Origin of the sequence: Fastidiosibacter lacustris, assembly GCF_003428155.1 — a bacterium.
GTDB lineage: Bacteria > Pseudomonadota > Gammaproteobacteria > Francisellales > Francisellaceae > Caedibacter > Caedibacter lacustris.
Map to the genome: position 1 here is coordinate 1 of NZ_QLIR01000016.1, position 41,411 is coordinate 41,411.

The 41,411-nt window shown below is 37.2% G+C and carries 46 protein-coding genes, 1 rRNA gene and 1 pseudogene; 30 read left to right on the forward strand and 18 right to left on the reverse strand.

The window, feature by feature from the left end; all coding sequences use genetic code 11:
* The 3 genes from DNJ77_RS07650 to DNJ77_RS10220 all read left to right on the forward strand — a co-directional run.
* A partial coding sequence (locus DNJ77_RS07650) for a hypothetical protein (RefSeq protein ID WP_116964407.1) occupies nucleotides 1–406 on the forward strand: 406 nt, incomplete at its 5' end.
* Entirely contained in the window at nucleotides 399–857 is a 459-nt protein-coding gene (locus tag DNJ77_RS07655; RefSeq protein WP_116964408.1) for a hypothetical protein, read from the forward strand. The genes DNJ77_RS07650 and DNJ77_RS07655, both read left to right, overlap by 8 nt.
* Before the next feature lie 296 nt (nucleotides 858–1,153).
* A complete protein-coding gene (locus DNJ77_RS10220; RefSeq protein ID WP_116964409.1) occupies nucleotides 1,154–1,264 on the forward strand; it encodes a DUF2247 family protein in 111 nt (36 codons plus the stop codon).
* Nucleotides 1,265–1,299: 35 nt separating this feature from the next.
* On the opposite strand, the gene DNJ77_RS07665 is transcribed toward DNJ77_RS10220, so the two are convergent.
* From DNJ77_RS07665 to ubiG, 4 genes are read right to left on the reverse strand one after another with little or no spacing between them, the layout of a single operon-like run.
* A complete protein-coding gene (locus tag DNJ77_RS07665; protein ID WP_157966647.1) occupies nucleotides 1,300–2,304 on the reverse strand; it encodes a hypothetical protein in 1,005 nt (334 codons plus the stop codon).
* 60 nt (nucleotides 2,305–2,364) lie between these two features.
* A complete protein-coding gene (locus tag DNJ77_RS07670) occupies nucleotides 2,365–3,129 on the reverse strand; it encodes a hypothetical protein (protein WP_116964411.1) in 765 nt (254 codons plus the stop codon).
* Nucleotides 3,105–3,791: an HAD family hydrolase gene (locus DNJ77_RS07675; protein WP_157966648.1), complete on the reverse strand. Its 687-nt coding sequence runs from the start codon at nucleotides 3,789–3,791 to the stop codon at nucleotides 3,105–3,107. Before DNJ77_RS07675 ends, DNJ77_RS07670 begins: the two co-directional genes overlap by 25 nt.
* Nucleotides 3,754–4,452 (reverse strand): bifunctional 2-polyprenyl-6-hydroxyphenol methylase/3-demethylubiquinol 3-O-methyltransferase UbiG, encoded by a 699-nt coding sequence (gene ubiG, locus DNJ77_RS07680; protein ID WP_116964413.1) that lies wholly within the window; start codon nucleotides 4,450–4,452, stop codon nucleotides 3,754–3,756. The genes DNJ77_RS07675 and ubiG overlap by 38 nt, the downstream gene beginning before the upstream one ends.
* A 275-nt stretch (nucleotides 4,453–4,727) precedes the next feature.
* Between ubiG and DNJ77_RS07685 the strand changes: the two genes are divergently transcribed.
* The 4 genes from DNJ77_RS07685 to aroE are packed head-to-tail and all read left to right on the forward strand — an operon-like array spanning nucleotide 4,728 to nucleotide 8,883.
* Nucleotides 4,728–5,810 carry an ornithine cyclodeaminase gene (locus tag DNJ77_RS07685; RefSeq protein WP_116964414.1) on the forward strand — a complete coding sequence of 361 codons (1,083 nt, stop codon included), beginning with the start codon at nucleotides 4,728–4,730 and terminating at the stop codon, nucleotides 5,808–5,810.
* A 41-nt stretch (nucleotides 5,811–5,851) separates the two neighbouring features.
* The gene (locus DNJ77_RS07690) at nucleotides 5,852–7,123 is read left to right on the forward strand and encodes an arginine deiminase (RefSeq protein ID WP_204723377.1); all 1,272 of its coding nucleotides are present in this window, start codon (nucleotides 5,852–5,854) and stop codon (nucleotides 7,121–7,123) included.
* Nucleotides 7,124–7,150: 27 nt separating this feature from the next.
* The gene (gene ctlX / locus DNJ77_RS07695; protein WP_116964415.1) at nucleotides 7,151–8,068 is read left to right on the forward strand and encodes a citrulline utilization hydrolase CtlX; all 918 of its coding nucleotides are present in this window, start codon (nucleotides 7,151–7,153) and stop codon (nucleotides 8,066–8,068) included.
* 17 nt (nucleotides 8,069–8,085) lie between these two features.
* The gene (gene aroE, locus DNJ77_RS07700; protein ID WP_116964416.1) at nucleotides 8,086–8,883 is read left to right on the forward strand and encodes a shikimate dehydrogenase; all 798 of its coding nucleotides are present in this window, start codon (nucleotides 8,086–8,088) and stop codon (nucleotides 8,881–8,883) included.
* On the opposite strand, the gene DNJ77_RS07705 is transcribed toward aroE, so the two are convergent.
* Entirely contained in the window at nucleotides 8,880–9,809 is a 930-nt protein-coding gene (locus DNJ77_RS07705) for an RluA family pseudouridine synthase (protein WP_116964417.1), read from the reverse strand. The genes aroE and DNJ77_RS07705 overlap by 4 nt on opposite strands.
* 279 nt (nucleotides 9,810–10,088) lie before the next feature.
* On the opposite strand from DNJ77_RS07705, the gene DNJ77_RS07710 reads away from it, so the two are divergent.
* Together DNJ77_RS07710 and tdh are read left to right on the forward strand one after the other, a co-directional pair.
* Nucleotides 10,089–11,282 (forward strand): glycine C-acetyltransferase, encoded by a 1,194-nt coding sequence (locus tag DNJ77_RS07710; protein WP_116964418.1) that lies wholly within the window; start codon nucleotides 10,089–10,091, stop codon nucleotides 11,280–11,282.
* 12 nt (nucleotides 11,283–11,294) lie between these two features.
* Complete coding sequence (gene tdh, locus DNJ77_RS07715; RefSeq protein ID WP_116964449.1) at nucleotides 11,295–12,344, forward strand: L-threonine 3-dehydrogenase; 1,050 nt, start codon at nucleotides 11,295–11,297, stop codon at nucleotides 12,342–12,344.
* A gap of 339 nt (nucleotides 12,345–12,683) precedes the next feature.
* Here the strand turns inward: tdh and DNJ77_RS07720 are convergent, their stop codons facing one another.
* From DNJ77_RS07720 to DNJ77_RS07750, 7 genes are all read right to left on the reverse strand, one after another.
* Complete coding sequence (locus tag DNJ77_RS07720; protein ID WP_116964419.1) at nucleotides 12,684–13,391, reverse strand: tetratricopeptide repeat protein; 708 nt, start codon at nucleotides 13,389–13,391, stop codon at nucleotides 12,684–12,686.
* A gap of 13 nt (nucleotides 13,392–13,404) precedes the next feature.
* The gene (locus tag DNJ77_RS07725) at nucleotides 13,405–14,085 is read right to left on the reverse strand and encodes an OmpA family protein (RefSeq protein WP_116964420.1); all 681 of its coding nucleotides are present in this window, start codon (nucleotides 14,083–14,085) and stop codon (nucleotides 13,405–13,407) included.
* Nucleotides 14,086–14,145: 60 nt separating this feature from the next.
* Complete coding sequence (tolB, locus tag DNJ77_RS07730) at nucleotides 14,146–15,465, reverse strand: Tol-Pal system beta propeller repeat protein TolB (protein WP_116964421.1); 1,320 nt, start codon at nucleotides 15,463–15,465, stop codon at nucleotides 14,146–14,148.
* 3 nt (nucleotides 15,466–15,468) lie between these two features.
* Nucleotides 15,469–16,461, reverse strand: a complete 993-nt coding sequence (locus DNJ77_RS07735) for a hypothetical protein (protein ID WP_116964422.1) — start codon at nucleotides 16,459–16,461, stop codon at nucleotides 15,469–15,471.
* Nucleotides 16,445–16,876 carry a protein TolR gene (gene tolR, locus DNJ77_RS07740; RefSeq protein WP_239986775.1) on the reverse strand — a complete coding sequence of 144 codons (432 nt, stop codon included), beginning with the start codon at nucleotides 16,874–16,876 and terminating at the stop codon, nucleotides 16,445–16,447. The genes DNJ77_RS07735 and tolR overlap by 17 nt, the downstream gene beginning before the upstream one ends.
* A complete protein-coding gene (tolQ, locus tag DNJ77_RS07745) occupies nucleotides 16,876–17,571 on the reverse strand; it encodes a protein TolQ (protein WP_116964423.1) in 696 nt (231 codons plus the stop codon). Before tolQ ends, tolR begins: the two co-directional genes overlap by 1 nt.
* 241 nt (nucleotides 17,572–17,812) lie before the next feature.
* Nucleotides 17,813–18,598 (reverse strand): enoyl-ACP reductase FabI, encoded by a 786-nt coding sequence (locus tag DNJ77_RS07750; RefSeq protein ID WP_116964424.1) that lies wholly within the window; start codon nucleotides 18,596–18,598, stop codon nucleotides 17,813–17,815.
* A 288-nt stretch (nucleotides 18,599–18,886) separates the two neighbouring features.
* On the opposite strand from DNJ77_RS07750, the gene DNJ77_RS07755 reads away from it, so the two are divergent.
* The 6 genes and pseudogenes from DNJ77_RS07755 to DNJ77_RS07780 all read left to right on the forward strand — a co-directional run bounded on the left by DNJ77_RS07755 (nucleotide 18,887) and on the right by DNJ77_RS07780 (nucleotide 23,162).
* A complete protein-coding gene (locus DNJ77_RS07755; protein ID WP_116964451.1) occupies nucleotides 18,887–19,516 on the forward strand; it encodes an LOG family protein in 630 nt (209 codons plus the stop codon).
* 9 nt (nucleotides 19,517–19,525) lie between these two features.
* The gene (locus DNJ77_RS07760; RefSeq protein WP_116964425.1) at nucleotides 19,526–19,777 is read left to right on the forward strand and encodes a hypothetical protein; all 252 of its coding nucleotides are present in this window, start codon (nucleotides 19,526–19,528) and stop codon (nucleotides 19,775–19,777) included.
* Nucleotides 19,778–19,822: 45 nt separating this feature from the next.
* Nucleotides 19,823–20,452: pseudogene (locus DNJ77_RS07765) on the forward strand (DNA-3-methyladenine glycosylase).
* Between the two features lie 242 nt (nucleotides 20,453–20,694).
* On the forward strand, nucleotides 20,695–21,870 hold the full coding sequence (gene sucC / locus DNJ77_RS07770) for an ADP-forming succinate--CoA ligase subunit beta (RefSeq protein ID WP_116964426.1): 1,176 nt from the start codon (nucleotides 20,695–20,697) through the stop codon (nucleotides 21,868–21,870).
* Nucleotides 21,867–22,754 carry a succinate--CoA ligase subunit alpha gene (gene sucD, locus DNJ77_RS07775; RefSeq protein WP_116964427.1) on the forward strand — a complete coding sequence of 296 codons (888 nt, stop codon included), beginning with the start codon at nucleotides 21,867–21,869 and terminating at the stop codon, nucleotides 22,752–22,754. The genes sucC and sucD overlap by 4 nt, the downstream gene beginning before the upstream one ends.
* Before the next feature lie 135 nt (nucleotides 22,755–22,889).
* Nucleotides 22,890–23,162, forward strand: a complete 273-nt coding sequence (locus DNJ77_RS07780) for a hypothetical protein (RefSeq protein WP_116964428.1) — start codon at nucleotides 22,890–22,892, stop codon at nucleotides 23,160–23,162.
* 62 nt (nucleotides 23,163–23,224) lie between these two features.
* Here the strand turns inward: DNJ77_RS07780 and DNJ77_RS07785 are convergent, their stop codons facing one another.
* Together DNJ77_RS07785 and DNJ77_RS07790 are read right to left on the reverse strand one after the other, a co-directional pair.
* A complete protein-coding gene (locus DNJ77_RS07785) occupies nucleotides 23,225–23,575 on the reverse strand; it encodes an outer membrane protein assembly factor BamE (RefSeq protein ID WP_116964429.1) in 351 nt (116 codons plus the stop codon).
* Nucleotides 23,576–23,601: 26 nt separating this feature from the next.
* On the reverse strand, nucleotides 23,602–24,189 hold the full coding sequence (locus DNJ77_RS07790; protein WP_116964430.1) for a D-sedoheptulose-7-phosphate isomerase: 588 nt from the start codon (nucleotides 24,187–24,189) through the stop codon (nucleotides 23,602–23,604).
* A gap of 120 nt (nucleotides 24,190–24,309) precedes the next feature.
* Here DNJ77_RS07790 and DNJ77_RS07795 point away from each other — a divergent pair, with 120 nt between their 5' ends.
* Entirely contained in the window at nucleotides 24,310–25,044 is a 735-nt protein-coding gene (locus tag DNJ77_RS07795; RefSeq protein ID WP_157966649.1) for a hypothetical protein, read from the forward strand.
* Here the strand turns inward: DNJ77_RS07795 and DNJ77_RS07800 are convergent.
* Complete coding sequence (locus tag DNJ77_RS07800; RefSeq protein ID WP_116964432.1) at nucleotides 25,041–25,673, reverse strand: HAD family hydrolase; 633 nt, start codon at nucleotides 25,671–25,673, stop codon at nucleotides 25,041–25,043. The two genes, DNJ77_RS07795 and DNJ77_RS07800, sit on opposite strands and share 4 nt — an antisense overlap.
* Before the next feature lie 143 nt (nucleotides 25,674–25,816).
* Between DNJ77_RS07800 and DNJ77_RS07805 the strand changes: the two genes are divergently transcribed.
* The 7 genes from DNJ77_RS07805 to DNJ77_RS07835 all read left to right on the forward strand — a co-directional run bounded on the left by DNJ77_RS07805 (nucleotide 25,817) and on the right by DNJ77_RS07835 (nucleotide 33,801).
* Nucleotides 25,817–26,422, forward strand: coding sequence for a peroxiredoxin (locus tag DNJ77_RS07805; protein ID WP_116964433.1), 606 nt, complete (start codon nucleotides 25,817–25,819; stop codon nucleotides 26,420–26,422).
* 149 nt (nucleotides 26,423–26,571) lie between these two features.
* Entirely contained in the window at nucleotides 26,572–27,849 is a 1,278-nt protein-coding gene (locus tag DNJ77_RS07810; protein ID WP_116964434.1) for an LbtU family siderophore porin, read from the forward strand.
* Between the two features lie 143 nt (nucleotides 27,850–27,992).
* Nucleotides 27,993–28,907, forward strand: a complete 915-nt coding sequence (locus DNJ77_RS07815) for a lysophospholipid acyltransferase family protein (RefSeq protein ID WP_116964435.1) — start codon at nucleotides 27,993–27,995, stop codon at nucleotides 28,905–28,907.
* On the forward strand, nucleotides 28,907–29,506 hold the full coding sequence (locus DNJ77_RS07820; RefSeq protein WP_116964436.1) for a DUF3261 domain-containing protein: 600 nt from the start codon (nucleotides 28,907–28,909) through the stop codon (nucleotides 29,504–29,506). The genes DNJ77_RS07815 and DNJ77_RS07820 overlap by 1 nt, the downstream gene beginning before the upstream one ends.
* Before the next feature lie 145 nt (nucleotides 29,507–29,651).
* Nucleotides 29,652–31,055, forward strand: coding sequence for a nicotinate phosphoribosyltransferase (locus DNJ77_RS07825; protein ID WP_116964437.1), 1,404 nt, complete (start codon nucleotides 29,652–29,654; stop codon nucleotides 31,053–31,055).
* A 185-nt stretch (nucleotides 31,056–31,240) separates the two neighbouring features.
* Nucleotides 31,241–33,025, forward strand: a complete 1,785-nt coding sequence (locus DNJ77_RS07830; protein WP_116964438.1) for an SET domain-containing protein — start codon at nucleotides 31,241–31,243, stop codon at nucleotides 33,023–33,025.
* Nucleotides 33,026–33,135: 110 nt separating this feature from the next.
* Nucleotides 33,136–33,801, forward strand: a complete 666-nt coding sequence (locus DNJ77_RS07835; protein ID WP_116964439.1) for a phosphoribosyltransferase — start codon at nucleotides 33,136–33,138, stop codon at nucleotides 33,799–33,801.
* 27 nt (nucleotides 33,802–33,828) lie between these two features.
* Here the strand turns inward: DNJ77_RS07835 and zapE are convergent, their stop codons facing one another.
* Nucleotides 33,829–34,890, reverse strand: coding sequence for a cell division protein ZapE (zapE, locus tag DNJ77_RS07840; protein WP_116964440.1), 1,062 nt, complete (start codon nucleotides 34,888–34,890; stop codon nucleotides 33,829–33,831).
* An 8-nt stretch (nucleotides 34,891–34,898) separates the two neighbouring features.
* On the reverse strand, nucleotides 34,899–36,215 hold the full coding sequence (locus DNJ77_RS07845; protein ID WP_116964441.1) for an MFS transporter: 1,317 nt from the start codon (nucleotides 36,213–36,215) through the stop codon (nucleotides 34,899–34,901).
* Between the two features lie 237 nt (nucleotides 36,216–36,452).
* On the opposite strand from DNJ77_RS07845, the gene rpmH reads away from it, so the two are divergent.
* The 7 genes from rpmH (at nucleotide 36,453) to lolD (ending at nucleotide 41,094) form a co-directional block, all read left to right on the forward strand.
* Nucleotides 36,453–36,587 (forward strand): 50S ribosomal protein L34, encoded by a 135-nt coding sequence (gene rpmH, locus DNJ77_RS07850; protein WP_116964442.1) that lies wholly within the window; start codon nucleotides 36,453–36,455, stop codon nucleotides 36,585–36,587.
* Entirely contained in the window at nucleotides 36,556–36,924 is a 369-nt protein-coding gene (gene rnpA, locus DNJ77_RS07855; RefSeq protein ID WP_157966650.1) for a ribonuclease P protein component, read from the forward strand. The genes rpmH and rnpA overlap by 32 nt, the downstream gene beginning before the upstream one ends.
* Nucleotides 36,879–37,145: a membrane protein insertion efficiency factor YidD gene (gene yidD, locus DNJ77_RS07860; protein WP_116964444.1), complete on the forward strand. Its 267-nt coding sequence runs from the start codon at nucleotides 36,879–36,881 to the stop codon at nucleotides 37,143–37,145. Before rnpA ends, yidD begins: the two co-directional genes overlap by 46 nt.
* A gap of 4 nt (nucleotides 37,146–37,149) precedes the next feature.
* Complete coding sequence (yidC, locus tag DNJ77_RS07865) at nucleotides 37,150–38,826, forward strand: membrane protein insertase YidC (RefSeq protein WP_116964445.1); 1,677 nt, start codon at nucleotides 37,150–37,152, stop codon at nucleotides 38,824–38,826.
* 131 nt (nucleotides 38,827–38,957) lie between these two features.
* Nucleotides 38,958–39,072: ribosomal RNA gene (gene rrf, locus DNJ77_RS07870) — 5S ribosomal RNA — on the forward strand.
* 89 nt (nucleotides 39,073–39,161) lie between these two features.
* A complete protein-coding gene (locus DNJ77_RS07875; RefSeq protein ID WP_116964446.1) occupies nucleotides 39,162–40,412 on the forward strand; it encodes a lipoprotein-releasing ABC transporter permease subunit in 1,251 nt (416 codons plus the stop codon).
* The gene (lolD, locus tag DNJ77_RS07880) at nucleotides 40,405–41,094 is read left to right on the forward strand and encodes a lipoprotein-releasing ABC transporter ATP-binding protein LolD (protein WP_116964447.1); all 690 of its coding nucleotides are present in this window, start codon (nucleotides 40,405–40,407) and stop codon (nucleotides 41,092–41,094) included. The genes DNJ77_RS07875 and lolD overlap by 8 nt, the downstream gene beginning before the upstream one ends.
* Before the next feature lie 50 nt (nucleotides 41,095–41,144).
* Here the strand turns inward: lolD and DNJ77_RS10225 are convergent, their stop codons facing one another.
* On the reverse strand, nucleotides 41,145–41,246 hold the full coding sequence (locus DNJ77_RS10225) for a type II toxin-antitoxin system HigB family toxin (protein WP_420810631.1): 102 nt from the start codon (nucleotides 41,244–41,246) through the stop codon (nucleotides 41,145–41,147).
* Nucleotides 41,247–41,411: the final 165 nt, after the last annotated feature.

Below are 41,411 nucleotides of genomic sequence, written 5' to 3' on the forward strand. Positions count from 1 at the left end.
AATGCTACTGGCAAAAGTCGTGGCACCCAAGCTTATTGCGGAGAGTGTTAAGGCAAGTGTTGCAACTGGGAAAATAACTCAAGCTAGCCATGAAGCAGGTAAAATACGTGAGTTTGTGACTACTGTTCCAAAAGGGGCACAAAATCCCAAAGTGCGAGATGCGTTACGAAAAGGACAACAAGCTCATAAAGATCGTCAATATCTAGAGGGATTTGAGAAAGAGGCTCTGTTGCCTTCAGGTAAACGCATGGATGCTTATAACCGTGAAACGAAGGAGATCATTGAGTTAAAGCCAAATAACCCTAGAGCAATAAAACAGGGAGAGAAACAAGTTGAAGGTTATTGTCATGAATGTAATCAGGTGAATGGTCAGGGACATACCGGATGGGTTGAAACGTATGATTAGTCGCAAACCAGTACTGCACAAAGTAAAGTGGGAAAATCTCTTCTCTCTTGATATTCCTGATGCATGGACCTTCCATGAAGAAGATGACGTCATTAGTTTGTTTGACGATAAAGATGGTGTTGGTGTAATACAGATATCCTTTGCTAAACGCAAATCGCAACAAGAACCAGCTGCTCAAGAAGCTATAGATTTTGCGACGAGCTATGCTTCACAGCGTGGATGGGCTATCTCAACGAAATCTGTGCATGCTTTGAATGTTGGTCTTGGAAAGGCTCCTGCATCTGAAATTTCTGCACAAGAAGACATTGATGGAGAATTACATTATTGGCGTGTATGGCATGTTATGGGGAAAGAGCGAATGGCATTTATTACCTATACTTGTTTGATATCAGACAAAAACACAGAAGCAACGTTATGTGATTTAATCATTGGTTCTTTTGAGTGGATGTGATCAAGGGAATGTGACCTATCAATGCTTTATAGATGGTGGTGTCATCAATGGCATTGAAAACCAGAGAATATCTAAGGTTCCCTGATATGAAGCTGACCCATTCCATATTCATTCATTCGTGAGTGTGTCTTATTGTCATGGCGGGATGCACTTTGGGGATACGAGCGTCAGTTGATTGGCTAGTCAGACATTGTTGCCACTGCCGAGAATCGGCTATTGCTTGGTTCAGATAATCCGATAGAGATTTCTTGTTTGCTTAGGAAAGTTAAAAACTCAACAGGTCGGAGAATTGCTTCGTGTACTATAAACCAGCAATCGATGGGTATGATCCAAGCCGGCACAGCATTGAAGAGAATAAAGCAAGATTGCTTTCAAAGTGGGGGCACTATCTTTCTGAAACAAGGTAGGATATTGGAATATCCAAGTAACTGTTTTATAAGTTTTAATTATTTGCAACTGAAACCGTCGCACCACTAACGGAAAGCATACAAATTAAATCACTATTTTGTGCACTTTGACAACTTGATATAGGGAACGAGAAACTAATATTTGTAGTGGTATTAACGGAATTTGTAATTTGGGCATAAAGCCTAGCTATTTGATAGTTTGAAGCTTTACCATCAACGGTGATGCTCGTTAATGCGTAACTCGAAGAACCACCAGTTAGTTGGTCAGTTGAAAGGTTTGTCGCGTTACTGGACATGGTCAAAGCACTACCACAATTTACATAGTTTTGATTACAGAATTTAATGGAAGTGTAAGTTGGACTTGTACCACTGCTACTACCTATAATTCTAAGGTTAATCGCATTATCGGAGGAAATATTGGCAAAAGGATCAATGAAAGCATTGTTTTCTTTGGCAATACCATAGACATAACCCTTTGAATTTACTGCTTTTAAAGTAGCTTGAAACTTAGTAGATGAACTCGTGCTACTTATTGGATAGTAGCCGCCATAATTAGTATTATTGTAGGGATTGGAATAGCTTGAGTTTGAACCAGATGATAAGGTGTCATTAGCTATTTTTTGATCTTGCTCACTATTTTGATCTTTATTAAGGTATGGGTTGTCTGAATTCTCAGTGCTTTTATCGACGCTAGTTTGTTGGCTATAAGGATTATTGCTTTGATCAGAGATAGGCGCACCTCCTGGGACAAAGATCGGACTATTCATTGCTTCTCTATCCAGTGGGAGTAAGTTCTGTATAGTCTTAGGCATTTGAGGAGTAGCTACGTTTGGTTTGGACAACTGGATCAATTTTAATGACTGAGTTAAGGCTTCTATTTCTTGGTTGATTTTTTGCAATTGCAAAATTTGTTCTTTTTCTTTTGCTGCCAGTGCAATATCTATACTTTTAGTATTTTGTGTAGCTGCAATTGCTTGACTTTCAGCATTAGCTAAATTCATCAAAAAGCTTAATAGCAGCATCCAACTTATTCTTTTCACAATCACTACCTTATAAAAAGGGCTAAGGTAGATTTAATTGTACAAGAACAGCGCTACAGATCAAAGCTTTGATGCAAAACTTGCAGTAAATAACAATAATAAAGGCGAAATAACAATACTTTGCCTAAACGGATTGTCTACTTTTTTAATAAATTTTTGGGCGCTCACTAATTGTAGTTTATTGAGGGTGATAAATGGCATGAGGGATTTATCAAAGGGTTTTAGCTGTTGTCGTAATAACTTGGCTTTAGTTAATACATTATGAGCAATTTCACGAAACACACCTTGATCAACTTGTGGCGTAAGTCTTGCGTCTAAGCTTATGTTTCTTGAGTAATGCTTTCCAATTAATAATAAATGTCGGATTAATTGATCCGAAGCGTTGAGGGTGCTGACTTTTTGTCGATCAATACAACCAAGCAATTTTGCTTTAAGGCTTGCTACTCCTAAAAAACTGTCGCTTAAATCATTTTCAAGTTGTTGTTGTCGCCCTTTAGCAATTGTTTGCAGTGCGTAGTTTAAGTCATGGTTTAACCACAATACTAAATCTTCCGCTCTAAAATATTTTACAACAAAATTGAGTAATGGATGATTTAGCATCTTACCTGTTTTAAGTTTTTCTAGCTCAGTTTGCCACCACTGTAGTTTTTTCAAAGCAGGATAGGGTTCTTGATAAAACTCTGACGCTTTGATCCATTGGTGTTTTAATTGGTCAAGTGCATACAAAACCTCAATTTTTTCGTTATCAAGCCGTCGATAGGCATAATAGTAAATACTACCATAAACGGGTTTATTCCCCTCTAGGCATTCATATAAGTAATCCACGTGATTAACTGCTCCACGTTTGAAATTTTTAAATCATATTCCTGTACAGTCAATTTAACTGCTTCATAACCGTAATTAGCAAAGATGCGGTAGCATCCTGCGTATTTAGCTGCACACATATCGGTTTTCGCATCGCCAACATATGCTGTGCACCTATGTGAGACATTAAGCTTTTGCATTGCATATAACAATGGCATTGGATGTGGTTTTTTATATGTCAAATCATCTGCACATACTACAATTGCAGCGCTTTCAAACAAGGGGAGTTTGGGTAACACAGCTTCGGTCAAAACCCTTGTTTTACTTGTTACCACACCCCATTTGATTGCTTTTTTCTGTAAAGTTTCAAACAATTCACGCACGTTGGGGTAACTTTCTGTTGTATCTTGTGCATGAGTTTGATAGTGCCAAAATGCCGTTTCTTTTAAGCTTATAAGCTCATCTTTTGTCAATTTACCATTGATTTCTTTAAACAAAAACTCAACTCCTCTGCCTGCATGTTTAAGAAGTGTTTGTTCTTCAAATGCCACTTGCAAATTGTGTGCTATAAATGCATAACGAATGGCATTGAAAATGCCGGTTGAAGAATCTAATAATGTCCCATCTAAGTCAAATAATATAAGCTTAAGCTTGTTTCTTAAATGCGATGATATAATTGACATCGGCATCGCCTCCAAGTGACAGCGTTTTTGTCAAAAAATTGTAATGAACACCTTTGATTTTAATTGCTTGCAAACCATATTTTCTTGCAGCCTTAATAAGCTCCATCGGTTTGATATACTTGGCATATTCATGAGTACCTTTGGGGATTAAATTCATTACATATTCTGCCATGACGATCGATAACAAATAGGATTTTAGATTGCGGTTTAAAGTAGAAAAGAACAACCAACCGTCATTTTTTACAAGCCTCGCACATGATGCAATGATACTTTCTGGATCTGGCACATGCTCTAGCATTTCCATACAAGTAACAACGTCAAAGTTATTGGTTTCTTGTTGGGCTAAGCTCTCCACCGTTTGCTGCAAATAACGAATGTCTAAACCAGACTCCAATAAGTGTAATTTAGCTATGCTTAATGAAGCTTCTGCTAAATCTAAGCCTGTTACATAAGCACCTTTATAAGCCAAGCTCTCAGTCAAAATCCCACCACCACAACCGATATCAACAACCCTTAAATCATTCAGCTTGCCAACGCATTGCTCTATAAATTGAAGTCGCAATGGATTGACTTGATGCAAGGTTCTAAACTCGCCATCTTCACACCACCATTGATGCGCTAATGCGCTAAACTTATTAATTTCAGATTGATCTACATTCATAAACAAAGGTGTGTTTGCAAAATATATGCCATCATAACAAAAATAAATAGCTACGGGATACCCATCACCAACTTTTTATTATCAGTGTTGGATTTTATTGTTAAGAATGCTACAGTGGGCTTCATTTGCTTAATTCTAATTGCTATTTTAAATTATTAAATTTATAGTTTCCTTTGTTATAAAATTACAATGACTGTGATGGGACGATTAAAAAGTTCACCTCTTTAAAATTTTAAAGTGCGTAAGTCTAGTAAATAAGGAAAAGGAGGAACAAAATGATTAAAGTTATTTCAGTTGAAAAGCTTGCTGAGCTCATACATAAACATGGGTTAAAGCAATATTTTATTGATTTAATGGCAACCTTAAAAGGCGACTTTTTGCGTTGGCAAGAATTTGACAAAATCCCACGCCCAGCTTTCCATGTACCAGATGGGGTGATAGAACTTATGCCAACGGCAGACAAACAACTGTTTGCCTATAAATATGTCAATGGTCACCCTAAAAACCCATTACAGAACAAGCAAACCATTATTGCAACGGGACAGTTGTCGAAAGTTTCTGATGGACATCCATTACTTATTTCTGAAATGACAGTTTTAACTGGTTTAAGAACAGCAGCAACAGCAGCCCTAGCTACTGATTATTTAGCACGTAAAGATGCTAAAACCCTAGCACTTATTGGTACTGGTGCGCAAAGTGACTTTCAAGCCTTGGCAACAGCTCTTGTACGAGATATCAAAACGATTCGTTATCATGATATCGATCCAAAAGCGATGTGTCGCTTTGAGAAAAATATGCAGACTTATAATTTTGAATTGGTTCCATGTAAAAGCAATGAAGAAGCCATTAAAGGTGCAGATATCGTTACTGTGTGCACAGCATGCAAGGCGCACGCTATTGTGATTGAAAATGACTGGGTTAGACCTGGCGTGCATATCAATGGTTTAGGTGGAGATTGTCCAGGCAAAACTGAGCTAGATAAATCCATCTTAACACGTGCTAAAGTCGTAGTTGAGTTTTTTGAACAATCTTTTATTGAAGGTGAAATTCAGTGCTTTACTGAGCAAGAGGCTAAAAAAGTTGTTTATGCTGAGCTGTGGGAATTAATTGAAGGACAAAAACAAGGACGAACTTCAGCCGATGAAATTACAGTTTTTGATTCGGTTGGCTTTGCCTTGGAAGATTTTTCGGTGTTAAAACTCACTTACCAATTAGCAGAAAAATATGATATTGGCGTGCCAATAAACATGATTCCAGTTTTAAAAGATCCAAAAGATTTATTCTCGGTGCTTAATGACTATGGAGATAATCAGGCACTTCAAATACATCAAACAGCACAAACAGTTGGCTCAATATAAACCTTTTTGATAATTAAATATTAAGAAAAATTGGAGAAAGTATGTTTTATGAAACCGCTACAAGTCAAGGTTTGGAAGGTGTGAGTATGCCAGATACCAAAATTGACTTAACTATATCTAGTGAGATTGCACCATTAAAAACGATTTTATTAAAAAGACCTGGAAAAGAATTATGTAATTTAACTCCTAATAATTTAGAAGAATTGCTTTTTGACGATATCCCTTATTTAGAAAATGCACAAAAAGAGCATGATGTATTTGCTAATATATTAAGGCAGCAAGGTGTAGAGGTTTTATATCTAGAAGATTTAGCAGGAGAGGTTTTAGATAATCAAATACTAAAAGCAGAGATAATCAATACTTTTCTTGGGCTATCAGGGATAAGAAACGTAAATATTGTAGATGGTTTAAGGGCATACCTTAGTCAGTATTCTGGAAAAGAGTTGTGTCAACAACTTATGTCTGGTTTAAAACGCAATGAAATTAAATTATCAGACATGGGTTTAAGCACACAAATCGCACGTAAGGATGACTTTTGGCTTCATCCAATTCCAAATTTATATTTTACACGTGATCCTGGAGTAGTATTTGGTAACATGGCTTGCCTAAATAGCATGTATGCAGAAACAAGAAGAAGAGAAAGTATTTTTATTGAAAGTGTACTTAAACATCATTCACGGTTCAGTAGAAACCTGACACTAGATTTGCGCTTAAATCATGGATCAATAGAAGGTGGTGATATAATTGTTTTAGATAAAAATACACTGGCTATTGGTGTTTCACAACGCACATCAGCACAAGCGATTGAACAATTAAGCCATCAACTGTTTTTTGATGATAGACTGAAAACCTCACACACTATTAAAAAAATCTTAGCATTCAAAATTCCAGTAAGTCGTGCATTTATGCACTTAGATACAGTATTGACTCAGATTGATTACGATAAAGTAACGATGCACAGAGGAATTGTACATAAAACAACTATATACCGTCTTTCTGCTGGAGATTCCCAAACGGTTAAATGTGATGAATTAACAGGTGATATCGGTAAAATTTTGTCGGAAGAGCTCAGTAGAGAGATCGAAATTATTTATTGTGGAGGCGAGGATACAATTACAGGTTCACGCGAACAGTGGAGTGACGGCGCAAACACTTTGGCACTTAGACCAGGTGAAGTCTTTGTGTATCAGCGTAATGCTGCAACGAACAGACTATTACAAGAGAAAGGGATTAAAGTTTATGAAATCCCATGTTCAGAATTATCTAGAGGAAGGGGGGGGGCCACGCTGTATGTCGATGCCACTCGTGCGTAAAGAGATGTAGTCAAAGGTTAATATTATATGAATAGAATTGCAAATACAGTTGTCATGGTTCCGCCAACACACTTTGCTTTTAATGAGCAAACTGCTGTGAACAATACGTTTCAGAATAAACTGAACTTAAGTGAATCAAAGCTTACTCAGCAAGCAATGACTGAATTTAATGATATGGTGAATAAAATTCGTTGTTATGGAATTGAAGTAATTGTATTACCATCACCTAAAGAAAATACTCCTGATGCGGTCTTTCCCAATAATTGGTTTAGCACGCATGAAATCAAAGACCAGAAATACCTCTATATTTACCCTATGTTTAGCAAGAATCGTCAAGCTGAAGTGCAAGTTGAAGCATTACAAAATGCTTTGCTACAAAAGACGGGGCGTAAATATATCATTCAGGATATAAGAGCTTTAGCAAATGGACGCGCCTTAGAAGGAACGGGAGTGTTTATATTTGATCATACAAGTAAAACGGCTTTTCTTGCCTTATCTGAGCGAGCGGATATTGAGCTTGCACGCAAGGTTGTTGAAAAATTAGGTTATAAACTTGTTACCTTTAGCAGTACAGACAAAAATGGCAAGCCAATTTATCATACTAATGTCATGCTTGCCATTGCCGACAAATTTGCGGTTATTTGTTTAGAGGCAATTTCTGAGCAAAAAGAGCGCCTCATGGTACAACAGAAGCTTCAAGCAATTGGTAAAGAGCTAATCGATATTTCTTTTGAGCAGCTTTACCATATGGCTGGAAATGTATTGCAACTTACAAATCAAAAACATGAGAAATATTTGCTGATGTCTAAACAAGCAGAAAATGTGTTGACTGAAGCGCAGAAACAACTCATTGATAAATATTGCCACCGCCTATCGTTTGATATCCCCACTATTGAAACGGTTGGTGGCGGTAGTGTGCGCTGTATGTTGGCAGAAGTTTTCTAAAAATCCATGGGGGATCAATGGCAATACAAAGCATGCTTGATCAATATTACGTGATTGGTTATCCTGTTAAACACACTCTATCACCCAAAATACATAATGAGTTTGCCAGTCAAACGAAGCAAAATATGTGTTATGGAGCACTTGAGGTTTATCCTGATAACCTTGAACAAGCGCTGAATATGCTTAAATTAGATGAGACTGTTAAAGGTCTAAGTATAACTCTACCTTTTAAAGAAAGGTTATATGAATATTGTGATCACTTAGAGCGGTTGGCAGAACAAGCACAAGCAGTCAGCAACGTGATTATCAATAATAAGCGAGAATTTATTGGTTTAAATCTTGATGGGTTGGGGTTAGTTAATGATATTAAAAACAATTTATACTTTCCGATTTACGCTAAAACGATATTAATTATAGGCGCAGGAGGAGCAGTAAAGGGTATTTTAGGTGCATTATTGCAAGAGGGACCAAGTAAAGTTGTGATTGCTAATCGCACACTAGCTAAAGCACAAATATTGGTTGAACGTATACAGTTACATAATACACAGCTAGAAGTCCAAGCTTTAGATGATATTATCGGTAGCTATGACCTTGTAATCAATGCTACATCAGCTAGTATCGATAACCAGCAGCTACCACTCGATTTGACAAACTTTAATAAAGGTGCCTTAGGTTATGATTTGATGTATGCGCAAAATGGTACGGTTTTTACACACTGGTGTAAGCAAAATGGCATTAATGCAGTAGATGGGAAAGGTATGCTCACGGAGTTAAGTAAGATTGCCTTTTATTGCTGGCGAGGTGTAAGAATTTAAAAAGATGAGATGAGTCTAGTACATTCATTATCGTAACTCACTGTAAACTCTCGTCTTTCGCCTGTTTTAGGATCACTGAATTCAAGTTTGGCAGAGTGTAAAAAAAGGCGCTTAAATCCTTGTTGATAAAGTTTTTTATCTTGCTCTTCTACCCCATATTTTTTATCACAAACAATTGGATGATCAAATGCGGCTAAATGAACACGAATTTGGTGGGTACGTCCTGTGTGAGGAGTTGCCTCAACAAGTGTGTAGTCATCAAATTTTTGTAAAATGCGAATGCTTGTTAGAGCATCTTTGCCTTGTATTTTGTCAACTTTGACTACACGCTCGCCATGCGGCAAAAGGTGGCGTTTAAGTGGTAGATCAATTTGCTTGACTTTGTTCGACCACGTACCGTGCACTAATGCATGATAAGTTTTTTGTATTTCACGTTTTTTCAAAGCTTCATGGAAATATGTTAGGATGCTATATTTTTTAGCAATGATCATGCAACCTGATGTTTCTTTGTCTAACCGATGAGCAAGCTCCAGTTTTTTAGCGTATGGACGTAATTGTCTTAAGCGTTCAATCAAACCAGAACTCACGCCTGAACCACCATGTACCGCAACGCCTGAAGGTTTATTAATAATCATATAATCGTCGTTTTCATATAAAATAAGCGACTCAAGGAAGTTCAGATGATCTGCGCTGATTTTTATTGATTTGTGATCATCTTCTAATGTGAACGGTGGAATGCGGATAATATCACCTATTTGGACACGATAGGTTTGTTTGATGCGTTTTTTATTCACCCGCAGCTCACCCTTACGAATCCAACGATAAATCAAAGTTTTTGGCAATTTGCTAAATTGACCGATTAAAAAGTTATCAATGCGCTGACCATTACGATCTGGATCAACATTTAGGTATTGAACTGAAGTCATATTAGTGCCTTTATTTACTCCGACATAAACGCTTGACGTTGTTGGTAAGTGTCTTGCTGATGAAAAACTTTAGTTAAGTGTACCAAAAAAAATAACAAAAATGCTGAGAAAATTGAAATCTGTCCAAAAGCAGATTGTGATCAAGATTTAAAAATCGCGAAGGTAATTATGCTGTGATATTTACTCATAAAGCGATGGAGTGCTCGTAAATTCTTCGACTTTTAAGCGTGGTTGGTTACAATAGTCTGGTTTTATTTAGACTATCAAAAAGGACGCATAATGAATAAAGCATTTTACGATTACCTTAAACAAGGCATTCAAGAAATTAAAGACGCTGGTATCTATAAAGCTGAGCGTATTCTTAACTCTCCTCAGTCTTCAGATATTACCTTAAAAAATGGAGAGCATGTCATTAACTTCTGTGCCAATAATTATTTGGGGCTGGCAGATAATAAAAAACTGATTGAAACAGCTAAGTTAGCATTAGATAAATATGGCTATGGCTCAGCATCTGTACGCTTTATTTGTGGGACTCAAACACCGCACAAAGAGCTGGAAGAGTTGATTAGTGATTATTTGAAGATGGACGAAACCATCGTTTTTCCATCTTGCTTTGACGCAAATGGTGGTGTGTTTGAATCACTATTAAATACAGAGGATGCCATTATTAGTGATCAATTGAATCATGCTAGTATTATTGATGGAATCCGCTTATGCAAAGCAATGCGTTTTCGCTATCAAAACAATCATATGGCAGATTTAGAAACGCAGTTAAAAGCAGCAGATGAAAAAGGTGCGCGCTTTAAGCTGATCGTAACTGATGGTGTGTTCTCAATGGATGGTATTATCACAAATTTAAAGGGCATATGTGATTTAGCCGATAAATATCATGCACTTGTCATGGTTGATGATTCACATGCCACTGGTTTTATTGGTGAAAAGGGACGGGGCACACCAAGCTTTTGTGGGGTTGAAGGTCGAGTTGATATTATCACTAGTACACTTGGTAAAGCATTAGGTGGCGCTTCAGGTGGTTTTGTTGCAGCACGCGCACCAATTGCTGAAATGCTAAAACAAAAAGCACGCCCTTATTTGTTTTCAAACTCTCTGGCACCGATAATTGCAGCAACCTCAATTGAAGCGATTAAGTTAGCAATACATTCAGATGAACGCAGAGAAATCTTACAACGTAATCAAAAGTATTTTAGACAAAAGATGACCGAAGCAGGATTCAACCTTATTCCAGGACAGCATCCTATTATTCCTGTAATGTTATATGAAGAGAAAAAAGCAGCGCAAATGGCAGAACAACTACTTAAAAAAGGTATTTATGTCATCGCATTTTCTTATCCTGTGGTACCAAAAGGCTTAGCACGTATTCGGACGCAGATGTCGGCAGCACATACGGTTGAACAAATCGATAAAACTGTAGCTGCCTTTATTGAAGTTGGTAAAAAAATGGGTGTGATTTAAATGCAAAAAACAATGAAAGCACTATCAAAGCTAAAAGCAGAACCTGGGATTTGGATGACAGAATTACCCATCCCCGAGGTTGGACATAATGATGTATTGATAAAAGTCAAAAAAACAGCGATTTGTGGTACAGATTTACATATTTACTTATGGGATGAGTGGTCACAAAAAACAATTCCAATCCCCATGGCAGTTGGACATGAATTCGTTGGTGAAATCATTGAAGTAGGCTGTGAAGTAAAAGGATTTAAAGTAGGTGATCGCGTATCTGGTGAAGGACACATTACTTGTGGTTTTTGTCGCAACTGTCGCGCAGGTAAGCGTCATCTATGCCGTAATACGGTTGGGGTGGGTGTTAATCGCCAAGGAGCTTTTGCAGAGTACCTAGTCATCCCTGCTGAGAATACTTTTAAAGTGCCAAATTATGTGGATGATGATATTGCCAGCATGTTTGATCCTTTTGGTAATGCGGTACATACGGCATTATCATTTGATTTAATAGGTGAAGATGTATTAATCACCGGTGCTGGTCCAATAGGTATTATGGCTGTAGCCATTGCGCGCCATGTCGGAGCTAAACATATTGTCATCACCGATGTGAACGAATATCGCTTAAATCTGGCAAAGCAATTGGGTGCAGATATCGCACTTAACGTAAGCGTGTATAAATCAGCACAAGAACAAGCTGATGCACTTAAAAAATGTATGCAGCAATTAGGTATGACAGAAGGTTTTGACGTTGGCATGGAAATGTCTGGTAATCAAAGTGCTATTCCAGCAATGATTAAAACAATGAATAATGGTGGCAGTATTGCCATGCTTGGCATCAGTAAGGGAGAGCTCAGTGTACCTTGGAACGATATTGTATTTAAAGGCTTGCATTTAAAAGGCATCTATGGACGTGAAATTTATGAAACTTGGTACAAAATGGCAAGTATGGTGGGCTCAGGTTTAAATATTAGTTCTGTCATTACACACCAGTTTCATATAGATGACTTTATCAAAGGATTTGAATTAATGAAGTCTGGTCAGTGTGGTAAAGTAATTTTGAATTGGAGCTAGAGTCTGTCTCTCCATCTAACTGTGTAAATTTTTCATAATTCCAAATTCTGCCTTCAAATTTGATTAAAAAATGAGACATAGCTTCACTCCAATTGGGAGTATTCAAATAATTGTGTAAATTCATTCCTAGGTTATGATGATAAAAACATATAATCTAGGAACGAAAGACGAGAAATAGAAAACAAAATGAAGCTTTAAATCAAGCGCGTGATCTGATTGTTGATTCAGGCGCTGATCTGTCAAATTTATTTAAATCAGAAGGTTTGCTAAAACAACTCACATAAGGGTTAATTGAATGCGCTTTACAAAGTGAATTAAAATTTGAATATTTCCTTAAATTTATCTAATTTCCTTCAACTGCTCTTGTGCTTTTGCTATCAGATCTGAATGTGGGTATTTTGCAATGATTTCATCAAGGTATTTTTTTGCTATTTTGCTGTTGCCTTTACTTATTTCCAGTAATGCCAAGGCATACGTTGCATCGGCGATTTTAATACTTTTAGGATATCGTGTTACAATCGTTTTGAACTGTTGATAAGCAAAATCTATGTCACCATTGATAAGGTAAATTTGCCCCAACAAATATAAAGATTCTGAATAGTGCTCACCATTGTAATAATCTTTAAGATATTGCTTAAATAAGCCCTCAGCATCTTTATACTTTTTCGCTAGTAGTGCTTTACTTGCTTTGTCAAACGCAGCGTTATCATTTTCTAACCTTAACTCCTTGGGTGAGGGTTTATTGATTTCTTTTTTAAGCGCATTTAACTCTTTTTCAAAAGTCGCAAGCTTGGAATCTATCAACACATTAAGTTGATTGATTTTATAGCTATTGAGCTCAATTTGACCACGTAAGTCATTGAGCTGTTGACGAAAATCTTGATTACTGACCTTATTTTGTTGATTAATCAAATATTGCACTTGATTGCTCAGCTTAGTAGTTTCAAGTTTAAGGTTTGCAACATCCGCATTTAAGTTTGCAAACACTAAACCTGGCGCAAAAACAAGCAACACCCCGCATATGCCTAGCTTTCTTACTTTTGTCATAACTACTTATCCATTAACCGCATTGTTGACCAAATTCAAGCTCGGTGCGGCGATCCAAATAATAAGCATGCTGACGTGCTTTGGCTTTACATGCCACATTTTCAGTAGCTCCACACATTTGTGCATAAAATTGAGAAGGAGCCGCAGCAGGTTGTGATTTACCGTAACTCACCGTGCAAACATCTCCTCCTGTTACACCTTGTTGTAACAAGTATTGACGCACATTATCGGCGCGACGCTGACCAAGGTTTAAGTTATATTTTTCACTTCCGCGTGGATCAGTGTGACCTGCTAAGCGAATCGGTTGATTGTATTTCAATAAATAACTCGCTACTTGATTTAAGCAGCTTTTTGCATCAGCGGTAAGCTCTGTACTATCAAACGCAAAATAGACACGCTGACATGACGACATACTATTTAATGCTGCCATCATTTGTTGTTGCTGTTTAGGGGTATATTGACCAATATTAGCAATTTGACTTTGCAAGTCAGCAATACTTTGACTATCCAAGCTACCAGCTTGACCTAGTGCATTTGTTTCAACGTCAGAATTTGTTGCACTTGTCCCCAAACCACCTTCGGGTCCAACTCCTTCAATCGGAGCCTGCCTCTGTGAAGCGCAACCTGCAACGAATAATATCGATAATAAACTTGCCATTGCCAAAAGATTTTTTTTTGTTTGTTTATTTGCCATTTTTAGTCCTTAATTATTTTTTTACTACCCGTGATTTTTAGAAAATCAGAATACTATAATTTATATCATCTGTGACCATGCAGGAGATTGCACTGCTCCTACGGTATTGGATGGTAAGGTAATTTGCACCTTGCCGTCAATGGATACCATCGCTAGATTCGCCCCTCCCCCTACTTGCCCTTGACTGTAGATAATCATATTGCCATCAGGGGAAACGCTTGGCGAAGAATCCATTTGTCCTTGTGTGAGTACTGTAATTTTTTGAGTCGCTAGATCAACTTTTGCGATTTGAGTACCCGAATTACCATCTTTCTGATACATAAATACAATGTTTTGACCATTTGGCGTATACTGCGGATCAAAAGCTTGATTTGGTCCATAGGTTAAGCGCTCAGATGAAGGGTATTTACTGTTAATATCAGTGATATAAATCTGCGGACTCCCGCCCCGATTAGAAACGAATGCTAACTGCTTGCCTGAGGGTGAAAAGGCAGGTGCGGTATTGATACCATTTAAGGTTAATTTCTTATAAAGCTTATTATTATTCAAATTCATCAAATAAATATTCGTGTTTTCCGAATACCCTTGTGATAAGGCCATAGCTAGTGTATTTCCATCTGGTGAGAACGCAGGTGAGCTATTAATACCCTGATAACTTGCCACTTTTTTGCGTTGCCCAGTGTACACCTCAATCGTATAAATCGCCATATTTCCTCTGCTATAACTTACATAAGCAATAGTTTTGCCATCCTTTGACCAACTGGGTGACATGATCGGTTCTTTTGTTTGACGTAACAATACATGGGGATTAAAACCATCATAATCTGACACAATGAGCTGATATACGGCTTTTTTTGTATCATAAGGATTTTCAACGTCTACATAGACAAGCTTAGAAGTAAAATAACCTTTGCTACCTGTGATTGCTTCATAAATGAAATTACTAATTGTATGGGCAACCGATCGTAGTTGATTACTTTTGATATTGCTAAATTTACGTGCACTTAACACACTGTTACTTAATTTACTGACTAGCTCATAGCTTATATCATAGCTACCACCATTATCTTGAACCTCCCCAATCACAATGTAATCTGCAGACCATTTGGACCAATTGATCTCACTCACACGATTAAGTTTTTGCCGAAAATCCTTTGTTTGTGGCGCCAAACGACCTGAGTTTCTTAAATCATCTGCAATCACGTAAGAAATGCCATCTGGTACTTCAGTATTTTTAGGGTAGGCACCACTAAATGGCATTACTGCCACAGGAATTTGCTGTGAGACGCCTTGGGTAATGTTAATCGTAAGCCTTGCTTGTACTGCTACTGTCGACACAACTAAAAAAATCATTGTCAAAGCTTGGAATAGTTTTTGCATTGTTTATCCTTGTTCACCAAATTGAAAATCAATACCTTCTGATATGAGTTTTTTTGCACCAATATCGTTTGGTAAAGTAGGTGCTTGTACGTTTTTAAATGCTAATAATAATGACCGATCACATTGCATATTACCACTAGAAACGAAAATCGTTGGTGTGCGTCCTGGAATAACCGTCACTGTAGGCAACTGATTTGCACTGATTTTACGGCAATCATCCATTATCCATACGGCTTCAATACGTGCCTTATACGCTTGAGCATAAGTCTGTAGAGCTTTTTGCGTTGCACTTTGTGCGGCTAGTTCAGCGCTTTGGGCATTTAAATCATTTAATGCTGATTGCTGTAAAGCCTTTAATGCCTCTTGCTGACGAACTTTGGCTTGTGCTTGTTGCTCTAATTTGAGCACTTTTTGGCGTTCAAGCTCAGCTGCTTTAGATTGTGCTTCTTGCTTTAGTTTTTGTTCTTTTTCTTTCTGCTCTTTTTGTGCTTTTTCACGTAACACCTGTTGCTTTTTTTCTTCTACTTGAATCTTGAGTTTTTCCTCTTGTGCTTTTTGTTTTGCTTCTTCAGCAAGCCTTAGCTGTTCTTGACGTACGGCTTCTTGTTTTGCTTGAGTCAGCTTTTCTTCCATTTCTTTTATTTTATCCTGGCGTTTGCGCGCTTGAATTTGTTGTTGCTCATAAACTTGTTGCACAGCTTGATAGGCTTTTAACTCTTTATCTAAGTCTTCGCTAGATATCGCTTGAGCTTGCACAATCTCTTTATTTGAGATGTTTACAAGCGGAAGATTAGCAGTTAGGTTTAAGGTTTGTTTATTACTCTGCAATATTGCCTTTAATGCCACCAAACCAATCAGCAAACCAATATGTAATAACACGGAATAAACGAAACTACGACGCTCAAACGTTTTTGTGACACTTACATAGATTAGTTTTATTTGGTCAAATACTGCTTTTTTTGTTGCCTTACGCATATGACTATCGTTGCGAGTCATCGGTTACCAATCCCACACTTGCTACACCCGCTTTTTGCAATAACACCATTGCTTCTACAACCTGTCCATAGCTTGCATTTTTATCGCCTCGCACATACACCTGTTTACCTTTATCTTGAGATAAGGTAGTACTAATAATACTTGTAAGCTGCGCTGCTGTAAGCGCGGTATTCTCATTGTTACGATTTAAGAAATATTGCCCTTGCTGATTGACGGTAACAATCAAGGGCTTTTGATCAGTTGGTGGAATCTTCTGTGCCTGAGCCTGTGGCAAATCGACCTTGACCCCTTGGGTGAGCATTGGTGCAGTGATCATAAAAATAACCAAAAGCACAAGCATCACGTCAATATAAGGAACAACATTAATTTCAACCATCGCCTTACCTGTGGTACGGCGAGAGTGTTTACGACGCATTATAGTGCCTCGCTGATACCTGGTTTATATGCTTCACGATAAAGCAAAGTACAAAGCTCATCTTGAAAATTCTCATATTCCAATAACATTGCATCTACTGCACGCGAATAGCGGTTATAACCCACAACCGCAGGAATCGCAACAAATAAACCCAATGCAGTGGCAATTAAGGCTTCAGCAATATGAGGAGCCACCATTGACAAAGTAGCCTGCTCAACGCCACTTAGCGCGGTAAAGGAAGCCATAATTCCCCACACAGTTCCTAATAATCCAACGTAAGGCGCAATCGAACCAATCGTGCCTAAAAGTGAAATTTGATGTTCAAGCTTTTGGCTTTCTTGCATCATGGCAACACGCATTGAACGCTCAACCCCTTCCAATACAATATCACCATGCAAAGCTGACTGTTTACGTAAACGCATAAACTCACGAAAACCGCAACTAAATAAATACGACATGCCCTGTGCTTTTTGCTTATTATGCTGTAACTGCTGATAGACTTTACTGATGTTACCACTTGACCAAAATTCCTTTACAAATGATTTTGCTTCAAGCCTTGCGCTTTTAATCACATGATAACGTTGGATCATAATCGCCCATGACCAAACTGAACCCACAATTAAAATTAATATAATAAGCTGCACCACAATATCTGCATTTAAAACCAAATGCCAAAAAGATAAATTATTGGACACACAAACCCCGCTATTGCTATTAATACAATGGCTTTATTATATGATGATTACATAAATTACCAAAGCCTATTACGGCGAAATTGCAAAAACACTGTAGGATTGTTTGCTTAATCAAAATCAATAAAATTTAAGTGATCCTCACTGACATTGCATTAAGACAAATGCTTGCTATTCCAAAAGCAAGTAAGTGTTGAGAATGCTAATTGCCATATTTCACTCTTCCTTTCCTTTGAAGCATTAACTAATTAATTGCACCCATACTGACACAATGGTAACCAGCATCGACATGAATCACCTCGCCAGTAATTCCACTTGCTAAGTCAGACGCTAAAAATGCAACTGTGTTTCCAACCTCCAAAATATCAATATTTCTTTTAAGCGGTGCGACTTGTGCATTATAATCCAACATTTTTCTAAAACTTTTGATCCCTGATGCTGCTAACGTTCGAATTGGTCCTGCTGAAACTGCATTAGCACGAATACCTTCTGCACCTAAAGATAGTGCTGTATAGCGAACGGTTGCCTCTAAAGCTGCTTTGGCAACTCCCATTGTGTTATAGCTTGGCATAGCACGCTCGGCACCTAAATAGGTTAAGGTTGTAACGGAGGAGTTTCTACCTTGCATCATTTTACGCCCTGCCTTTGCTAGTGCTGCAAAACTATATGCACTAATATCATGTGAAATCTTAAATCCTTCGCGTGTTACAGCCGATATAAAATCTCCTTCTAACTGATCAGCAGGTGCATATGCGACCGAATGAACGATTCCATCCAAACCCTCCCAGTTTTGTCCTAAAATTGTGAAGACATTTTCAATTTGCTCATCACTTGTCACATCACATTCAATCAGTGCAGCAGGATGATAATGCTCCGTGAGCTTTTCAATACGCTCTTTGAAACGTTCATTTTGATAAGTAAACGCAAGTTCAGCACCTTCACGGTGCATCGCTTCTGCCACACCATAAGCAATCGATTTATTGCTTAGTAACCCAACGATTAGAACCTTTTTGTCTTTTAAAAAACCCATTGATTTTCCTTAATTTTTAATTAACAAACCGATACACCTATTTATTATGCAATAATTTATCATTTGCTGCAGCAACTAACATAGCATGAATGCTAGATTGTGTTACCATACCCACTGACTTACTCCATAGTAATTGTGAATCATCTAAAAGCAAAAACAACAGAAACTAAAAGAAAGAAAATGAATAAAACACGAAAAACATTACACCCACGTGCGCATACTGAGGCCACGACTTATGGTAACGTTCACTTTGATCAATCGCGAGCCACATGGAATATTTTTAAAGTCATGTCAGAACTTGTTGAGGGATATGAACGCTTAGATGACATACAACCTGCTGTTAGCATCTTTGGTTCTGCGCGCTTGCCTAGCTCTTCCAAGCATTTTCGCGATGCTGAGGAAATTGCACGCAGGCTCTCAGACAAAGGTTTTAGTATTATTACTGGCGGCGGACACGGGATTATGGCTGCTGGTAATATCGGTGCCTCAAGGGGGGAAGGAGTAAGCATAGGTTTAAACATTCAATTACCGTTTGAACAAATTCCGAACCAACATCAAGACATCTCACTTCATTATCGCTATTTCTTCACACGCAAAGCAATGTTTGTTAAACATTCAATGGCCTACATTAGCATGCCTGGTGGTTTTGGCACACTTGATGAGCTCTTTGATATTGCAACGCTCGTGCAAACCAAGAAAAAACGCCATATGCCAATTATTCTATTTAACACTCGTTTTTGGAAAGGATTATTGGACTGGGTAAATACTAAGCTTATTGAGGAAGGCGTGATTGGCGAAAACGATCCCAATCTTTTGCTTACAACAGACTCAATAGATGAGGTTGTTGATATTATCAGCAAACATCACGAAGAAAACCAAAACAAAAAAGTTGATAAAAAAGCAGAATTTATTTTTTAAGGAGTATTAATGGATTACCTCCATCAAGCAATCACGAATCTTTTTCAGAATATTTACTATTTGATTGCAGCCTTTACTGTTATTGTCCATCTTGTTTGTACACTTGCAGTGATTCGTGATTTGAATAATTTCACAAAGCATAACGTTACCCCACAAATGCTGCCTAATTTTGCATGGGTGATTACCGTATTAATCAGTGGCATTTGGGGATTATTTATCTACTGGATAATGCATCATTCGAGTTTATGCAGACGCTCGTAGCCATATGTGAAACAGATTTTAATATATACAAACCAAGATGAATAAATGCAAAAATTGGATAAAACGTTTTTTGATAAAGATGCCATTACATTGGCAAAGAGATTGTTGGGGAAAGTAATCTACCGTTATCATCAAGGTATATGGCTTAAAGCACAAATCATTGAAACTGAAAGCTATGAACTAGAAGATAAAGCAAGTCATGCCTGATTGGGTTATACAGAAAAGCGTAAAGCCTTGTTCATGCCGGCTGGTACGATCTATATGTACTATGCCAGAGGTGGAGATTCATTTAATATATCGGCAGCAGGTAAAGGTAATACCGTGTTAATAAAATCGGCTGTGGCTTTTTTGGATGACAGAGAAGATACTTCGGTTATGTTGCAATGTATGCTTAAACTAAATCCATTAAGAGGTGGTAAACCACGTCAAACTAAGCGTTTATTATCTGGTCAAACCCTGTTGTGTAAGGCTTTGAACCTGAAAGTGTGCGACTGGGATCAACAACAATTCAATGATGTTTTTTATATCGTTGACGTTGGTTACACACCTAATGAGATCATTCAAACTACGCGCTTAGGGATTCCCAAGCATCGAGATCCAGATTTACCCTATCGTTTTATTGACAAGGCTTATGCGCATTTGTCTACCAAAAATCCGTTGACGGTTAAAAAATAAATGTATTCCATCTCAAAAACTCTTTTTACTCTTCGTCAATTGCTTTAAATTTGGATACGCTTAAAAGCCAGTTCGAAATAGGAAAATTATTATTGATTTGGAGACCATAAAAAAACTTTGCCAATTGCTGCTTAACCCCAAATCGATTATAAGGTATACTTGCCCATGTTTTGCCCTTTGTGTGAATAAACGCGCAAAAATATTGTTAAACAAACCATAATAGTAAAAATAGTGAGAAAGATATGAATTTACATGAGTATCAAGCAAAACAGCTTTTTGCTGAATATGGCTTACCCGTTTCTAAGGGTTATGCGGTAGAAAGTGTTGAAGAAGCGTTGGTTGCTGTTGATAAAATTGGTGGTGATACTTGGGTGGTTAAAGCACAGGTTCATGCTGGTGGTCGTGGTAAGGCAGGTGGTGTGAAGCTTGTTTCTAACAAAGAAGATGTTGCAAACTTTGTAAAACGCATGATGAGAACTCGCCTTGTTACTTTTCAAACTGATGAAAAAGGTCAACCCGTCAGCAAGGTTCTTATCGAAAGTTGCACCGATATCGCCAAAGAATTATATCTAAGTGCCGTGGTTGATCGTGGTACACGTCGCATTATTTTTATGGCTTCAACTGAAGGCGGCGTTGAGATTGAAGAAGTTGCTGCTCACGCACCTCATAAAATTTTCAAAGAGATCGTCGATCCGCTTGTCGGTGCACAACCATATCAAGGTCGCAAGCTTGCATTTAAGCTTGGTCTTGACGGCAATCAAATCAAGCAGTTTGTTAAGATTTTTTTAGGTCTTGCCAAGATGTTCCAAGAAAGAGATTTAGAGCTTTTAGAAATTAACCCACTTGTTATTACAAATGAAGCTAACCTTCATTGTTTAGATGCAAAAGTATCGGTTGATAACAATGCCTTATATCGCCAACCGCAATTAGCGGAATGGCGCGATCTGTCTCAAGAAGATGAGCGTGAAGCGCGTGCAGCTGCATGGGAGCTTAACTATGTGGCACTAGATGGTGACATCGGTTGCATGGTTAATGGTGCGGGCTTGGCGATGGCAACAATGGATATTGTTAAACTTCATGGTGGACGTCCTGCTAACTTCTTAGATGTTGGCGGGGGTGCAACCAAAGAACGTGTAGCTGAGGCATTTAAAATCATCCTGTCTGATTCAGCAGTTAAAGGTGTTTTTGTTAATATTTTCGGTGGGATTGTTCGTTGTGACATGATCGCAGAAGGCATTATAGCTGCTGTTGAAGAAGTAGGGGTAAAAGTACCTGTGGTTGTCCGTTTGGCAGGAACAAACGCACAGCTAGGTGCAAAAAAATTAAAAGAAAGTGGCTTGAATATCATTGCAGCTACAGGTTTTACAGATGGTGCGAAGAAAATCATCGAAGCAGTTAAAGAGGTAACTCACGTATGAGCGTATTAGTTAATAAAAACACAAAAGTTATTTGCCAAGGCTTCACAGGTAAGCAAGGTACTTTCCATTCTGATCAAGCAATTGCTTATGGGACAAAAATGGTGGGCGGTGTAACTCCAGGTAAAGGTGGAACAATCCATCTAGGTTTGCCAGTATTTAACACCGTACAAGAAGCTGTTGACGTAGTGCAACCAGATGCAACTGTTATTTATGTGCCAGCGCCTTTCTGTAAGGATTCTATCATAGAAGCTGCAGATGCAGGCATTAAACTTATCGTTTGTATTACAGAAGGCATTCCAGTTATGGATATGCTTAAAACAAAAGTCTACCTAGAACGCTCAGGGTCACGTTTAATCGGTCCAAATTGTCCTGGTGTGATCACACCAGGTGAATGTAAAATTGGTATTATGCCAGGCAATATTCATAAGCCAGGTAAAGTGGGGATTGTTTCTCGCTCCGGCACATTGACTTATGAAGCCGTAAATCAAACTACCGCGCTTGGTTTTGGTCAGTCAACTTGTATCGGAATAGGTGGTGACCCTATCCCTGGTACAAACTTTATTGATGCGCTAGCAATGTTCCAAAACGATCCACAAACTGAAGCAATTATCATGGTTGGTGAAATCGGTGGTTCAGCAGAAGAAGAAGCAGCTGAATATATCAAGCACCATGTTACCAAGCCTGTGGTATCTTATATTGCAGGTGTTACTGCTCCTGCTGGTAAACGTATGGGGCATGCTGGTGCGATTATCTCTGGTGGTAAAGGTACAGCCGCTGAGAAATTTGCTGCATTAGAGGCAGCAGGTGTTGCAGTGAGTAAATCGCCAGCTGAAATGGGTAAAATTCTGCAACAAGTAACTGGCTGGACAGTTGAAACGGTTTAAATATTTAGTTGAAGGAAGTCTCGAAAAGTCTTGCTGTCAAACAACAGCAAGACTTTTTTATTTGAGCCCTAAATACTCTAAGCAACTTTGCAACAAACTTTAAAAGAATCCACCTAAAAGATAGGGGGAATAAAAATGGAAAAAATTCGAATTTTTGCTGTTTATTTTGTTTATTACACCGTAATTGGAGCGTTAAGTGCATGGATTCCGCTTACTTGGTTTGGTCTATACTTTGGATTACCTTCTATTTTGATTGCGGCAATTGTTTTATCAGTTTTACGAATATTTGAACTAGGTTCAACGTGTGCATCATTACGATTGGTTTTTTCAGTTAACAGGTTTTCGATTGCGGTATTAGTGTTATTCGTTGTTGATTGCTTATATACGATTTGGGTTATTTATATATGATTTGGGTTCTTTACAACACCTTTAGTTATTTATGAATTTTTATAACAAACTGGTAAAAACCGTTAGTTACTCACATAAATAGTTCCAGGAGGGGAATAATCACCACTGACGCTAATCAATTTATTGTCTTTAAAAGTCAAAATAAGTTGTTTGTCATTGCGTGGTGCATCATACGATTGTTGGTAACTATAAATATAATTCCATTGATTTTGGTCAAATGGATCAATAATATCAGGTGAGCCCAAGATGTATTTGATCTGTTCGGGTGTCATACCTGGCTTGATCTGCTGCATTACATTTTGTGGCAAGATCTTTCCTTGTTGTATTGGTGGGGTATAAGGACTGAAAATACTACACCCCGAAAACGCCAAGACGCTTAGTAAACAAACTGAAATAAGTAATCTATTTTGCATCGTTTAATCTATCTATTTATGTTTTTTTATACTCCAAAAAGTCCGCGATCAAGGGTATCACATAGGCAGTTAATAACGATTAGCTGTCCTTCGTGAATACAAGTCGTCTTATCGGAGGGGATGCGAATTTCAACATCACTGGGCTGATACATGTGGCGTAGTTTACCACCATCTTTGCCGGTTAAGCTAATGATATGCATATTTTTTTCATGTGCAATCTTAATTGCTTCAATAATGTTTTCCGCGTTGCCACTCGTAGTAATACATAGCAAAACGTCTTCAGCCTGCCCTAGTGCACTGATTTGCTGAGCAAAAATCGACTTGTAAGCTTGATCATTGGCAATGGCACTTAAAACTGTGCTATTAGACGCAAGTGAAATTGCAGGCAGTGCAGGGCGCTCCATCAAAAAACGGTGGATCAGCTGAGTGCTAAAGTAGTTAGCTAAAGCCGCTGTGCCACCATTGCCACAGGTAAGGACTTTTTTTCCATTTACAATGGTTGAAACCAGCATTTGACCTGCATGTGCAATAGCGTCAGCTAGACTATCGGCAATTAGGATGCTGGTTTGAATTGAATGACTAAAATGATCTTTGACACGTTCAGATAAATCCATGCTAAATTCCTGCTATCTAAGGATTGCTATAAACTATAGATTTGATTAATCTGCCACAATAAAATTTTTAGGTCAAATGGCTTTGCAGGAATTATTGATATGAGAAATAGAGGTGCAATTATGAATACACTTAATGTTGCATGGAATTTGTACCGCTCTACATTGAAAGTATGCTTCATATTTGCGCTTGTCAGTGCGGTTATTGCTGAATATTTTAAGCTTTATGCACTAAACGCTGGCGTTGGAGAAATTATCCATGCTTATATGCAAAGTGGGCAAATCCCAGCCACACTACCTGATGCCGAAGTATTAGCACTGTTGGGTTTAAGTTCGATGTTTATCACAATGTGTGTTTATGGATTGTTGATTTGTATTGGAGGAGAGTATTTTAAAGAAGGTGTCATAAAACCTGAGCTTATGAAAAATGCCTTTGCAATATTTAGAAAGCGTTTCGGTTTGTTTTTGCTTGTTTGCATTTTAAATGGATTTCTGTGGTTTTTAGCTAGCTTTTTAAGCATATTTGGATTTTGGTTGGTAACGAGCTTCACGCTTATATTATTACCCACTGTTTTACTCGGTAATGTCGGTGTGTGGATGAGCTTTCGTGAAAATTTTCGCTTGCTAGGTAGCAACGTATTATATGCGCTGCAATTGGGATTTATTATAGTTGCCATATTGCTAATTAAATACGTAGTTTATGCGCTATTTGCTGCAATTGGCGATGGCGTTAGTTTTGGTATTAATCATGTCGTAATTATCTTTATTGATGCTTTTAGCTTAGCGTTCATCGTCATGGTGATGGTGGCAGCATTTTATGAGTTAAATGCGAAAGATGATTTGCCAATAGAAAATTAAGGGTAAATCGTCCGCATATCCGTGACCATCATATTGGCTTTAACGGCATTAATTAATCCTGGTTTACCATCCTCAAAAACATGACACTTATCACATTCAACACCAAGCCTGTCAGCTATTAAAGTAAAGGCTTCAGGGTATTCTTTGGTAGGGTGGTCATCATCTGCGGTAATAATGAACTCGAATAAATTTTTTATGTTTAGTGTATCAAGCGTTTTAAGAACGTTTTGACATGATCCTCCTGAAATGACAACCATTGGTAGTTTACCGTGGTACCTTTTTATAAGATCAACTATTGGAGTGATTGGAATGACTTTGTTGATACTTTGTTCAGCAAGGCTCTCTTTTTCATGCGCAAGTTTATGTAGATCAAAACGTGTTTGATCTATGTGTGAGGTGAGCTTTTTTAAGATTTGTAACGTCGGAATGCCATTATAGTGGGTAAGCTCATCCGTACTTAAATTAAATTGGTGCCGTTTGGCAATAGTATGCCATGCTTCGTTATGAATAATCATGCTATCGGCAATGGTGCCATCGCAGTCAAAAATAAGTGCTTGAGTTTTGGGATGGATGTAGATCATGGTATTTCTCACAGATTTTGATAAATTTTGCTGTACCATTATTGACATAATTATCAAGCTTTAGCAAACTTTTGCGCACTGAATTTGATTCAATAACTTTATTTGCCATGACCTGTATATAAGCCTTGAGCTTACTTATAGGCTGAAATAAAGCTTAACTATACATGGCATACGAAAACAAGGAGAAAGAAATGAGTGTTTTAGTAGGGCGCAAAGCGCCAGAATTTACAGCAGCAGCCGTATTGGCTTCAGGTGAAATCGTCAATGCTCTTGAGTTTAGTAAGGCGCGTAATGACAAATATGCCGCCGTTGTATTTTACCCATTGGATTTCACATTTGTTTGTCCATCTGAGCTTATTGCTTTAGATAAACGTGTTGATGAGCTTAAAAAATTAGGTGTGGAAGTATTTGCAGTGTCGATTGATTCTCAATTTACTCACAACGCTTGGCGCAATACCCCAATCAACCAAGGTGGTATTGGTGCGGTTAACTATACAATGGTTGCTGATGTTGATCATAGCATTGTTAAAGCCTATGGTGTTGAGCATCCCGAAGCTGCTGTTGCTTTCCGTGGTACTTTTTTAATTGACAAAGAAGGTGTAGTTAGACATCAAGTAGTGAATGACCTTCCACTTGGTCGCAATATGGATGAATTAATACGTATGGTCAAAGCACTCCAATTCTACGAAAAGCATGGTGAAGTTTGCCCTGCTGGTTGGAAGGAAGGTGATAAAGGGATGAGTGCATCACCTGAGGGCGTTGCCAGTTATTTGGCAGAAAATGCAGAATCTTTGTAATTTTTATTAAAAAATGATATGAATTGCTTGAAAATTTAAAATAAAGTGTTACCTTTGTCGGGGTGTAGTTTTTAAGACGGTTAGAATACCGCGAGAAAAGGAATAAAAATTTAATAAAAATAAGTTTTAAAACAGTTGAGGAGAAACTAATGAAACTTAAGATGATCGTAGCAGCGGTTGCTGCAACTGCAAGCGCTTCAGCTTTTGCAGCTGGTTCAATGAATGATCAAGTACAAAACGGTGGCGGTATCGTTAACGTTCGTACAGATGCGCAATATGCGCAACAAATGCTAAACAACCAGCAGGTAACTGGTTCTGTATTGAATATTTTGAATGCACGTCAATCAGGTGATCTAGCCTCTAACGCTATCTATATTGGTGGAAAAGGTGAGATTTACGCGCAATATCAGAATACTTCAAGTGCCCCTAATTCAAACAATAACAGTAAAACTGAAATTAAAATGCCTTATGCTGATTTAGCATTTACATCAACTATTGGTGATTGGGTAAGTGGTTTTGCTGATATTCAAGTTAATAATGCTGCTAGTAGTAGTGTAATATTGCCAAGTGCTTATTTTATTTTTGGTAACTTGTCTAAGTCTCCATTCTACGCATTTGGTGGTAAAAAAGTAGTTGAATTTGGTAAATTTGATTCAGTCACTAACTTTATGCCAACCTTAACCCGTGCTTACTTTATAGCTTATGGTGGTCAAGTCGGTGCTGGTTTTACTATGAATGGTTTAGACGTTGTTGCTACTTTAATGAATGGTAAAGGCACTGCAATGATGAACTCTCAAGCATCAAGTGCACAACAAATTAATGATTTTGCAATTAATGCTTCATATAACGGTAAAGCAGGTAACTTAGGCTACTATGCAGGTGCGGGTTATATTAATGCAACAGGTTTCTCTGGTAATCCAACTGGTGCAAATAACAAAATGGTGGGTGCATTAGATTTTAACGCTGGTTTCAACATCCAAGGTCTTGCAGTTAATGGTGAGTTTTTAGTAACAACTTCTGGCGTTCATGGTATGAATAAGACTGCATTTGGTTCTAATACCATTCCTGGCGTTGCATCTCATCCTGATACAGCAGGGGCAACAGCGTTTGCTATTAATGCACTTCCAACGTTAATTACTTTTGGCGGTACAACAGCGGGTGCATCTAATTGTACGGTTAAAGCGTGGAGCTTAGACTCTTCTTACACGATACCTGTTGCTGGTAAAGACATGGTGCCTTATGTATCTTATAGTCAAGTAGCACAAAACTCTGACAATAACTTATATCAATTAGAACTTGGTACGCGTTATAACATTGTCGACACTGTTTGGCTTGGTGGTTCTTATAACTATATGTCTGGTAAATCAACAGGTACCAAAGTGGGTAGCTTCAACACAATTATGTTGGATGCAACTGTTTACTTCTAATCTGACTGATTAGTTTAGATATATTAAAAGGTCGCTGATGCGGCCTTTTTTATTTTGTAGTTTAAGCAAAAAGTGATTTTACAAAAATACCTTGTTAGTATGGCACAACCTTGATCACACTTTCTTTGGTTGAAGGAAATGATATGACTGAAAAGTCACATTTTTACGCTCCTAAATATTGGGGCTTACAATTATTTTTCTTATTCGCGCGGTTGTTTGTGCGATTACCCTATCGCTGGCAAATGCGTTTTGGTGTGCGCCTTGGGCGAATGATATATCCCTTTTTAAGGCGACGTAAACATATTACGATGATTAACCTTAAAATTGCATTTCCAAATAAAAGTACACATGAACTTACTGTATTGTGTAAAAAATGCTTTGATTCGATTGCGGTTTCTGGGATTGAAACGATGATTGCCTGGTTTATGCCTAAGCATCAATTTCAAAAGATCAAAATTGATACACATGGTATGGAACATTTTGAAAACGTGCATAATGATCCTAGAAAAGGGGCATTGATGCTGGGCTCACATTTTACTTGTATGGAAATCATTGGGCGATACATTGGGGAAAACTACTCTCCTTTTTATTTGGTATACCAAAAGCATAAAAATACACTTTTTGAGCATACGATGACAACAGCGCGTGAGAAGTATGTAACACAATGTTTACAGCGCAAAAATGTTGTCTCAATCGTTAAGATGCTTAAGCGCAATGCTTCGGTGTGGTATGCCCCAGATCAAGATTTTGGCGCTGAGCGTAGTATATTTGTGCCATTTTTTAGCAAGACTTGTTCGACTTTAGTTGCAACCTCGTGGCTTGCAGAAAAAACATCTGCTAAGGTTATCCCCTGTTATTATACACGTAAAGTAGATTTCTCAGGTTATGACATTTATGTATTGCCTGTGCTTGAAAATTTCCCTTCAGGTGACGATTATCAAGATGCGCTTCGTTATCACCAGATCTTAGAAAAAGCAATTTGTGAGTTTCCAGACCAATATCTATGGCAACATAGGCGTTATAAGTCGCGCCCGCCAGGTGAAGAAGGAGTATATTGATGACTACATGGCGCCAATTACGCTTGATTTTACTTATGGTTTGTATCTTATCATTAACTGCTTGTACCCTATTTAAAACACGTGCAATTAACACACCTAGAGTAGAAGTGTTTAAAAACCAATGGATTACGCTACCAACGCCACAGATGCTGGATTTAGATTTCACTGCAACTCAAATTCTAAGTGCAACGTACAGCATTAAAGGCAAAGCAGAATCCTATATAACAGAAGTGCAAGTTGAAGTAGCACGCAATAAAATCGTTTTGGTTGCAGCAGCTGGTTGGGGAGGGTCGATATTTTCATTGTTATATGATGGTAAAACCATTGAAAGTAGTAGCTTACCGATGCCACATGCCGATATGGGAGTTAAGCAAAGTCTAATTGATTTTATTTTTACTTATGCTCCAACAAATGTATTAAAAACCATGCTTGCTGATAGCCACATAACTCTTGAGGTTGAACCCAACAGACGCTTATTCTATATTGGTACTCAGCTGGTCATGAAGATTGATTATCAAAATCAACAAGATTTATATTCAGTTGTGCACCTCTATAACTATCAATATCATTATCAAATTAAGATTAAGACGTTATTATAGATGAATGATTCCTTTGTTACATGCTTTGAAACTCAAGAGGGTATTTTTTGAATTTATTAGACATGAAATCTATGGATATATGGAGCATATAGAGTTATTTTAATTAACTTGTTGTTCAAATAGCTTTTGAGAAAGGAGAATCCAAATGTTCAAATTTAGTGCAACTTATACCGATTTTTATCAATTGACAATGGCGCAATGCTATTTTTTAGAAGGTAGAAAGTTTCAAACTGCCACTTTTGATTATTTTTTTCGTAAACATCCCTTTAATGGTGGTTATGCTATATTTGCCGGATTACAAAGCTTATTGGAGATATTGGATGGTTTTCTCTTTACCGAACAAGATTTGATATTTTTACAAAGACAAGGTTTTAATCAGCATTTTTTAAATTATTTACAAGATTTCAGTTTTCAAGGAGATATCTACTCATTCCAAGAAGGAGATATTGTTTTTCCCAATCAGCCAATTTTAACAGTTTGTGCGAATATTATTGAAGCCCAAATCGTTGAAACAATCCTTTTAAACGTCTTAAATTTTCAAACCTTGATTGCAACGAAAGCAAGTAGAATACGCCAAGTTGCCAAGGATAAACGGCTACTTGAATTTGGTCTTCGACGTGCTCAAGGTCCTGGTGGTTTTTTTGCATCACGCGCCGCAATTATTGGGGGATTTGATGCTACAAGCAACGTTCAAGCAAGTCGAGTACATAATATTCCCGTTGCTGGGACAATGGCGCATTCGTTTATTCAAAGCTATGAAAATGAGCTCGAAGCTTTTCGTCAATATGCAAAAAGTTTTCCTCACAACACCACTTTATTGGTAGATACCTATAATACATTAAAAAGTGGAATTCCCAATGCAATTACAGTTGCCAAAGAAATGGAAAGCCAGGGGTTAAGACTAAAGGGTATTCGTTTGGACAGCGGTGATTTAGCATATTTATCAAAAAAAGCAAGGCACATGCTTGATACCGAAGACTTGCAATATGTTGGTATTACCGTATCTAATCAGTTAGATGAATCTGTTGTGAAAAGCTTAATCGAACAAGATGCACCTATTGATAGTTTTGGCATTGGGACGTCTTTGGCAATTGGTTACCCAGATGCTGCTTTAGATGGTGTTTATAAATTGGCACAAATTGATGATCGTCTATGTATTAAGATTTCTGAAAGCATCACAAAAACCACTTTGCCAGGACATAAACAAGTATACCGTCTTCTGGATCATAACAACCAGTTTTATGGTGGTGATGTTATAACGTTTTTTGATGAAAAATCGATTACCCAAATGCATCACCCATTTGAAGCTTTCAAGCATTTGAATATTGATGGTATTGCAAAAGAACCTTTATTACATAAAGTAATGCAGCAAGGGAAGGTTTTATCAAAACAGCAAGATTTAAATATGATTGCACAATATTGTCGTCAGCGTTTGTCACAACTGCCATCAGAATATAAACGAACAACAAACCCGCATTTATATAAAGTTGGAATGAGTGATGCCTTAAAACAAAAGCGTGATCAATTGATTGAGCAATATCATATATAGCCATCGCCTCACCCTAACACATGGTGTAAACAAGCTTACGTTTACATTCCCTAACGATTCCTAATTTGTAATCTACTACATACAGCTTGATACATAAGATAGATATTTTCTTGCGCAAAATTCTGTTAACTTCAATTTTCTGCTTGCTCGGCAAGACTTTCCAACAGAAATATAAGGTGAACTTTATGCAGAATTTTGGTCGTTTGATCTTTTTTGTTTCTCTTTTTTTTATATCTTTAGTCAAATATGCAAATTCTAATGACTTGAGCCTTGATAACTCAACTATCTTCGATTATGGATGCAAGGAACAAAACAATTCAAAATTTAAAGTCATAGTAGAAAAATATGAGCGTCAGCTGTTTTCATTATATGAAAAATGTACTCACATAAATCTTATACGCTCCAATGACCCTAATGTAATAATATCGAACTTTGAGAACGCCTTAGAGAAGAAAGACATATGCCATGTGTCAACGCACGATATAAAAAAAATGATTTTAGATCGAGGGTATTCGGAAATCACAATGTTGCATATAGCAGCACTATTTCCAAAACATAAACTCTATGAAGAAATTTTAAATTTAATAAGATTAGATGCTGATGCAATTGAAGATATAACAGGGGCAACGCCAGAAGATATTAGAAATTTAGTTTTTATTGATACTTCAAAAATTGGTCAGGTAGAAGATGGTGTACTTTATAGTAATCACATTAAAAAATCATGTTCTGATATTATTGATAGCTGGCATAGTAATTATACTAATATAATTTATGATTTAAATAATGTGCTATCTAAAAATTTTGGGTTAAATTATCAACTAAAGTTAAATAACGAATCGCTCAAGGAAATTTGTATAAATCACAATATCTGTTTATTTTTACCGAATAAAAAACAAAGAAAAAAAATGCAACCAAAGTTAGAGCATTTATTTAAAGACGAGAGGGAATATACAACGATAGAAACTTTTTACACCACTCATTCCAATACAAAAATCAAAGGTAGTTTTGCGTTGCAGGATATATCTCCTGGTGAGGTAATTCTGGAATATCCTGGTAAATCCAGCTCATTGACTGAGTACGAGACTGAAGATTCAAGCAGAGAGTATTCGTATGCTTATCAAAATGGAAACAAGATTAGGGGTATTGCTTCATATATAAATGACTGTACCCCAAATGTAACAAAGATTGACGTATTATATAAGGGTGCTATCAGGGGGGTGATGGTGGCAATAGATACGATAAAGCAAGGAGAACAGTTATGCTCAGACTATGGTATGCATGATATAAAAAGGTTGAGATATGAAAACTTTAATGAGAAAAGGTTAGACTCAATAATGAGCAACCCTGAGACATGGCGTAAATTAAATAAATATGTGAGTAATGGCTCGGATAGTGCTCACATATCAACTGATAACTATGATCCTCTTGTTCGTTTATTACTTAATGAAGGGGAACAAGACTTAGAGTCGATCTATAATCGCTCCCTTTTAGTCCATATTTTAAATAGCCCATATGTTCTTTTAAATCTATTGCTTAATAAACAAATAACCCGTTACCAATTAAGACTACTAGACGTAAGGATCTCTCCTCAATTAATGTTAAATTATTATCATATAAACTATTTAAACCTACTCTTCAATTTGTCTGATTATTTTTTAAAAGAAAAAGAAAAGACGGGTAAAATTGAAGAACAAAATTCTGTACATCGAAGTTTTAAATGGCTTTTAAAAAAAGCGATGCCAATGAATTTTGTACTGAGCTACCTTAACTTCCTCAACCACAATGACTTCTTTATTACAATAGAAGAAAAACACCAAAAGGAAGAAAATCTAATAGAAACTGCTATTGGTATGCAACAGGTCTTTCTTGCTAATAGTCGACTTGATAATAGTTATAAGCAGTATATACGAGAAGTTAATTTTAACGATATGTTTAATGAATCGCCTATTGCACCGAAAGATGACTTATAAATTTGGTGTTTATCGTAAGATGTCACCTATCGCTCATTGTGCGAGCCTGAAAGCCTTCATAACATTATCCATCTGAAGTTAAACCAATAAGGTTATCAAGGGCATTCCCGATGAGAGTTTTTAAAAACCGTGCCGATGCAGGACAACAATTAGCTGAAAAATTATTAAGTTACCAAAACAAAAAGGATGTTTTGGTTTTAGCTTTGCCTCGTGGAGGAGTCCCCGTTGCGTTTGAAATTGCAAATATATTGCATGTGCCAATGAGTGTTGTTCTTGTCAGAAAATTAGGTATCCCTGGACAGGAAGAACTCGCTATGGGTGCTGTTTCTGAAGGTAACGTTCGTATCCTCAATCAAGAGTTAATCCAACACCTTAATATTAGTGAAAAACAGATTCAACACGTGTTGCAAAAAGAACAACAAGAATTGGCTCGACGCTTACAACGTTATCGTCAGGGGAAACCATTACTTAAATTAAATAACAAAACTATTATTTTAGTTGATGATGGTATTGCTACAGGCGCTACCTTTAAAGCTGCCATTCAAGCGTTAAAAACTTCAAACCCTAAAAAATTAGTTATCGCAACACCTGTCGCAAGTCATAGTAGTTTTCAAGAAATTACTTCATTAGTCGATGAATCCGTTTGTTTAGTTACCCCAGAACCTTTTTACGGCGTTGGACAATGGTATCAACGCTTTGATCAAATCAGTGATGAAGAAGTTTTAAATTTACTTCAAACCTCACCTGTGAAATTCGATCATTTAGAGCAAAAATAAATATGGTAAGACATATGCGTCTTGCATTTAACGCTTGAAATAATCATCACTTTGCATTGCCTGCAAGCGGCTTTTCGTACGTTGAAACTCAAACTTTAAACGTTCACCTTGATATATGTCATCGAAATGCCTATCTGCTGAGATAATCACATACTTTCCTTCATCATAAAATTCATCAATCATAGCGATAAAACGCCTTGTTTCGCTTTCAAACTTTGTCGTCAAAATAGGCATCTCACTGATAAAAATATAATCAAAACGCTTAGCAAGTGCGATGTAGTCATTGACACCACGTGTATCACCACAAATGGCAAAAAAATCAAACCAAATCATTTGTTCATCGACTGCTTTGACCCTGACCAAGCGATCTTCAAGAATAATTTCAGTGTCATAGATTGCGAAGGAAGATGCCTGTTTTTTGAATAGTAAAGTTAAGGTACTTGTTCCCTGAGTAAGTGGATAAAAATAACGTTGTACACTTTGCAAGATTTGTTGGCGATAATCTACTCCTGAATCGAGATTGAACACTTCCACATGTTCAGTAAGTGCGTTTATTGCAGGCAAGAAAAGTTCGCGTTGCAATCCTCCTTGATAAAGCCTTTCAGGCGGAATATTCGAAGTAGTAACAAGGGTGACATCAAGACTAAAAAGCATTTTAAAAAGATTGCCTAAGATCATAGCATCGGCAATATCTTCAACAAAAAATTCATCGAAACAGATGACTTTTGATTGTTTGGCAATGTCCTTGGCAGTCTCATAAAGCGGATTCTTCTGACCTTGAAATTGTTTTAATAAGGTGTGAACTTCTTTCATGAAGTGATTGAAATGCTGGCGGCGCTTAGACGATAAGATGAGAGACTCATAAAACAAATCCATAATAAAAGTTTTACCACGCCCAACACCTCCCCACATATATAACCCTTTGACTGATTGCACTTTTTTTCTAAACAATGACCACCTGTTTTTTTGGTTTACATTATTTAAAATGTTCCCAATGCTTTCCAGTTTCTCTATTGCTTGCAATTGAAGACTATCTTGTTGGAAGTTTTGTATTGTAATGTATTCTTGATAACGATCAATAAGGCTCATATAAACAATTAAACTGTTTGTTCAAATTCATTGTCTTTATCTTTGACAAAACACAATAAGATAAAGGCTAATACCATACTCAAGGTAAGGATGGAGAACGCCATATGATAAGAGGAAACCGCAAAATGCTTAACGGCATTAACAGGTACCATGCCTTGAGCATAATGGATGACTTGACCTGTACTGTTGATATAATCACCCGTCCATGTCAACTCTAAGAAGTATCCAATCAGTGGGTCGAAGATTGCACCTAACACAGGCTCACCTGTATTGATAAGCGCTGCGACTGTTGCAGTAACAGCAAGTGAGTTGATGCGTCTACCAATGGCAAAAGTTAGCATATATATACCTAAGCAAAAACCAAATACAAACAAACAAATGGATGAAATTAGAGGTGAGGTTTTAAAAGTCAACACAATCGCAAGACTAATAGTTGCAACAACGTGAAAGCTTAGCATTAACTTTTTGGTATTAAAGTTCTCAGAAAGCTTACCAATGATAGGAGAACCAATCGCCATGCCCAAGAAAATCATCGAAATTATTCCTGCTGCATATTCGGTTGAGACTTGATATTGCTCTTTGAAATAATTATTTCCCCATAGACCGGCAAAAGCATCAATTGCAGTAAAGCTTAAGCCAGAATAAAGTGTAAGTAACCAATTATCACGATTAGTGAGTACAGTTTTAATCGAAGACCATTTTAAGCTTACGCCTTCAGAAAATAATACTTTTTGCTTTGGGTTATGATCACGAACAATCAGAAAATATAAAATTGCACCAACAATACCAATACAAGCACAAATGGCAAGAGCCTTATGCCACGATCCAGTGGAGCTAATTAAATAAGATAGCGGCGCTTGACCCACAATGGCACCTAACATGGCAGCAGTTGCTAGAAAACTTGCAACAAAGGCAAATTGCTTAGGTGAAAACCATACCGAAGTTGCTTTGATGTAACTGACGGTTGCAAAAGAAATACCCACACCAATCATGATCCGACCAATATAAGCTAACGGTAAGTTGCTAATATCTGCGGCATAGACAAAAAGTAAAAGACCACAAGCCGAAGTCATCAATGACAAGGCGCTAATGAGTCTAAAACCAAATCGATCCAAAATAACGCCAGAAAATAATTGCGTAATGACAATTGTCCAAAAGGTAATCGCAACAAGCGAGCCGGCTTCGGAAGCCGAAATACTAAAGGATGACATAATATCATTGGCGATAAGTCCTGGAAAAACTTGCATGATATATTTGTAAAACAATAAGAATGCGCTAAACAACACAATTAAGATAACATAGCCTTTTATTTTATGAATAGACATAAAGCAAACAGTTTAAATTTGTAATTCATTGATAACCAACATCTTAACCGTTTAAATGACAAAATAAAGAAATAATTTTAGTCATGACTGATTAAAGAAAACTCAGTGAATTTTTATTGGAATGATGGGTATTTTATTGACCAATAATTTTTTTTCGCTTAGAATCTGCGCTTTGCACAAATAGCATTACATACTTTTATACTTTAATTTTAAATAATCTAAACGAGGATAATAAATATGAAAAGAACGTTTCAACCAAGCAACTTAAAAAGAAAAAGAACGCATGGCTTTCGTGCGCGCATGAAAACTTTAAGTGGTCAAAAAGTATTGCGTAATAGGCGTGCTAAAGGCAGACATAAGCTTGCCGCTTAATGCACTTAAAAAAGAAAACATATTAAATGCCAAGCGATTTAATCTTGGCTTTTCACGCATCTGCCAAAAAATTCATACCAAACATTTTTCTTATCTTATCGCTCAAGGCGAAGACCTTAGCACAAGCATCGGTATTATCGCTGGTAAAAAGAAAGTAAAAACAGCAGTTAAACGCAATTTATGCCGACGCTTAAATAAGGAAATGTTTCGTCATAACAAAGCTAAATTTACCAACACAATGTTAATCGTCATTGTAAGCCAACATGCAGATGCAGCAACGAAGGAAGATTTATGGTGTTCTATCAACAGTTTTCTCGCACAATACGCACAATTATAGCACTACCTTTTATTGTACTTATTCGTAGCTACCAGATATTTATTAGCCCCTTATTAGGGATGCGTTGTCGTTTTTACCCTAGTTGTTCGCAATATGCACTAGAAGCAATTAAATTGCATGGTTTACTGATTGGGCTTTGGCTAATTACAAAAAGGCTGATAAAATGCCACCCAGCCTGTCAAGGCGGATATGATCCAGTACCAAAGAAAGAAAAGGTTTAAACTCATGAAGTCAAACTATATAAGAATATTCTTAATAGCGCTTATTGTTGTGATTTTTATGTCACTTATGGCGCGTTGGGAAGAAATGTTTTCACCAAAACAAACGCTAACGTCTCAAAATCAATCTCAAACAAGCTCACAACAAATGTCAACTACGGCAAGTGATACGAAACAACCTGTTGTAACAGTTGATGCAACTAAGCAAGACTTCAATAGTGATAACATTAAACCTATTTCACTCGATACCAAAGTTTTTGCTAATTTAGAAATTAGTCCGCTAAATGGCGCAATTATCAATGCTGCTTTAAAAGACTACGATGTGAGCCTAACCGATAAAAGCCCAATGCCGCTTTTAAACAATAAAACTGGCAGTAAATACATTGCACAAAGTATTATTTACATTAACAATCAACCACAAAAAATAATCTTCACTCAACACAGCGTTGACAAAAAGACTACTGAAACAATCGTAACTTTAAGCGCACAAACACAAGGTATTGAAGTTGTTCGCCAATACATTATTGACGATACGGCATATGCAATCACTGTTAAACAAAGCATTAAAAATACCACAAACGTACCAGTAAGTATCACTTTTGATAATGAAATAACTCGTGAAGTCATACCAGAAAGCCATAGTTTTAGCTTGTTCGATGCGCATTCTTATTCTTTCCAAGGCGTAGGATTATCTTCAAATCAAAAACCTTTTCAAAAAGAATCGTTTAGCGATCTTGCTAAATCAACTCAAGCAGTAGGGGTGACTACCAACAAAGGCTGGGCAGCAATGATTCAGCATTATTTTGTAAGCTTATGGCTGCCTAACAATCCAAATACAAGCTTTAACGTTTATGCAAATAAACTCGCAACTAACACTTATCAATCAGGTGTGAAAACTCAACCCGTCGTTGTTGAAAGTAGTCAAAGCATAGAAAATACCAATATTCTATATACTGGACCAACCATTACTAAGAACCTTGAAGCAATGGTTAAGGACTTTGGTGCAAATAGACCCGATGGTTTAGATAAGCTTGTTGACTATGGGATGCTGTCTTTTATTTCAGTTATTATCTTCTGGCTTATGACTCTTATCCATAATGTTGTTAATAACTGGGGTGTCGCAATTATCCTTGTTACTGTTTTAATCAAACTGCTGTTTTATCCATTATCTGCTAAAAGCTATAAATCTATGGCAAAAATGCGTATGCTTCAACCACGCATGAAGAAGTTACAAGAGCTTTATAAAGGAGATCGCCAAAAGCTTGGTCGCAAAATGATGGAGATGTATAAAGAAGAAAAGGTCAATCCAGCAAGTGGTTGTTTACCTATTCTGATTCAAATTCCAGTATTCATTGCACTTTATTGGGTGTTATTGGAAAGTGTGCAATTGCGTCAAGCACCATTTGTTTTCTGGCTACATGACTTGGCATCGAAAGATCCATACTTTATTTTGCCAATTCTAATGGGTATTTCGATGTTTGTGCAGCAAAAAATTAGCCCAACTTCAGCCGATCCAATGCAAGCTAGAATCATGATGTTGATGCCTGTTATCTTTACAGTTTTCTTTGCTTCTTTCCCATCAGGTTTAGTATTGTATTGGTTAACCAACAATGTGATCAGTATTGCGCAACAATGGTATATTACAAGAAAATATACCGCAATCTATAAAGCAAAGCGTGCTTAATTCCAAACATTTGCCTAATACAATCAAAGCTTACTTAATAGCTTCTGTTTTTGAATGATAATAGAGAAATCCAAAAAATCAGTTAAAAAAACAATGGACATTCGTCATGGCAGTAGTTAAAATGCCGCTTGCTTGACGATAATAGCAAGTTGGTCCCACCTGAATCCATTCCGAACTCAGAAGTGAAACAACTGAGCGCTGATGATAGTGTAGTATTCGCTATGTGAAAGTAAGACATCGTCAGGCATCTATGTATAATTTCCCGTTTTTAAAATATTTGATCAAGCAGAATTATGCTATGATACGGCGAGTTTTGTTTTAAGGATTTTAGCTAGATGTATCGACCATTACCCCTATTTATTGGGTTGCGTTACCTGCGAGCAAAAAAGCGTAATCAGTTTATCTCTATTATCTCTGCGATTTCATTTATTGGGATTGCGCTGGGTGTTGCTGTTTTGATTACCGTTATGTCGGTGATGAATGGTTTTGATGAGCAAATAAAGGATAGAATTTTAATGATGGTTCCACCGATTAAAGTCTATCAAGCAGGCGGTAAACTCTATTATTGGCAAGCATTTTCAGAAGACTTGACACAAAAAGATAAACGTATTTCAGGTGTAGCACCGATTATTGAAGGTCAAGGAATGCTCTCAGTTAATGACACTAATGCTTTTGCTGCAATTCAAGGAATTGAACCACAGTATGAAAACTCAGTTGTGCCGATTGCCGATCATATGGAACAGGGAGAGTTAAATTCATTACAATCAGGGAAATTCAATATCATCTTGGGCAAATATTTAGCACAGTCGCTTGATGTAAAAGTCGGTGATAAGGTGACATTGATTGTACCACAAGCCAATTTAACACCGGCGGGAATGATGCCACGCTTAAAACAATTTAAAGTATCAGGTATTTTTTCGGTGAGCTATCAATACGACAGTTACTATGCACTTGTTAATATTGAAGATGCAGCCAAGCTTTTTCAAATGGGAAATGCAGTGAGCGCATTACAACTTGGTGTTAAAGATATTTACCAAGCGCCTTTTTTAAAGCAAACTTTAAATCATTCCATACTATCTGACTTTTATATTGCACGAGACTGGACGGACGAAAATAAAAGCTTCTTCCAAGCTCTACAGATGGAAAAAACGATGATGTTTTTTATTTTAATGCTGATTATCGCAGTGGCAATTTTTAATCTCCTTTCATCTTTGGTAATGGTGGTGACTGATAAGCGTTCTGATATTGCCATTATGCGCACCTTGGGCATGTCATCAAGGCAGATTATTATGACATTTATCATTCAAGGCTTAGCAATAGGAATCATTGGGACTTTAATTGGCGTCATTTTGGGTGTAATTTTGTCAATAAATGCGACTGAAATTGTCAACTGGATCCAAGTTGTCTTTCACGTTCAATTCTTAAGTCCAAGCGTCTATCAAATTGACTTTATTCCCTCCAAGCTTATTTCAAATGATATTCTCCATGTTGGGATTGCTTCGCTTTTATTGAGTCTTTTGGCGACTTTGTATCCAGCATGGAGCGCATCGCGCGTTCAACCTGCGGAGGCGTTGCGCTATGAGTAATCTAGATAACTACGCGATTTGCTGTCGAAATTTAGATAAAACCTACAAAGACGGTAAGCTTCAAACACAGGTGTTGCACGAGATTAACTTTGCAGTTAAGCATGGTCAAAAAGTAGCAGTTTTGGGACAATCTGGTTCTGGAAAAACAACGCTTTTGAATATGTTAGCAGGTCTTGATTCACCAACAAAAGGAGAGGTCTATCTGGCTGGAAAGCGTATAGATTGTCTATCGGCGAATAAGCGAGCTTTAATGCGTAATACTCATTTAGGTTTTATCTATCAACTTCATCATTTGTTGCCAGAGTTTAGTGCTTTGGATAATGTGATGCTCCCGATGATGATGCGTAAGAAAATCCTTAAAAAAGAAGCCCATCAAGCTGCAATTGATATGCTTTGTGCCGTAGGATTAGCGCATCGTGTCAAGCATAAACCCGGTACGCTTTCAGGTGGTGAGCGCCAACGTGTTGCTATTGCAAGAGCATTGGTCACAAAGCCAAGCTGTATATTGGCAGACGAACCAACGGGAAACTTAGATGCACATAATTCTGAAAATATTTTGCGACTTATGCACGAATTAAGCACACAATTTAAAACGGCATTTGTGGTCGTCACGCATGATAAGCAGTTTGCTAAAGAAATGGACTATATTTATCGCATAGAAGATGGAAAGCTAAATTTTTAAAAGTAGTTACCATTTTGCCTGTTCTTAAGTGGAAGGTCATAAAAAAGTATCTATGCTGACGTTGAATCTATTAGTCTTAACTTATTTCCACCAATGTTAAACACATAGTATTTTCTAATTTTGTCGACACTAGGGAATGTTTTTCTCATAATATCAAAACTCTCACAAAAAAAGCGAAAAAGCTTACCTTTAAATTATAGATTGTCTTAATTCTTAAATTTAGTGATGGACTATCCTTAATGCAGACTTAAAAAGAAAAGAAAAAGGATAACCTATCATGATTAAGCAATTATATAAAGTCGTACAGAGCCAATTAC

Excerpts from the sequence above, each read along its gene's own strand:
- DNJ77_RS07675 (WP_157966648.1), bottom strand. The coding sequence starts at position 3,791 with ATGTCAATTATATCATCGCATTTAAGAAACAAGCTTAAGCTTATATTA.
- sucD (WP_116964427.1), top strand. The coding sequence starts at position 21,867 with ATGAGCGTATTAGTTAATAAAAACACAAAAGTTATTTGCCAAGGCTTC.
- tolR (WP_239986775.1), bottom strand. The coding sequence starts at position 16,876 with ATGCGTCGTAAACACTCTCGCCGTACCACAGGTAAGGCGATGGTTGAA.
- DNJ77_RS07815 (WP_116964435.1), top strand. The coding sequence starts at position 27,993 with ATGACTGAAAAGTCACATTTTTACGCTCCTAAATATTGGGGCTTACAA.
- DNJ77_RS07720 (WP_116964419.1), bottom strand. The coding sequence starts at position 13,391 with ATGACAAAAGTAAGAAAGCTAGGCATATGCGGGGTGTTGCTTGTTTTT.
- DNJ77_RS07800 (WP_116964432.1), bottom strand. The coding sequence starts at position 25,673 with ATGTCAATAATGGTACAGCAAAATTTATCAAAATCTGTGAGAAATACC.
- aroE (WP_116964416.1), top strand. The coding sequence starts at position 8,086 with ATGGCAATACAAAGCATGCTTGATCAATATTACGTGATTGGTTATCCT.
- DNJ77_RS07820 (WP_116964436.1), top strand. The coding sequence starts at position 28,907 with ATGACTACATGGCGCCAATTACGCTTGATTTTACTTATGGTTTGTATC.
- rpmH (WP_116964442.1), top strand. The coding sequence starts at position 36,453 with ATGAAAAGAACGTTTCAACCAAGCAACTTAAAAAGAAAAAGAACGCAT.
- DNJ77_RS07655 (WP_116964408.1), top strand. The coding sequence starts at position 399 with ATGATTAGTCGCAAACCAGTACTGCACAAAGTAAAGTGGGAAAATCTC.
- DNJ77_RS07830 (WP_116964438.1), top strand. The coding sequence starts at position 31,241 with ATGCAGAATTTTGGTCGTTTGATCTTTTTTGTTTCTCTTTTTTTTATA.
- lolD (WP_116964447.1), top strand. The coding sequence starts at position 40,405 with ATGAGTAATCTAGATAACTACGCGATTTGCTGTCGAAATTTAGATAAA.
- DNJ77_RS07825 (WP_116964437.1), top strand. The coding sequence starts at position 29,652 with ATGTTCAAATTTAGTGCAACTTATACCGATTTTTATCAATTGACAATG.
- DNJ77_RS07845 (WP_116964441.1), bottom strand. The coding sequence starts at position 36,215 with ATGTCTATTCATAAAATAAAAGGCTATGTTATCTTAATTGTGTTGTTT.
- DNJ77_RS07810 (WP_116964434.1), top strand. The coding sequence starts at position 26,572 with ATGAAACTTAAGATGATCGTAGCAGCGGTTGCTGCAACTGCAAGCGCT.
- DNJ77_RS07735 (WP_116964422.1), bottom strand. The coding sequence starts at position 16,461 with ATGACTCGCAACGATAGTCATATGCGTAAGGCAACAAAAAAAGCAGTA.
- DNJ77_RS07835 (WP_116964439.1), top strand. The coding sequence starts at position 33,136 with ATGAGAGTTTTTAAAAACCGTGCCGATGCAGGACAACAATTAGCTGAA.
- DNJ77_RS07685 (WP_116964414.1), top strand. The coding sequence starts at position 4,728 with ATGATTAAAGTTATTTCAGTTGAAAAGCTTGCTGAGCTCATACATAAA.
- sucC (WP_116964426.1), top strand. The coding sequence starts at position 20,695 with ATGAATTTACATGAGTATCAAGCAAAACAGCTTTTTGCTGAATATGGC.
- DNJ77_RS07805 (WP_116964433.1), top strand. The coding sequence starts at position 25,817 with ATGAGTGTTTTAGTAGGGCGCAAAGCGCCAGAATTTACAGCAGCAGCC.
- DNJ77_RS07760 (WP_116964425.1), top strand. The coding sequence starts at position 19,526 with ATGGATTACCTCCATCAAGCAATCACGAATCTTTTTCAGAATATTTAC.
- yidC (WP_116964445.1), top strand. The coding sequence starts at position 37,150 with ATGAAGTCAAACTATATAAGAATATTCTTAATAGCGCTTATTGTTGTG.
- DNJ77_RS07705 (WP_116964417.1), bottom strand. The coding sequence starts at position 9,809 with ATGACTTCAGTTCAATACCTAAATGTTGATCCAGATCGTAATGGTCAG.
- ubiG (WP_116964413.1), bottom strand. The coding sequence starts at position 4,452 with ATGAATGTAGATCAATCTGAAATTAATAAGTTTAGCGCATTAGCGCAT.
- DNJ77_RS07780 (WP_116964428.1), top strand. The coding sequence starts at position 22,890 with ATGGAAAAAATTCGAATTTTTGCTGTTTATTTTGTTTATTACACCGTA.
- tolB (WP_116964421.1), bottom strand. The coding sequence starts at position 15,465 with ATGCAAAAACTATTCCAAGCTTTGACAATGATTTTTTTAGTTGTGTCG.
- zapE (WP_116964440.1), bottom strand. The coding sequence starts at position 34,890 with ATGAGCCTTATTGATCGTTATCAAGAATACATTACAATACAAAACTTC.
- tdh (WP_116964449.1), top strand. The coding sequence starts at position 11,295 with ATGAAAGCACTATCAAAGCTAAAAGCAGAACCTGGGATTTGGATGACA.
- DNJ77_RS07725 (WP_116964420.1), bottom strand. The coding sequence starts at position 14,085 with ATGGCAAATAAACAAACAAAAAAAAATCTTTTGGCAATGGCAAGTTTA.
- DNJ77_RS07755 (WP_116964451.1), top strand. The coding sequence starts at position 18,887 with ATGTCAGAACTTGTTGAGGGATATGAACGCTTAGATGACATACAACCT.
- DNJ77_RS07790 (WP_116964430.1), bottom strand. The coding sequence starts at position 24,189 with ATGGATTTATCTGAACGTGTCAAAGATCATTTTAGTCATTCAATTCAA.
- ctlX (WP_116964415.1), top strand. The coding sequence starts at position 7,151 with ATGAATAGAATTGCAAATACAGTTGTCATGGTTCCGCCAACACACTTT.
- DNJ77_RS07875 (WP_116964446.1), top strand. The coding sequence starts at position 39,162 with ATGTATCGACCATTACCCCTATTTATTGGGTTGCGTTACCTGCGAGCA.
- DNJ77_RS07750 (WP_116964424.1), bottom strand. The coding sequence starts at position 18,598 with ATGGGTTTTTTAAAAGACAAAAAGGTTCTAATCGTTGGGTTACTAAGC.
- DNJ77_RS07785 (WP_116964429.1), bottom strand. The coding sequence starts at position 23,575 with ATGCAAAATAGATTACTTATTTCAGTTTGTTTACTAAGCGTCTTGGCG.
- yidD (WP_116964444.1), top strand. The coding sequence starts at position 36,879 with ATGGTGTTCTATCAACAGTTTTCTCGCACAATACGCACAATTATAGCA.
- DNJ77_RS07690 (WP_204723377.1), top strand. The coding sequence starts at position 5,852 with ATGTTTTATGAAACCGCTACAAGTCAAGGTTTGGAAGGTGTGAGTATG.
- DNJ77_RS07795 (WP_157966649.1), top strand. The coding sequence starts at position 24,310 with ATGAATACACTTAATGTTGCATGGAATTTGTACCGCTCTACATTGAAA.
- DNJ77_RS07710 (WP_116964418.1), top strand. The coding sequence starts at position 10,089 with ATGAATAAAGCATTTTACGATTACCTTAAACAAGGCATTCAAGAAATT.